This window comes from Pseudomonas sp. P7548 (assembly GCF_013386585.1).
GTDB lineage: Bacteria > Pseudomonadota > Gammaproteobacteria > Pseudomonadales > Pseudomonadaceae > Aquipseudomonas.
This window is the reverse complement of the sequence record NZ_JACARO010000020.1, coordinates 113282-158078: the sequence shown is the minus strand read 5'-3', so window position 1 is coordinate 158078 and position 44797 is coordinate 113282. Positions and strand designations below refer to the sequence as shown.

48 protein-coding genes and 2 pseudogenes (1 of these 50 only partly in view) are annotated in these 44797 nt (G+C 59.3%); 30 read left to right on the top strand and 20 right to left on the bottom strand.

Features of this window, described 5'->3' with window-relative positions; genetic code table 11:
• Positions 1-607 (bottom strand): SDR family oxidoreductase (locus HX803_RS11985; protein WP_178920803.1); only part of this gene is annotated, 607 nt, incomplete at its 3' end.
• A gap of 100 nt (positions 608-707) precedes the next feature.
• Here HX803_RS11985 and HX803_RS11980 point away from each other — a divergent pair.
• From HX803_RS11980 to rarD, 3 genes are all read left to right on the top strand, one after another.
• A complete protein-coding gene (locus HX803_RS11980; RefSeq protein ID WP_178920801.1) occupies positions 708-1610 on the top strand; it encodes a LysR family transcriptional regulator in 903 nt (300 codons plus the stop codon).
• An 81-nt stretch (positions 1611-1691) separates the two neighbouring features.
• Positions 1692-2699 (top strand): aldo/keto reductase, encoded by a 1008-nt coding sequence (locus HX803_RS11975; RefSeq protein ID WP_178920799.1) that lies wholly within the window; start codon positions 1692-1694, stop codon positions 2697-2699.
• A 213-nt stretch (positions 2700-2912) separates the two neighbouring features.
• The gene (rarD, locus tag HX803_RS11970; protein WP_178920797.1) at positions 2913-3794 is read left to right on the top strand and encodes an EamA family transporter RarD; all 882 of its coding nucleotides are present in this window, start codon (positions 2913-2915) and stop codon (positions 3792-3794) included.
• Positions 3795-3801: 7 nt separating this feature from the next.
• Here the strand turns inward: rarD and HX803_RS11965 are convergent, their stop codons facing one another.
• The 7 genes from HX803_RS11965 to HX803_RS11935 all read right to left on the bottom strand — a co-directional run bounded on the left by HX803_RS11965 (position 3802) and on the right by HX803_RS11935 (position 12238).
• Positions 3802-4551 (bottom strand): molecular chaperone, encoded by a 750-nt coding sequence (locus HX803_RS11965; protein WP_178920795.1) that lies wholly within the window; start codon positions 4549-4551, stop codon positions 3802-3804.
• Positions 4548-5633 (bottom strand): fimbrial protein, encoded by a 1086-nt coding sequence (locus HX803_RS11960; RefSeq protein WP_178920793.1) that lies wholly within the window; start codon positions 5631-5633, stop codon positions 4548-4550. Before HX803_RS11960 ends, HX803_RS11965 begins: the two co-directional genes overlap by 4 nt.
• A 17-nt stretch (positions 5634-5650) precedes the next feature.
• On the bottom strand, positions 5651-8206 hold the full coding sequence (locus HX803_RS11955) for a fimbria/pilus outer membrane usher protein (RefSeq protein WP_256732839.1): 2556 nt from the start codon (positions 8204-8206) through the stop codon (positions 5651-5653).
• A gap of 132 nt (positions 8207-8338) precedes the next feature.
• Complete coding sequence (locus tag HX803_RS11950; protein ID WP_178920789.1) at positions 8339-9130, bottom strand: molecular chaperone; 792 nt, start codon at positions 9128-9130, stop codon at positions 8339-8341.
• Positions 9131-9222: 92 nt separating this feature from the next.
• Entirely contained in the window at positions 9223-9786 is a 564-nt protein-coding gene (locus tag HX803_RS11945; protein WP_178920787.1) for a fimbrial protein, read from the bottom strand.
• A gap of 208 nt (positions 9787-9994) precedes the next feature.
• On the bottom strand, positions 9995-11071 hold the full coding sequence (gene hppD / locus HX803_RS11940; RefSeq protein ID WP_178920785.1) for a 4-hydroxyphenylpyruvate dioxygenase: 1077 nt from the start codon (positions 11069-11071) through the stop codon (positions 9995-9997).
• Positions 11072-11314: 243 nt separating this feature from the next.
• Entirely contained in the window at positions 11315-12238 is a 924-nt protein-coding gene (locus tag HX803_RS11935) for a DMT family transporter (protein WP_178920783.1), read from the bottom strand.
• Between the two features lie 77 nt (positions 12239-12315).
• On the opposite strand from HX803_RS11935, the gene HX803_RS11930 reads away from it, so the two are divergent.
• From HX803_RS11930 to HX803_RS11920, 3 genes are all read left to right on the top strand, one after another.
• The gene (locus HX803_RS11930) at positions 12316-13197 is read left to right on the top strand and encodes a LysR family transcriptional regulator (RefSeq protein WP_178920781.1); all 882 of its coding nucleotides are present in this window, start codon (positions 12316-12318) and stop codon (positions 13195-13197) included.
• A 67-nt stretch (positions 13198-13264) separates the two neighbouring features.
• Positions 13265-14806: an EAL domain-containing protein gene (locus tag HX803_RS11925; RefSeq protein WP_178920779.1), complete on the top strand. Its 1542-nt coding sequence runs from the start codon at positions 13265-13267 to the stop codon at positions 14804-14806.
• Between the two features lie 199 nt (positions 14807-15005).
• On the top strand, positions 15006-15368 hold the full coding sequence (locus HX803_RS11920; protein ID WP_178920776.1) for a histone-like nucleoid-structuring protein, MvaT/MvaU family: 363 nt from the start codon (positions 15006-15008) through the stop codon (positions 15366-15368).
• A 126-nt stretch (positions 15369-15494) separates the two neighbouring features.
• Here HX803_RS11920 and HX803_RS11915 read toward each other — a convergent pair whose 3' ends face one another.
• Positions 15495-16031, bottom strand: a complete 537-nt coding sequence (locus HX803_RS11915; protein WP_178920817.1) for a DUF4946 domain-containing protein — start codon at positions 16029-16031, stop codon at positions 15495-15497.
• Positions 16032-16229: 198 nt separating this feature from the next.
• On the opposite strand from HX803_RS11915, the gene gloA reads away from it, so the two are divergent.
• Entirely contained in the window at positions 16230-16751 is a 522-nt protein-coding gene (gene gloA / locus HX803_RS11910) for a lactoylglutathione lyase (protein ID WP_012724171.1), read from the top strand.
• 119 nt (positions 16752-16870) lie between these two features.
• Here gloA and ahpF read toward each other — a convergent pair whose 3' ends face one another.
• The 3 genes from ahpF to HX803_RS11895 form a co-directional block, all read right to left on the bottom strand.
• Positions 16871-18436: an alkyl hydroperoxide reductase subunit F gene (gene ahpF, locus HX803_RS11905; protein ID WP_176996037.1), complete on the bottom strand. Its 1566-nt coding sequence runs from the start codon at positions 18434-18436 to the stop codon at positions 16871-16873.
• A gap of 127 nt (positions 18437-18563) precedes the next feature.
• On the bottom strand, positions 18564-19127 hold the full coding sequence (gene ahpC / locus HX803_RS11900; protein ID WP_010210361.1) for an alkyl hydroperoxide reductase subunit C: 564 nt from the start codon (positions 19125-19127) through the stop codon (positions 18564-18566).
• Positions 19128-19260: 133 nt separating this feature from the next.
• Complete coding sequence (locus tag HX803_RS11895) at positions 19261-20193, bottom strand: site-specific integrase (protein ID WP_178920774.1); 933 nt, start codon at positions 20191-20193, stop codon at positions 19261-19263.
• A gap of 170 nt (positions 20194-20363) precedes the next feature.
• Between HX803_RS11895 and HX803_RS11890 the strand changes: the two genes are divergently transcribed.
• A complete protein-coding gene (locus HX803_RS11890) occupies positions 20364-21371 on the top strand; it encodes a DNA-binding protein (protein WP_178920772.1) in 1008 nt (335 codons plus the stop codon).
• On the opposite strand, the gene gorA is transcribed toward HX803_RS11890, so the two are convergent.
• Entirely contained in the window at positions 21372-22730 is a 1359-nt protein-coding gene (gene gorA / locus HX803_RS11885) for a glutathione-disulfide reductase (protein ID WP_178920770.1), read from the bottom strand. It abuts the gene before it with no gap.
• Positions 22731-22831: 101 nt separating this feature from the next.
• Positions 22832-23671 carry a UTP--glucose-1-phosphate uridylyltransferase GalU gene (galU, locus tag HX803_RS11880; RefSeq protein ID WP_178920769.1) on the bottom strand — a complete coding sequence of 280 codons (840 nt, stop codon included), beginning with the start codon at positions 23669-23671 and terminating at the stop codon, positions 22832-22834.
• Positions 23672-23979: 308 nt separating this feature from the next.
• On the opposite strand from galU, the gene HX803_RS11875 reads away from it, so the two are divergent.
• The 11 genes from HX803_RS11875 (at position 23980) to HX803_RS11825 (ending at position 32812) form a co-directional block, all read left to right on the top strand.
• On the top strand, positions 23980-24165 hold the full coding sequence (locus HX803_RS11875; RefSeq protein WP_029294643.1) for a hypothetical protein: 186 nt from the start codon (positions 23980-23982) through the stop codon (positions 24163-24165).
• Between the two features lie 529 nt (positions 24166-24694).
• Entirely contained in the window at positions 24695-25216 is a 522-nt protein-coding gene (locus HX803_RS11870) for a fimbrial protein (RefSeq protein WP_256732838.1), read from the top strand.
• A gap of 50 nt (positions 25217-25266) precedes the next feature.
• On the top strand, positions 25267-25818 hold the full coding sequence (locus HX803_RS11865) for a fimbrial protein (protein ID WP_178920766.1): 552 nt from the start codon (positions 25267-25269) through the stop codon (positions 25816-25818).
• A gap of 19 nt (positions 25819-25837) precedes the next feature.
• Entirely contained in the window at positions 25838-28447 is a 2610-nt protein-coding gene (locus HX803_RS11860) for an outer membrane usher protein (protein ID WP_178920764.1), read from the top strand.
• A complete protein-coding gene (locus HX803_RS11855) occupies positions 28444-29205 on the top strand; it encodes a fimbria/pilus periplasmic chaperone (RefSeq protein ID WP_178920761.1) in 762 nt (253 codons plus the stop codon). The genes HX803_RS11860 and HX803_RS11855 overlap by 4 nt, the downstream gene beginning before the upstream one ends.
• A gap of 21 nt (positions 29206-29226) precedes the next feature.
• Positions 29227-29805, top strand: coding sequence for a fimbrial protein (locus HX803_RS11850; RefSeq protein WP_178920759.1), 579 nt, complete (start codon positions 29227-29229; stop codon positions 29803-29805).
• Between the two features lie 10 nt (positions 29806-29815).
• Positions 29816-30310, top strand: a complete 495-nt coding sequence (locus HX803_RS11845) for a fimbrial protein (RefSeq protein ID WP_178920757.1) — start codon at positions 29816-29818, stop codon at positions 30308-30310.
• A 13-nt stretch (positions 30311-30323) separates the two neighbouring features.
• Positions 30324-30803, top strand: a complete 480-nt coding sequence (locus HX803_RS11840; RefSeq protein WP_178920755.1) for a fimbrial protein — start codon at positions 30324-30326, stop codon at positions 30801-30803.
• Positions 30804-30814: 11 nt separating this feature from the next.
• Positions 30815-31363 (top strand): fimbrial protein, encoded by a 549-nt coding sequence (locus HX803_RS11835; RefSeq protein ID WP_178920754.1) that lies wholly within the window; start codon positions 30815-30817, stop codon positions 31361-31363.
• Between the two features lie 71 nt (positions 31364-31434).
• Positions 31435-32391 carry a fimbrial protein gene (locus HX803_RS11830; RefSeq protein ID WP_178920752.1) on the top strand — a complete coding sequence of 319 codons (957 nt, stop codon included), beginning with the start codon at positions 31435-31437 and terminating at the stop codon, positions 32389-32391.
• 136 nt (positions 32392-32527) lie between these two features.
• Complete coding sequence (locus HX803_RS11825) at positions 32528-32812, top strand: hypothetical protein (RefSeq protein WP_178920750.1); 285 nt, start codon at positions 32528-32530, stop codon at positions 32810-32812.
• Positions 32813-32821: 9 nt separating this feature from the next.
• Here HX803_RS11825 and HX803_RS11820 read toward each other — a convergent pair whose 3' ends face one another.
• The 4 genes and pseudogenes from HX803_RS11820 to HX803_RS11805 form a co-directional block, all read right to left on the bottom strand.
• Positions 32822-33052, bottom strand: coding sequence for a hypothetical protein (locus tag HX803_RS11820; RefSeq protein WP_178920748.1), 231 nt, complete (start codon positions 33050-33052; stop codon positions 32822-32824).
• A gap of 78 nt (positions 33053-33130) precedes the next feature.
• A pseudogene (locus tag HX803_RS11815) lies at positions 33131-34016 on the bottom strand (c-type cytochrome).
• A pseudogene (locus HX803_RS11810) lies at positions 34013-34469 on the bottom strand (cytochrome c); the annotation flags it as partial. The pseudogenes HX803_RS11815 and HX803_RS11810, both read right to left, overlap by 4 nt.
• Before the next feature lie 224 nt (positions 34470-34693).
• Positions 34694-35044, bottom strand: coding sequence for a hypothetical protein (locus HX803_RS11805; protein ID WP_176996021.1), 351 nt, complete (start codon positions 35042-35044; stop codon positions 34694-34696).
• A 213-nt stretch (positions 35045-35257) separates the two neighbouring features.
• Here HX803_RS11805 and HX803_RS11800 point away from each other — a divergent pair, with 213 nt between their 5' ends.
• The 4 genes from HX803_RS11800 to ada all read left to right on the top strand — a co-directional run bounded on the left by HX803_RS11800 (position 35258) and on the right by ada (position 37552).
• Positions 35258-35560, top strand: a complete 303-nt coding sequence (locus HX803_RS11800) for a DUF1883 domain-containing protein (protein ID WP_003191319.1) — start codon at positions 35258-35260, stop codon at positions 35558-35560.
• Between the two features lie 25 nt (positions 35561-35585).
• Positions 35586-35753 carry a hypothetical protein gene (locus HX803_RS11795; protein WP_178920746.1) on the top strand — a complete coding sequence of 56 codons (168 nt, stop codon included), beginning with the start codon at positions 35586-35588 and terminating at the stop codon, positions 35751-35753.
• A 3-nt stretch (positions 35754-35756) separates the two neighbouring features.
• A complete protein-coding gene (alkB, locus tag HX803_RS11790) occupies positions 35757-36422 on the top strand; it encodes a DNA oxidative demethylase AlkB (protein ID WP_178920744.1) in 666 nt (221 codons plus the stop codon).
• 77 nt (positions 36423-36499) lie between these two features.
• Positions 36500-37552, top strand: a complete 1053-nt coding sequence (ada, locus tag HX803_RS11785) for a bifunctional DNA-binding transcriptional regulator/O6-methylguanine-DNA methyltransferase Ada (protein WP_178920742.1) — start codon at positions 36500-36502, stop codon at positions 37550-37552.
• Here ada and HX803_RS11780 read toward each other — a convergent pair.
• Together HX803_RS11780 and HX803_RS11775 are read right to left on the bottom strand one after the other, a co-directional pair.
• Positions 37549-38010, bottom strand: a complete 462-nt coding sequence (locus HX803_RS11780; RefSeq protein ID WP_178920740.1) for a GyrI-like domain-containing protein — start codon at positions 38008-38010, stop codon at positions 37549-37551. The two genes, ada and HX803_RS11780, sit on opposite strands and share 4 nt — an antisense overlap.
• 12 nt (positions 38011-38022) lie before the next feature.
• Complete coding sequence (locus HX803_RS11775) at positions 38023-38616, bottom strand: ABATE domain-containing protein (protein WP_178920738.1); 594 nt, start codon at positions 38614-38616, stop codon at positions 38023-38025.
• Positions 38617-38790: 174 nt separating this feature from the next.
• On the opposite strand from HX803_RS11775, the gene HX803_RS11770 reads away from it, so the two are divergent.
• The 7 genes from HX803_RS11770 to HX803_RS11740 form a co-directional block, all read left to right on the top strand.
• Positions 38791-39669, top strand: a complete 879-nt coding sequence (locus tag HX803_RS11770) for an alpha/beta fold hydrolase (RefSeq protein WP_178920736.1) — start codon at positions 38791-38793, stop codon at positions 39667-39669.
• 109 nt (positions 39670-39778) lie between these two features.
• Positions 39779-40837: a nitronate monooxygenase family protein gene (locus HX803_RS11765; protein ID WP_178920734.1), complete on the top strand. Its 1059-nt coding sequence runs from the start codon at positions 39779-39781 to the stop codon at positions 40835-40837.
• Between the two features lie 118 nt (positions 40838-40955).
• On the top strand, positions 40956-41723 hold the full coding sequence (modA, locus tag HX803_RS11760) for a molybdate ABC transporter substrate-binding protein (RefSeq protein ID WP_178920732.1): 768 nt from the start codon (positions 40956-40958) through the stop codon (positions 41721-41723).
• A complete protein-coding gene (modB, locus tag HX803_RS11755; RefSeq protein ID WP_120448673.1) occupies positions 41724-42404 on the top strand; it encodes a molybdate ABC transporter permease subunit in 681 nt (226 codons plus the stop codon).
• A gap of 5 nt (positions 42405-42409) precedes the next feature.
• Entirely contained in the window at positions 42410-43489 is a 1080-nt protein-coding gene (gene modC, locus HX803_RS11750; RefSeq protein ID WP_178920731.1) for a molybdenum ABC transporter ATP-binding protein, read from the top strand.
• A gap of 79 nt (positions 43490-43568) precedes the next feature.
• Positions 43569-44618, top strand: coding sequence for a DNA topoisomerase IB (locus HX803_RS11745; RefSeq protein WP_178920729.1), 1050 nt, complete (start codon positions 43569-43571; stop codon positions 44616-44618).
• Positions 44619-44742: 124 nt separating this feature from the next.
• Positions 44743-44797, top strand: partial view of an ABC-F family ATP-binding cassette domain-containing protein gene (locus HX803_RS11740; protein ID WP_178920727.1) — the 5' portion only. The gene runs 1583 nt beyond the window's last position; 55 of the gene's 1638 nt are visible here — the first part of the coding sequence; its start codon is at positions 44743-44745; its stop codon lies off the right edge, out of view.

Here is a 44797-nt window from a genome sequence, read left to right as displayed (position 1 = left end):
CCACCCGCCCCACCGGCAACGCCCCACCCGCCTTGGCGTACATCGCCTGACGCTGATCTTCAGCCAACCCCGCATACGCCGGTGTATCAATCACGCCCGGGCTGATCACGTTGACGCGACGCGGCGCCAGCTCCTTGGCCAGTTGTTTGCCCAGCGCCTCGGTTGCCGCATTGATGCCAGTCTTGATGAATTGACCGGGCGCAAACTTACGCCCCAACTGGCCGGAGGTCAGGCTGATGCTGCCGTGGGCATCGAGAAATGGCAGGGCCAACTGAATCGCCCGCAGCGAACCCCAGAGTTTCACGTTGAAATTCTCCTGGGCTTCATCCAGGTCGGTTTCGCTCAAGGGCTTGGCGCGTACCGAAGGGCCGGAGGTATAGACCAGGTGATCAAAGCGCCCCACCGCCTCGAACAGGCGTTGCAGGGAGGCGCTGTCGGTGACGTCGACCGGTTCGCTGCGCACGCCGTTGTCGACGCCTGCGCTCAAGCGCCGCCCGGCCAATACCACCTGCGCACCCCGCGCTGACGCGGCCTTGGCCACCGCTGCACCAATGCCGCTGCTGCCACCGATAACGATGACGGTTTTGCCGTTGAGGGAAGCTGTCATGGGAAATGTCCTGATCGAGAAATTGAGCGTTCATCTTCCTCGCTTGGCAATCGGCGAAAAATCCCGGTAAAACGACAAGATCTTTAAAGGATTTTTACAAATGAGCTCAACCCTGGACCTTGAAGTGTTTGTGCGCACGGCGGACACGGGCAGCCTCTCGGCCGCAGCGCGTAGCCTCAACCTGACGCCCGCAGCCGCAAGTATCGCCCTCAAGCGCCTGGAAACCCGCCTGGGTACCCGTTTGCTCGCCCGCTCCACACGCAGCATGCGCCTCACCGAAGAAGGCCGGCGCTACCTCGACAGCGTGCGCGTGGCCCTGGAAGCGCTGGCCGAAGGCGAACAGGCGCTCAAGCAACAGGGCCAGAGCCTCAGCGGCTTGTTGCAGCTGGCCGCGCCTTCGGACTTCGGGCGTAACGTGCTGCTGGGCTGGCTGGATGAGTTCAAGCGCGAACACCCGAATATTCGCCTGCAATTGCTGCTTAACGACAGCAATGCCGACCTGTTCCGCGACACCGTGGACATCGCCCTGCGCTTTGGCGTGCCACGCGACTCCAGCCTGGTGGCGCTGCCGGTGGTGCCCGGGCACCATCGCATCCCTTGCGCCAGCCCTGACTACCTTGCGCGGCATGGCACACCGCTTACGCCAGCCGACCTGGCGCACCACAGCACCCTGCGCTACATGCGCCGGGGCCAGGCCAACAACACCTGGTATTTCCGCCAGGGCACACAGTTGCAGGAAGTCGAGGTGAGTGGCGACTACTTGAGCGACGACGGTGAAATCGTGCGGCGCTGGGCGCTGGCCGGCCACGGGATTGCCTACAAGGCCAACCTGGATGTGGCCCGCGATATCAAGGCCGGACGCCTGGTGCCGTTGCTACGGGAATGGCAAGGCGAGCCCACGCCGTTCAACCTGATGTGCCCGCATCGCCTGCAAGTGTCGGAGCGGGTCAAGGTGTTGCACCAGTTCTTGCAGGTGCGCTGCCACGCCTTGCTCGATGAATGAAGAAACCGTTCCGGGGCTTGTTCCAGAGCCCTCGAGTCTGGTATTGCATGGGGTACGTTTCCCTGCCATGAGGAGCTTTCCATGATTTACCGCACATTGGGCCAGTCGGGGTTGAAGGTCAGCGCGCTGACCCTGGGCACCATGATGTTTGGCGAACAAACCAGCACCGAAGACTCGCTGCGCATCATCGACAAGGCCTGGGACCAGGGCATCAATTTCATCGACACGGCCGACGTCTACACCGGTGGGCGTTCCGAAGAAATCGTCGGCGAGGCCATTGCCCGCCATCGTGAAGACTGGGTGCTGGCATCCAAAGTCGCCATCGGCCCCACCGACGGCTTGCCCAACCGCAGCGGCCTGAGCCGCAAGCGCATTTTCAATGCACTGGAAGCCAGCCTCACCCGCCTGGACACCGATTACCTGGACATCTATTACCTGCACCGTGAAGACCACGATACACCGCTGGACGTGACGGTATCGGCGATTGGCGACCTGATTCGCCAGGGCAAGATCCGTTATTGGGGCCTGTCCAACTACCGTGGCTGGCGCATTGCCGAGGTGGTGCGGGTGGCCGAGCGCCTGGGAGTGGATCGGCCGATCATCAGCCAGCCGCTGTACAACATCGTCAACCGCCAGGCCGAGGTGGAACAGATCACCGCCGCTGCCGCGTACGGCCTGGGCGTGGTGCCTTACAGCCCGTTGGCCCGTGGCGTGCTCAGCGGCAAGTACGCGCCGGATGTCACACCTGAAGCCGGCAGCCGTGCGGCGCGCCAGGACAAGCGCATCCTGGAAACCGAATGGCGCGTGGAGTCATTGCGCATCGCCCAGCAGATCCAGCAGTACACGCAAGGTCGTGGCGTGGGCATTGTGGAGTTTGCGATCGCATGGGTGCTGAACAATCAGGCGGTGAGCTCGGCGATTGTGGGGCCGCGTACCGAAGCGCAGTGGGACGCCTACACCGGCGCCTTGGACGTTAAGATCACGGCGGAAGATGAAGCGTTTATCGATTCGCTGGTCACGCCGGGGCATTCGTCTACGCCCGGGTTCAACGATGTCAGCCACTTTGTCAGCGGCCGCCTGCCACGCTGATACCTCGTTGTAGTGAGCGGGCTTGCCCCGCGCCGCGGTGTGTCAGCCGCCCTATACCCGCCTGACACACCGCCGCGGGGGGCAAGCCCGCTCACTACAGATCAGTACGGGCGGGGAAAATTTTGGAAACCGCCCCAAAACAGCGCAACGCTGTCCCGCCAAAAGCACCATAATCCACGTTCTTCTGAATCAATCGTTTTTCGCGAGGACAGTGTGTCTAAAGGTGTTGTGTTATCGGTCTTGGCCTCGGTGTTGTTTGCCGTGATGTATTACTTCACATCATTGCTCACGCCCTTGAGTGGCCTGGAAATCTTCGGCTGGCGCATGCTGCTGACCGTGCCGTGCATGACGGTGTTCATGATCGTCAGCGGCGAATGGCGGCGAGTGTGGGAGTTGCTGCGGATGCTGGCCCAGCGACCTGTGTTGATAGGTGGCGTGCTGGTGTCTTCGGCTTTGCTGGGCGTGCAGTTGTGGCTGTTCATGTGGGCGCCCCTGAACGGGCGTAGCCTCGATGTGTCGGTGGGATACTTCCTGTTGCCGTTGACCATGGTGCTCACGGGCCGCCTGGTGTGGGGCGAAAGGCTTTCGTACCTGCAGCAGATCGCCGTGGTGCTTGCGGCCCTCGGCGTACTCAACGAGCTGTACCAGGCCGGTGGTTTTTCCTGGGCGACGCTGGTGGTGATCATCGGCTACCCGGTTTACTTCATCGTGCGCAAACACCTCAAGACCGACCACTTGGGCGGGCTCTGGCTGGACATGGCGCTGATGCTGCCGGTGGCTTGGTGGTTCGTGCAGAGTGGCGATCAGGGCTTTGCGGTGATGGATGCCCACCCGAAACTGTACGCGTTGATTCCCATGTTAGGGCTGATCAGTGCTTCGGCCCTGGTGAGCTATATCATTGCCAGCCGATTGCTGGCATTCAGCCTTTTTGGCCTGTTGAGCTACGTTGAGCCCGTGCTGTTGCTGGGTGTCGCGTTGATCCTGGGTGAAGGGATCAAAGGCGGCGAGTGGCTCACCTACATTCCGATCTGGCTGGCGGTGATGGTGCTGGTGTACGAAGGGTTCAAGCACCTGGTGCGCCAGCGCAAAGCCTGAGGAAAGGTTATTCGGCTATCGATAAGGGCGCCTCGTGGTGTTGAGTGGCGCCGTTATCATCCAGCGTCGTGAACCTCAGCAAAGGTGCCCTGCCCACGCCGCCCGGCAGTCCGGGCACGGCCACCTCGGCCGCGCTCCGAGGGGCGATCATCGGCGGGTCCTCGCTATGAAAATCCTTCCCCCCGCTCGTTAACAGGATGCTCGCTAACGTTATGTGGTAATCCGTCGGGTTGTTGACTGCGAGCACCCTCTCCTGTGCGTTCAGTTGCCACTGCAACGAGCCCACGGCCTCACTGGCTTTTCCTGTAAGGGTGGTTGGGCGAAGGAAGAGTTTGATGCGGGTGCGCAAAGCAAATTGCAGGGTGTTCACCTGCTCCGTGGATGAAACCTCTGGCCTTATCCCCAGCACGTTCAACCAGTAAACCTGTTCCTCGCGCCTCAATGCCCGAGGTGAAGGATGATAGACAACCCGTAACGCCCGCCCACTTCCCGCTTCCATGCGAAACACGGGCGGATTAAGCGTGAATGGAACGTCGCTGGCCTCGGGTGACGCCTCGGCGTCGCCCTCGTCTATCCACACTTTCACCAATCGCGGCGCCTGCGCCGTATGGGTCAGGTTGACCGTCACTTCGCGCGCGGCAGCGGGATAAATGACGCGGGTACGGTCCACCGTCACTTCGCCGTAACTCATTGAAGGCTGCAACACCATCAGTAGCCACGCCCACACCATGAGCGCCTTGCGCGCGCTGGCAGTCATCGGTAGCTCATCGTAAACGTCGCAAGGCCTTTGGCATTGCCCGGAGCAATTGACGGCGCCGTCTGGACGTATCGGGCCGTCAACGGAATCTGCACCGTGCCATTACCGGAGCTGCCCACAAACCATTGATTTGGGTTGCCCACTGCCGAAGAGTCCGGGCCGTAGCTGATCAATCTATTGCCGCTCAACAATTGAATCGCCACGCCGCGTGCACTGGACGTAGGGGTCAGTGACAACTGGTTGCCGCGATTTGCCGGTGATGTCTGGTCCCTTACGGTCACATAGATGTCTCGCATCCCCCCTGAACCGCCGGAGCACGACAGCCTGAGACTGGAGGTCGCGTTGCCGGCGTGGCTACCCACCCCTCTGAAATCACGGCTTGCCACCTGGCCTATTGGTAAGCTGATTGCCGGCGTCGTGACACTGCACGTCGGTTTGAGCGGCGGGTTGATAACGACACTGGCAAGGTTGACCGAATGAAAGCCCGGCGCTGTAACCGTCATGTTTGTCACCACGTATTGCGCCAGCGTACGTGCGGTGATGTTGCCGGGAGACATCGGGCCGGTTACCACCAAGTAAATACGCCCATCCAATCCCCAATACTGTGGCCTGTTGAATTTTCCGTCCCACAGCGTTGCCCCGGTATGACTGATTGACATCCACGGCCGGTTCGGATCACGGGCCATCATGGCAACCCCCACGCCAGCGACGTCAGTGCTGTAGACCGGCAATGTAAGGCCTCCAGCATTGAACGTCCTGCCCGTGGGGTTGGCGTTGACGATTCTCAACACGCCTGAAACTGGCCAGGAGAACGGCCAATCCTGATAGATACATTGCATCACGACTGACCCATTCCCAAAACCGTAACCGTCTTGCGAACCTAGCACCTGGCCAACCTGCGGATTGGCAGGTGCCGTGATAGGCGGAACTGTAATGGTCAGGGCTGCTTGTGGATGGCAGTATCCAGCCACCGTATTCGCTTGCGCTGCCGAAACCCACAGGCTCAACAGAACGCCAATGCGTACTAAGCCGTGTATGAGCGCCTTACTCATCATTGCCAGGTACTCCTGCGCGCGATTCATCAACGTTTGCCCTCTCATCATTGAGTTGCTACCTGTCGTGCCGGATTTTTTACACATAGCCCTTGGATGTATTCACTCATGCTCTGGGGCTCGGCTGCGGTCTGCGGCGGCATGTCATAGCTGATCTCGCAGCGATCTGCAGCCTTGTCACCCCATTTGACGGTCAGACTGCCGCGGTCCGGGATCGACCGGACAAATGCCTTGCCCGCCTGCCCGACGACGCCGACTTCACGCCCTTGCTGATCAAACACCTGCGCCGCGAAAGGCAACGGCTGGCCGTTTTCCTGCGTGCCTTTGATGACTACCGCACGCCCGCTGACCGTCTCGAACGTCAGCAGTGACACCGCACCCAGCGTCGGCGCCACGGTGCGCGTCGACTCCTGCAGTTCGACGTCCATCGACATCCCTTCCGGGTCAATGCTGACGGTGTTGTTTTGAAAGGCCCTGAGTGATGGCACGACGGCATAGCCGCTGCGGTTGACTCGCGTACCGCTGCCATCGCCCAGTGCAGCACCCTCTGCGTCCGGGACATGGACCAATGCAGACGACTCGCCCAGGCTTTGAGAGAACGTGACACCGCCCGCGTGAGCCACTATCCCGCCGTCGGCGCCGAACGAAACCTGTGAACTGTCCCGGCTCTGGCCGTAACCGGCACGCAATTGCGTGGCGTCGGTGCGGTAGCCGGCGTAGGTATTGACCTGATGGCTACGCGTGTCATCGCTGGTCGAGCGGCTGGCCGAGAGCCCGTAATTGAGTTGGGAATGTTCCCCTGCCAAACCGCTGATACCGACCTGCTGCTGGCTGCCCCGCGTGTCACCCGCATCCCGCGCAAGCGAGGTGTAAATGGTCGGAGCATTGGCTGAACCGCCTATAGGCATGGATAGCGTCAGCATGTAGCGCGTGTCCACCCTTCCCTGCTGCCCATTCCTGCCGAAAAACACTTCGTCACTGAGTTCATTGGCGCTGAGCTGGCGCGTGTCCTGAATGCGCGAGCGTTGCGCAGAGACGTTCCAATTGAGGGTATTCCAGGATGAGCCATAACTGACTGTAAACGACGTCTGACGCCCTTGCTGTTGCCTCCAGTATTCGACTGAACTGCCGTAGAGGGTCAGCGAACCGTCTCCCAATTTCTGGCTGATACTCAAGTCCACTCGGTTTTTCTGCCGGGCATATTGATTGATGTCTTCGCCCCGCCGCCCCAGGTCACGAACGTTCAGCGCGTCGGGCAGGCTCAAGTAGTCTTGCGAGGAGAATCGGTATGCGCCGAGCGCGAAGTGGGTGCCGGTGAATGGCACGCTTTTGTTGTAGCCCACACCGTAACTGTGCCCCGAGAGCAAATCGCCGCCGGGCACATTCGTGCTTGAGTTGCTGCCATCCAGGGAAAATGCCCCGACCGGGGTGCTGAATGCGAGGCCCAGCTTGGCTTGCGTGTAGCCTTCGGAAACGGTGCCGCCGCCGTAGGCTGTCAGGCTGTCCGTAAGGCCGTGTTGCAGTGTTCCCTGGAAGACCATTGCCTTGTCATCGGCAATACCCCTTTGCTGTACCCGTCCCAGGGTGGCGCTGTAATGGGTGCCATCAGCCCGCAACAGCTGGGGTGCCACCGAATACGGTACGACAAACGTCTTGCGACGCCCGTCAACTTCGGTCACGGCGACCGTCAGGTCACCGCCCTGGCCGGTGGCATACAAGTCGCTGATCACAAAGGGACCCGGCGCCACCGTCGTTTCGTACACGGTGTAACCGTTCTGGCTCACCGTCACCGTTGCATTGCTGTCTGCCACACCCCGCACCTGTGGGGCATAACCTTGTTGGGACTGCGGCAGCATGCGATCGTCAGTCGCCAGGGTGACGCCTCGCACCCGAACGCCATCCAGAATCTGCCCATTGCTGAACGTGTCACCCACGGTCAATTGGGACTTCAATGGCGCAATGCTGCGTTGCACGTAGGTGGACGTATTCTGGTACGGCTGCAAGCCGTTGCCATTGTCCCAGGCCTGGGCCCCTTGATGTCGCAGGCGCCACGCGCCGAGGTTGAGCCCCGCGTTGAGTCCCAGGTAGGTCCGGTCCTGCCCTTCGCCCGACACGATGCTGGAGGTGCTGAAGTTGTAGTTAAGCAACCCGGCGGTGATCCCGTCATCCCAGAACGCGGGGTCGACATAACCTCGCGTGGCCTGGTTCATGTAGACCTGCGGGACGCTCGCCGACCACTCCAGCGTGCCGCCGTCAACGCTGCTGGAGGCCATTGGAATCCAACGGCCCAAATCTCCACAGTACGGCTGCGCAGCGTCTCTGTAACCGGAATCGGCGTCGACTTTGTCCATCGCGATACCGAGTTGCTCCAGCATCTCGCGACTGAAGCACGGCTCTGCACCTGCACTGTCATTGCCAGCTACAAAATTGACGCTGCGCCGCCCTATCGGTTGACCATTGACCAGGATATCCAGGCGATAAGTGCCTGGCACCATGGCATTGCTGGTACTGAAACGTGACGTGTCGACGGTATTGGCCAGGCTGGAAGAAAACGCATTGAGGTCAAAGCTCAAGGGCGATGCACAGGCGATATCGGGCGGCATCAGCGCAGCGCTGAGCAACCCACCCACTATCGTTTTTCGAAACCTTGCGGGCAAAACGGGGGCGTTGACACGCACCCAAAGCTGGACGTGATTTGGCATGGTCATGACTTCAGTAAGCTCGGATGGGAGGGGTCAACGCCGCAAAGCAGCCTGCTGCAGGGGCGAAAAAGCACCGAAATCGTTGATGTAGGTAAACGCCACCTGGGCATCGGCAGGCACCACCGCCACCGCCTGGCGCACGGGCAATGTCAGCGACGCGCCAGGCGCGACCATGCCGGGTTCGGCTGCAACGCTGCGGGCGCCCTTGTCGGTGCCCATCACCAGCGCAACGTCGTTAAACGTGACGTGATAGGCAGATGGGTTGTGTACCGTCAACGTCGGCCCTCGAGCACTCTGTACAACAGCCCAACGCAACTGACTGGGGGCTTCTTCGGGCTTGCCAGCCAATCCTGCCGGGCGGAAAAAAACCTTTGTGCGAATACGAAATGCGAAATACAACTGGTTGAGGTCACTGTCCTCGCGGTCGACATCGAACTCATCGGTCTTCGGCGGGACCTCCAGCACATTCAGCCAGAACAACGACTCCCGATCCTGCGCAAGCGGTTGCTGGGTGTACGACAAACGCATGGCCTGGCTTTTGCCTGAGTCCAGGCGAAAAACCGGAGGCGATAGGGTGAAAGGCACGTCGCTGGACTCAGGCCGCTGGTCTGGCGAACCATCATCCAGCCACGCCTGTACCAGGCGAGGTTTTTTCTTATCGTCGTTGGTCAACCGAACGGTGATTTCACGGCGCTGTTGCGGGTAGATCTGGCGCGTCCCCTCAATGATCACGCCGGCCACGACCAGCGGTGACGCGGACATAGCAGCCACGTAAACGGCTGCAAGCATCATGTAGCGTTTCAACGTGCTTGGTGGATGAAGCATGACGCGTTCCTTGATCCGATAGCTGCCTGCGCCCAGACATGACGGGGCGCAGGCTTCAAACAACGAATGACTGTGATATCAACGCGGAAGGATCAGGGGAACGTCACGCTGTACTGCACGTTGGTGCTGACCAGGCCTTTGCCGGCAGCGCCACCTGTGGCGATGTAGCGTGCATGGAACGGCAGGGTCGCAATGCCGCCAGTGACGGTGGCCGGTGTGGAGTTCTGGCTGGCGCGCAAGTCGATCGGTTTATTGATCGCCGCGTCGACGATTTGAACTTCAACATTCGACGCCGGTGTAGCGCTGGCCATGTTTTTCAGGTTGCCGGTGGCCGGGTTGATCGCTGGGCTGGTGGCCTCATACAAGACCGCGACCTTAGTGCCATCCCGGCAAGTGGCATTGCCGCCGACGTAGATAGCGTAGGCCTTGCTGCCGGCGGTGGCGCCATTCCCGGCGAGGGCGGAGGACTGGACAGTTGGAAGGACTACCGGAAAGTTAGCCCCCGACCCTGGCGCCGCGCCTGTACCGCCACTGATGGTGCACGTGGTCCCGGTGATCGCGCCGGTGATCGAGATGGTGCCATCGGCTGCGAACACCGAACCCGCACAGAAACCGGAAACGGCCAATAGTGTTGCAGCCAGCGTGTATTTTTTCATGCTAATGCTTTCCCTAATAGGTGACGGAGTAATCTGAAACAACGCAGGACACTGTTATTTGCGTCGTAGTACTGGGTGGCCGGCCGTCACAAGGGCGTTCCAACGTCGAAGGCGACAAATGTTTTAAGAGGTTTCTGACGTTCAGAGCAGGCATAAAAAAGCCCGGTCGAGCGGGGCTCGACCGGGCTGATTTGAAACGAAAACCGACTTAATCGGTGGTCAACACGCCACGACGCACCTGGTCACGCTCGATGGACTCGAACAACGCCTTGAAGTTGCCCTCGCCGAAGCCATCGTCGCCTTTACGCTGGATGAACTCGAAGAACACCGGGCCCATCAGGGTTTCCGAGAAGATCTGCAGCAGCAGGCGTTTGTCACCTTCGATGGACGAACCGTCCAGCAAGATGCCGCGGGCTTGCAGTTGGTCAACCGGCTCGCCGTGGTTCGGCAGGCGGCCCTCGAGCATTTCGTAGTAGGTGTCCGGTGGCGCGGTCATGAAGCGCATACCGATCTTCTTCAGTGCGTCCCAGGTCTTGACCAGGTCTTCGGTGAGGAATGCCACATGCTGGATGCCCTCACCGTTGAACTGCATCAGGAACTCTTCGATCTGGCCGGCGCCCTTGGACGACTCTTCGTTCAGCGGGATGCGGATCATGCCGTCCGGGGCGCTCATGGCCTTGGAGGTCAGGCCGGTGTATTCGCCTTTGATGTCGAAGTAGCGCGCTTCACGGAAGTTGAACAGCTTCTCGTAGAAGTTGGCCCAGTAGACCATGCGCCCGCGATAGACGTTGTGGGTCAGGTGGTCGATGACTTTAAGGCCTGCGCCGACCGGATTGCGCTCCACGCCTTCGAGGTAAACGAAGTCGATGTCGTAGATCGAGCTGCCTTCGCCAAAACGGTCGATCAGGTACAGCGGCGCACCGCCAATGCCTTTGATCGCCGGCAGGTTGAGTTCCATCGGGCCGGTTTCGATATGAATGGGCTGGGCACCCAGTTCAAGCGCGCGGTTGTAGGCCTTTTGCGAGTCCTTGACGCGGAATGCCATGCCGCACACCGACGGGCCGTGTTCCGCCGCGAAGTAGGAGGCGAGGCTGTCGGGTTCGTTGTTGAGGATCAGGTTGATCTCGCCCTGGCGGTACAGGTGCACGTTCTTGGAGCGGTGGGTCGCGACTTTGGTGAAGCCCATGATCTCGAAGATCGGCTCCAGGGTGCCCGGGGTCGGCGAGGCGAACTCGATGAATTCAAAGCCCATCAGGCCCATTGGGTTTTCGTATTGGTCTGCCATGGTGGCACCTCATCATTCTTGTAATAAACAGTGTTATTTGCGAGCAAGGATGAGGTTGCAGGGTGGCGCACAGGAAAGGCCTCGCACGCTGCGGGCGAGGAAGTCACCAAAGATGAGGGGGGAGCCGAGTCGCTTCATGGTGTCATCAGTCTCTGACGGCCTAGGCTTGCGTGAGCGCAAGTCCATATTCTTGTATGCGTAAATCGATTCTACACAGCGTAACAGTGTTTGTCCGTACTCTTATCAAATCCCCATTGCCCTGGCCCGTGCAAGGGGTTTGTTGCACAGGAAGATACCCAGCAGGATCACCCCTCCCCCCACTGACATGGCCAGGGTCAATTGCTCACCCAGCAACAGCGCCCCGCAGATGACGGCCGTCAATGGATTGAGCGCAATAAACACACCGGAACGCGTTGCGCCGATACGTCGGATGCCGTCGTAGTAGCCGATATAGGCCACGGCGGACCCCAACACACCCAAATAAAGCAGGCTCAGCAGTTGAGGCGCATGGATCGCATGGAACGCTGCAAACGTGAACCGGCCCATGATCAGGCTGGCGAGCGTCAGCATCAGGGTTCCCAGCAACACCGACCAGGTGACGGTTTGCAACGGGCCTAAAGCCTTGTTGAGCTCCCGGGAACACAACGAGTAGACGCCCCACCCCGCCACACAACCGAAAATCAGCAGATCCCCGCGCCAGGCCAGGGCTGTGCCCTGCAGCAACTGTGGATTTCGGCTGACAATGACCGTTGCGGCCCCACCCAGGCACAGGGCGATACCTGCAACCTTATTCGCCCCCATCCGCTCCTTGAACACAAGCCAGGAGGCCAGGCCAATCACCGCCGGGTTCAACGCGACGATCAGCGATGCCCGGGAGGCGTTGATGAACTGCAGACCATAGAAAAAACACAGGTTGTAGAAAAAGATGCCGAAGAACCCAAGCAGCGCCAAGCGCAGAAGTTGCCCGGCGCTGGGGCGCACGAGAGGAACGCGTGCGCAGGCCATGAACAGCAGCAGTGCCACGCTGGCCATGAGAAAACGCAGGCTGGAGGCCAGCAGCGGGTCAATCGTACCCGCCAGAAAGCGTCCTGCCACAAAGGTGCCCCCCCAGACCATGGTGACGGCGGCCAGCTTTAGATAGGTAACGTGGTCGGAAGAATCACGCATGAACACAGTGCTCGATGAGGAAAGGATTGGCGCATTGTTCTGGTAATCTCAGCTCATCGTAAAATGAGTGTTTGCTCATGACCCTGACCCAGCTTGAAATCTTTTCCCTCGTGGCCGAGCTGCAAGGCTTCACCAGTGCAGCCCAACGCCTGGGTATCAGCCAGTCGGCGGTGTCCCATGCCATCAAAGGGCTGGAGCAGGAGCTGGGTGTGGACCTGTTCCGGCGTCACCAATCCCAGGTCCAACTCACGGATATCGGCACGCAGTTGCTGCTGCGCGCGCGGGCCATGCTTGGCCTCGCGGACACGTTGCAGCAGGAAGCCGCCGATGCCCGGGGCCTCAAGCGCGGCACGCTGCGCATCGGCTCGTTCGGCCCAACGTCTTCCATTCGTTTGTTGCCACGCATCCTCACGCGGTTTCATCAGGCGTATCCGGGCATCGAGGTGCACATCGATGAAGGCCCCGACCGGCAGGTTGTACAGTGGCTGGATGAGCGGCGGATCGACATTGGTTTTGTGGTGCTGGAGCAGGAGCGCTACGACACGTTCCCCGTGTTCACGGACGAAATGGTCGCCCTGCTACCGGCCAACCACACCTTGGCCAAGCGCCCTGCCCTGGCCTTGAAGGACTTGTGCGCCGATCCGTTCATTCTGACCGAGGCCGGTTCCTCGGAGTTGGTGTCGCGCTTGTTCAACACTGCCCGCCTCACGCCGAATGTGCGCTACCGCTGCGCGCAGTTGCTCAGCACGCTGGATGTGGTCAGCCGTGGAGAGGCGGTGACGGTGGTGGCGCAAGCGTCGCTACCGCTCACCCCGGACCCGCGTTACGTGCAACGCCCCCTGATACCGGCTGTTCCACGCAGTATCGGGTTGGCGGTGCTGGACCGACGGCAATCCTCCCCGGCAGCGCTGGCCTTTATTCGGGTAGCGCAAAGCCTGGACTATTCGTCGTTGGGTTAACTCAGGCGAGCTTAATCAGCCCGGGCCATCTATCATCGTCCTATTCCAGCCACAGGCCGCATTGTCCATGCCCCTCACCGTCACAGGCCCGCGAAAACGCGCCACGCGCTACCTGATCACCACCTTCAGCGGCCTGTTACCCATCGCCTTGGGTGTGGTCATCCTGTACTGGCAAGCCGAGCGTACCTTGCAATTGAGCACGGCCCAGACCGCACAGGAAGCCGTTCGGCAATTCGACCTGATGCTGGACAATACCTATCTCGCCGCCCAGGCCTTATTGCCACTGGCCGGCCAGCCGTGTGACAGCGGTGCGCAACTGGCGCTGCGTGAACAGGTGACCCGCCGCCCCTTTGTGCGAGCCACGACCCTGTCCTGGAAGAGAAACATCTATTGCACATCGCTGTTTGGCGGCAACTACGAGTCGGCGGTCAACCCGGACGATTACGTTGATGGCACGCTGTGGTTGATGAATGGCAACCCGGTCACGCCCGATACCGCGCTACTCGTGTACCGGCTGGTAGATGGCGATAAAGCCGCGTTTGCCTCTATCGACGGTTACCACCTGACCAACGCCCTGCGCCTGATCAGCCGTTACGCGCACCTTATCCTGCAAGTGGGCCCCAACTGGCTGGACGCCGAGGGCAAGGTGCATGACAACGCAGTGCCGCAGTTTCCCGTGGCCCATCATCACTTGGTGTCTTCGCGTTATCACTACAGCGTCGACGCCGGCATGCCCGCCGGTGAAGTGTGGCGCTACATGGAAGCCCGCTACCCCGCGCTGTTCAGCCTGCTGATGTTCTTTGGTGTATTGGCCGGCGTGCTTGCGCACTGGTTGCAAAAGCGTTCATCGGCACCGACCCACGAGTTGCAGCGGGCTTTGGGGGCCAACGAGTTCATTCCCTACTTCCAGCCTGTGGTACGTGGCGACACCCGCCAATGGGCCGGTTGCGAAGTGTTGATGCGCTGGCAGCACCCGAAGGAAGGCCTGGTGCGCCCCGACCTGTTTATTCCGTTGGCTGAGCATTCCGGCCTGATCGTGCCCATGACCCGGTCGCTCCTGCGTCAGACCGCTGCTCAGTTGGCCCCCCATGCCGAGCGTTTCTCGCCGGGTTTTCACGTGGGTGTGAACATCACCGCGCGGCACTGTCAGGACCTCGCGCTGGTAGACGACTGTCGCGAGTTTCTTGCGGCCTTTACACCAGGCCAGGTCACGCTGGTGCTGGAGTTGACCGAACGCGAGTTGATCGAACCTACCGACATCACACGCCAGCTATTCGACGCTCTGCATGAACTGGGCGTGATGATCGCCATCGATGACTTCGGTACTGGACACTCGAGCCTGGGTTACTTGCGTAACTTCAATGTGGACTACTTGAAGATCGACCAAAGCTTTGTCGCGATGATCGGCGCGGATGCGCTCTCGCGGCATATTCTGGACAGCATCATTGAACTGTCCGGCAAACTCGACCTGGGGATCGTCGCCGAAGGCGTGGAAACAACCGAGCAATGCGAATATCTGGCGGCACAAGGTGTGGATTTCCTGCAGGGTTATCTGTTCGGACGGCCTCTTCCATGTGAGGAGTTCATTAAATCACTGAGCAGCCATTGAATAGCCATCTACCACCCTTGATGAAAGCGTGTTATTTCGACAAAAGTCATGATTTACTCGTGATGAATTAACTACTACAATTTTTCGTGCCTGTGCACAACTCGCAGAAAGGTTTCTTTCTTTGAGTCACCTTAAAGCTCTTGGCTTATAGCGTTGTCTGCAGTTGATATCAGCCAAATACACTATTGGAGTACAGATTTTGTCCAGACTCGCCGAATTTCGCGCAGCAGAAAAAGCCCTTCAAGAGCAGCTTGCCCAGCTGGAATCCCTGAAGAACGACGCCGGCCTGAAGAAAGAAATCGAATTCGAAGAAAAGCTTCAAGCGCTGATGAAGACCTACGGCAAAGGCCTGCGCGACATCATTTCCATCCTTGACCCTAACCCGGGCAAGGCCTCCGCTGCTGTCGCCGCGCCTAAACAGCGCCGCGCACGTGTGGTCAAGGTCTACCAGAACCCGCACACCGGTGAGCTGATCGAAACCAAAGGCGGCAACCACCGCGGCCTGAAGGCCTGGAAAGAACAGTACGGCGCCGCCACTGTAGATTCCTGGCTTCGCGGCTGATCAACATGCACTAACAAAGAGCCCCGCACATGCGGGGCTTTTTGTTTAAGTCTGGCGAGGAGCGCCAAGGTTCGAAATCGAACTTAACTAACAGTTCATCTCTTTCACAATCGAGGGACGCCCTGCTTATAGTTTCAGGCTTGCACGCACCGCACTGACTTCATCTTTGCTTGCTTCGTAGGCCTGCGCCTGGCCCGCGTACGAAAAGACATACGCCTTATCGGCATCTACCGCCCCCACTAGTGTTTGCGACAACACATGTCGCCCGTTCTCGGTAATCACACAAGTGGTTTCCAGTGCATCAAGACGACTCAATGTCGAGGGGTGCATCTTGCTGCACACGCTTTGATAACCGCCTTTGGCAAAATCCTTCTGGATGGATTTGCGCATTTCCAGCAGCACGCCTTGAAGATTAACTTTATGCCCGGCATCGATCGGCGTTGCGGTCAACTCCATGACCATCAAGGTAGTGCCATTTTCATCGTTCTTGATTGCGCGTTGGCGCGACACGGTTGCAGGGGTGGCGGGCGCTTGATCATCCGACACCACTTCTTCCACTTGCCAGCCGCTGGGCCAGTGGATTTCCGGGTCGGCGGCCAGCGCAAACGGGCTGCCCAACAGCAGGCACAACGAACTCAACAGCGGTTTACGGAACTCAATCATTGCCAGAAACACCCAAGGTTCAAGCCTCAAAGTTTGAGGCCCGACACCGACTGGTCGCAAGCGCCGCGTGACCTTTTTCATTTGGCGCCCTGGGCGGGCCTTGCGTATCATGACCCCGCTGCACGGATGCCAGCCGCAAGCCAAGGGAACGCTCCTGTCACCGGAGCCGCGTTTGCCCCATTTTTTTCTGGAGGGCCCATGAGCCTGCACGAACTGAACACTTTCCCGGGCGTCACTGCCCAGCCCGACACCGCCACCGCGAACTTCGTGTTCAACCACACCATGCTGCGGGTCAAGGACATCACCAAGTCGCTGGACTTCTACACCCGCGTCCTGGGGTTCTCCCTGGTTGAAAAGCGTGATTTCCCGGAAGCCGAATTCAGCCTGTACTTCCTGGCCCTGGTGGACAAATCCCAGATCCCGGCCGATGCCGCCGAGCGCACCCAATGGATGAAATCGATCCCGGGCATCCTGGAACTGACCCACAACCACGGCACCGAAAACGACGCCGACTTCGCCTACCACAACGGCAACACCGACCCACGCGGTTTCGGTCATATCTGCATTTCAGTGCCGGACATCGTCGCGGCGTGCGAGCGTTTCGAAGCCCTGGGTTGCGACTTCCAGAAGCGCCTGAGCGATGGCCGCATGAAAAGCCTGGCGTTCATCAAGGACCCGGATGCGTACTGGGTTGAGATCATTCAGCCTGCGCCGCTGTAACCTGTAGGAGCCGGCTTGCCGGCGATGCCGATTTCAAAATGGTCATCGCCGGCAAGCCTGCGCCTACGGACAGCAAAAAGCCCCGTGATTGCTCACGGGGCTTTTTGTTTGTGGCCCAATCAGGCCGGGGCAGACGTGCGGATCAGGTGATCGAACGCACTGAGGGAAGCCTTCGCGCCCTCGCCTACTGCAATCACGATCTGCTTGTACGGCACCGTCGTGACGTCACCGGCAGCGAACACGCCAGGCAGTGAAGTCTCGCCGCGTGCATCCACGATGATCTCGCCGCGTGGTGTCAATTCCACGGTGCCTTTGAGCCAGTCGGTGTTGGGCAACAGGCCGATCTGCACAAAGATCCCTTCCAGGTCGATGGTCTTGAACTCACCGCTGTCGCGATCCTTGTAGGCCAAGCCCGTGACTTTCTGGCCGTCACCTTTGACTTCACTGGTCAGGGCGCTGGTAATCACGTCCACGTTCGGCAGGCTATACAGCTTGCGCTGCAACACAGCGTCGGCGCGCAACTTGCTGTCGAACTCCAGCAAGGTGACGTGGCTGACGATGCCGGCCAGGTCGATGGCCGCTTCAACGCCGGAGTTACCGCCGCCGATCACCGCGACGCGTTTGCCCTTGAACAACGGGCCATCGCAGTGCGGGCAGAAGCACACGCCCTTGGCCTTGTATTCCTGCTCGCCCGGCACACCCATTTCACGCCAGCGGGCGCCGGTGGCCAGGATCACGGTCTTGGACTTGAGGGTTGCACCGCTTTCGAAGCGAATTTCGTGCAAGTCACCGGCGTTTTTCGCCGGGACAAGCGCACTGGCACGCTGCAGGTTCATGATGTCCACGTCGTACTGACGCACGTGGGCTTCCAGGGCGCTGGCCAGTTTGGGGCCTTCGGTTTCCTGTACCGAGATAAAGTTCTCGATGGACATGGTGTCCAGCACCTGACCGCCAAAGCGCTCAGCGGCGACGCCGGTGCGGATGCCTTTACGGGCCGCGTAGATGGCCGCGGAAGAACCGGCTGGGCCACCGCCGACGACGAGGACATCAAAGGCGTCTTTGGCGCTGATCTTTTCGGCGGCTTTTTCGATGCCGCTGGTGTCGAGCTTGGCGAGGATCTCTTCCAGGCCCATGCGGCCCTGGCCGAAGTTCACGCCATTGAGGTACACGCTCGGTACCGCCATGATTTGGCGTTCATCGACTTCAGCCTGGAACAGCGCACCGTCGATGGCAACGTGGCGGATGTTCGGGTTGAGCACGGCCATCAGGTTCAGCGCCTGGACCACATCCGGGCAGTTCTGGCACGACAATGAGAAGTAAGTCTCGAAGTTGAACTCGCCCTTGAGGGCACGGATCTGTTCAATCACTTCGACACTGGCCTTCGACGGGTGGCCACCGACTTGCAGCAGGGCCAGCACCAACGAAGTGAATTCATGACCCATGGGGATGCCGGCGAAACGCAGGCTGATCTCGGCACCCGGGCGGTTGATGGAGAACGACGGCTTGCGCGCATCATTGCCATCGGTTTTCAGGGTGATCAGCGTGGTGAGGCTGACAACATCCTGCAAAAGGGCAAGCATTTCCTGGGATTTCGCACCGTCATCAAGGGAGGCGACGATCTCGATCGGCTGGGTGACCCGTTCCAGGTATGACTTCAACTGAGCTTTAAGATTGGCGTCCAACATACGGGCGATTTCCTGTTCATTCGGTTTATTGCAGACAAAAAAACGCCCGAGCGAATCTCGCCCGGGCGTTTTGAGGGCGGATGCAGCTTACTTAGGTGCGGCGTACCGCCCTTGAGACTTCACAGACTTAGATCTTGCCGACCAGGTCCAGGGACGGAGCCAGGGTAGCCTCGCCTTCTTTCCACTTGGCTGGGCATACTTCGCCTGGGTGGGCAGCGACGTACTGGGCCGCCTTGATTTTGCGCAGCAGTTCGGAAGCGTCACGACCAACACCGCCGTCGTTCAGCTCAACGATCTTGATCTGACCTTCTGGGTTGATCACGAAAGTACCGCGGTCTGCCAGGCCAGCTTCTTCGATCAGCACGTCGAAGTTGCGGGAGATGGTCAGGGTTGGGTCGCCGATCATGGTGTACTGGATTTTGCCGATGGCTGGCGAAGTGTTGTGCCAGGCAGCGTGGGCGAAGTGGGTGTCGGTGGAAACGCTGTAGATTTCGACGCCCAGTTTCTGGAATTCGGCGTAGTTGTCAGCCAGGTCTTCCAGCTCGGTTGGGCAAACGAAGGTGAAGTCGGCTGGGTAGAAGAACACAACGGACCACTTGCCTTTCAGGTCAGCGTCGGACACATCTACGAAGTTGCCGTTTTTGTATGCAGTCGCTTTGAACGGTTTTACTTGGCTGTTGATGATAGGCATCGTTGACTCTCCGTCAGGGGTTAAGAAGTTGATGAGGTGAATCCTACCCACTCTCTCGACCGATGGCTCATTGGCAAACCTGATGCTGGTAATTGGTTTTCCCTATCAGGTAACTGTATTAATAGAAGAAATCTCAAATCAGCGGTTGGGTGGCCAACGTCATGCCGAGAAAGGGCGTCGCTTCAACATAGCGCATGGCGGATTTCATGTCGTTCCAACCGACGTAACTCATCAGCGACTTCAGGTCCCAGCCGCTGCGGTGGGCCCAGGTGGCGAAGCCTCGACGCAGTGAGTGACTGGTGTAGTGATCCGCAGGAATACCCGCTCGCTCCAGGGCCTGACGCAACAGTGGAATCACGCTGTTGGGATGCAACCCCTCCTCGCCCAGGTTGCCCCAGCGATCAATCGCACGGAATACCGGGCCGCGCACCAGTGCAGAGGTGCTGAGCCACTCGCTGTAGGCCTGCACCGGGCAAAGCCGCAACAGCGCCGGCGTCTGATAAGTCTTGCCGAGGTTGTCACGGTCACTCTTGCTGCGCGGCAGGTACAGGCTGATGCCAGCCCCGGGCATAGCTTGAACGTGCTGGATTTCCAGGCGACAGAGCTCATCGCTACGAAACCCGCGCCAGAACCCCAGCAGGATCAGTGCCGTGTCGCGCTTGGCGCGAAGCAAGCCAGGCATGTCCTGGGCGTCACTCGCCGCCTTCGCTTCGGCCTCTAAAGAGGCAACCACCTGCTCCAGATGCTTGAGCTGCAGAGGCTCAGCCTGCTTTTCCCGCGCAGGGTGCACAGCACGAATCCCTTTGAGCACCTTACGCACCATTGGTGCCTTGGTCGGGTCTGGAAACCCCTGGCTGGTGTGCCACTGCGCCAATGCTGACAGCCGCAACTTCAACGTGTTGACCGCCAGCACGCCAGCATGGGCGACCAGATAACGCGCCACGCTGTCGCTGGTGGCCGGCAGGAAACCGCCCCAGCTCACTTCAAAATGCTCGATGGCCGCACGGTAGCTGCGGCGGGTGTTGTCGCGGGTGGCCGCGTTTAGGTAACGATCCAGATCGCTCATGAGGGGCCTATTCGTACTGCCATTGGGCGCTGCGCGCGCAAAAGCACGCCTGACACGGGATAATACGCCAATATCCCATCTGTTAAATCATTATTTTTAACATATTTTTATTGATGATATAGTATGTAAATACATACCACATACCACACTATCAAATCGACGGAGACCTCATGGCGCGCGGCGGCATCAACAAAGCAGTGGTTCAAACGGCCCGCCTGGCCATCCTGGCCCGTGGCGAGAACCCCAGCATCGACGCAGTACGGATCGAAATGGGCAACACCGGCTCGAAAACCACGATTCATCGCTATCTGAAAGAACTGGACGACAGCGAAACCCGCCTGACCATCACCGAGGCGCCCATCGACGACGAGCTTGGCGAACTGGTGGCGCGGCTGGCCCAACGCCTGAAAGAAAAAGCCCAGGAGCCCATCGACCTGGCCCTGGCGCAATTCGAACAACAGAAAACTGCCCTGCTCGCCCAGCTGGAAACCCTGGAAGAAGCCCACGGCCAACTCAAGCAGCAATTTGATATTCAAGCCTCCGCCCTGGCCGAGGAAAGCGCTGCCCTGCAAACCACCACCACCAGCCTGCAGACCGAGCAGACCCGCAATGCCGGGCTGAGCCAGGCCTGCAGCGACTATGAGTTGCGGATCAAAGACAAGGACGAGCAGATTCGCTCACTGGAAGAAAAGCATCTGCACGCCCGGGACGCGCTTGAGCATTACCGCAACGCAATCAAGGATCAACGCGAGCAGGAGCAGCGCCGCCATGAGGGGCAACTGCAACAGGTCCAGGCGGAGCTGCGCCAGGCCCAGCAGAGCGCATTGGTGCGCCAGGACGAAATCACGCAGTTGCACCGCGACAACGAGCGACTGCTGATCGAGCACCGCGTGACCGCGAAAGAATTGACTGCACTGCAGGAACAAACCCGAAAAGACCAGGCCCTGCAGCTCAAGTTGAGCGAACAGGTCAGCCAGATCGACAGCGAACGCACGCTGCTTCAGGAACGCTTGCGCGTTGCCGTGCTGGAAAGTCAGTCGCGCCAGGAGTCGCTGGCAACTCACCAACAGGCAAACAAAGCGCTGGAACTGGACCTGATCAAGGCCCAGGCCAGTATCGAGGCATTGCGTCTGGCCGCCGTCGTTGCAACGGCGCCAGAGCAGACACCGCCAGCCTGATCAGCCGGCCACAGGCGTGCGCATAGTGACGAACTCTTCCGCCGCCGTCGGGTGCACGCCGATGGTTTCATCGAAATGCCGCTTGGTCGCGCCCGCCTTGAGCGCGATCGCCAAGCCCTGCACGATCTCGCCGGCGTCGGGGCCGACCATGTGGCAACCCAGCACCTTGTCGGTGTCAGCGTCCACCACCAGCTTCATCAAGGTTTTTTCCTGGCAGTCGGTCAAGGTCAGCTTCATCGGCCGGAAGCGGCTTTCGAAGACCTGCACATTATGGCCGTTCTTCTTCGCCTCTTCTTCGGTCAAGCCCACGGTGCCGATGTTCGGCAAGCTGAACACCGCCGTCGGAATCATGGCGTAATCCACTGGGCGGTACTGCTCGGGCTTGAACAGGCGACGCGCTACGGCCATGCCTTCGGCCAGGGCAACCGGCGTCAACTGCACGCGACCAATCACATCACCGATGGCCAGGATCGACGACTCGGCGGTCTGGTACAGGTCATCCACTTCAACGAAGCCGCGTTTGTCCAATTTGACGCCGGTGTTTTCCAGCCCAAGGTTATCCAGCATCGGGCGACGGCCGGTGGCGTAAAACACGCAATCGGCTTCCAGTACACGACCGTCCTTGAGAGTGGCCTTGAGGCTGCCGTCCGCTTGCTTGTCGATGCGCTCGATGTCTGCGTTGAATTGCAGGTCCAGGCCCCGCTTGGTCAGCTCTTCCTTCAGGTGCGTGCGCACCGAGCCATCAAAGCCGCGCAGGAACAGATCGCCGCGATACAACAGCGAGGTCTGCGCGCCCAGCCCGTGGAAAATGCCGGCGAACTCGACGGCAATGTAGCCGCCCCCCACCACCAGCACGCGTTTTGGCAGCTCTTTCAGGAAGAACGCTTCGTTGGAGCCGATGGCGTGCTCGCGCCCCGGAATTTCCGGGATCTGTGGCCAGCCGCCGGTGGCAATCAAGATGTGCTTGGCAGTGAAGCGCTCACCGTTGATTTCCACCTGATGCGGGTCCACCAGCCGCGCATGGCCTTCATGCAAGGTCACGCCACTGTTGACCAGCAGGTTGCGGTAGATGCCATTGAGGCGGTTGATTTCGCGGTCCTTGTTGGCGATCAGGGTTGCCCAATCAAAGTTGGCCTCACCCAACGACCAGCCAAACCCGCTGGCTTGTTCAAAGTCTTCGGCAAAATGCGCGCCGTACACCAACAGTTTTTTCGGCACGCAACCGACGTTTACGCACGTACCGCCCAGGTAGCGGCTCTCGGCTACCGCCACCTTGGCACCAAAGCCCGCAGCAAAGCGTGCAGCACGAACACCGCCGGAACCGGCGCCAATTACATACAGGTCAAAATCGTAGGCCATTTCACTCTCCTCGGCAGGCCATCAGCATACCGACTTACGTGGGGCTGAAAAACGAAAAAGCCACCCGAAGGTGGCTTTTTACTTGGTGGGGCTGACTGAACTCAGTAGGCCTTGCCGGTCTTGTAGAAATGCTCGAAGCAGAAGTTGGTCGCCTCAATGTAGCCTTCGGCGCCACCGCAGTCGAAACGCTGGCCTTTGAACTTGTAGGCAATCACGCAGCCGTCTTTGGCTTGCTTCAACAGGGCGTCGGTGATCTGGATTTCGCCGCCTTTGCCTGGCTCGGTTTCTTCGATCAGCTTGAAGATGTCCGGGGTCAGGATGTAGCGACCAATGATCGCCAGGTTCGACGGAGCATCTTCCGGCGCTGGCTTCTCAACCATGTCACGTACGCGGATCAGGCCATCGCCGATTTCGTCGCCGGCGATCACGCCGTACTTGTTGGTTTCCGAAGGGTCCACTTCCTGGACCGCAACGATGGTGCAACGGTACTTTTTGTACAGGTCGACCATCTGCTCCAGCACGCCCTTGCCGTCCAGGTTGACGCACAGGTCATCCGCCAATACCACGGCGAATGGTTCGTCACCGATCAGCGGGCGGCCGGTCAGGATCGCGTGGCCCAGGCCTTTCATCTGGGTCTGGCGAGTGTAGGAGAACGAGCACTCGTCCAGCAGACGACGGATGCCGACCAGGTATTTTTCCTTGTCGGTGCCCTTGATCTGGTTTTCCAGCTCGTAGCTGATGTCGAAGTGGTCTTCCAGCGCGCGCTTACCACGGCCGGTCACGATGGAGATTTCGTTCAGGCCGGCATCCAGTGCCTCTTCGACGCCGTACTGAATCAGTGGCTTGTTCACCACCGGCAGCATCTCTTTGGGCATGGCTTTGGTCGCTGGCAAGAAGCGAGTGCCGTAACCGGCTGCTGGGAACAAGCATTTCTTGATCATATAAGTCCTTACTAAAGGGCTGTGCGTACGGAATTCGGCGCAGTCTAATCAGGCCGCAGTCACCTTACAATGGGTCCTGCTGGCGTTGCGATGTCATCATAGAGAAAAAATGTCGGCGTAAGTTCCGCTGATCCTACGAAGAGCTTCACTGGCTGCATGGCAAAACAAGCCTTTGCCCCCTTGCTTAAAGGGGCTGCAACCGTTTTACCACGCTTTTGACCATACGACACTGACCTGCAACAACTTGCGCGGCCCGAGGTCATTTGGCGCTATCATGGACCGCTTGAACCAGACCACGAGATTGACAGATGTCCGAACCAAAAGGCGTAAACGGCTACTTGATCACGAAGCGAGCAGACGGCTGGCACCTGATCAACTTCCACGGCGACAGCGTTGCCGGTGCTTTCGCAACCGAAAGCCAAGCGATTGCAGTGGCTGAAGTGTTCGTGGACGAAGCAGGCCACGCGTCGAGCAAACGACCTAAGGGCAAATAAGCTTATCAAGCCACACAGAAAGCCCCGTTGATCGGGGCTTTTTTGTGCGCGCGCGTTTTTAGCCACCCTCAACCTTACTTGCCCAACACCGCACTATTCGTTGAGATGAATGCATACCCCCCCCTATTGCATTCACAAAGCTGTAATACCGTTCTTACAACTAACACACCATGTAAACCCCGCTCAACAATCGTCGTGTAGTTAATATCCTACAGCCGAAACTCTAGTTTTGGCAAATAGCCATAATCCACCTACATATTCCGATACATCTAGACTACGCAACTAAACGAATCCAGCGACTTACTTTTTAAAGTACGGCCCTGACAATCACCTGACTTCGGAAAAAGCCTGAACAGGCAATACAACTAGTTGGAAAATTTAAAACTTTCCACGTTCAAGTCGAGGGCGGGCCCGAAGCATTAATACCAGCGTCGCAATGGCATCGACCATTGCTGTATGCCTGGAAAGTCCTGCACGCAACTGCGTTGGGATTGACTGATGACATTCACTAATAGATGGGTCTTTGCAAATGAAAACTGAAATGAAAACTGCGCTGTTGTCTCTCGGGCTGTTGATGGGATCGATGCCTGCCGTTCAAGCGGCGGATGGAACCGTTACGTTTTACGGCTCGGTTCACTCTGGCGCCTGTTCTATCAAGCCTGAATCCGTAGATCAATCAGTTAACTTGGGGACCATCGCAAAGCATCAACTGCAAGCCGGAGGCAAATCCAGCGCCCGGCCTGTACGCATTGAACTTGAAGGCTGCGACCTGACTGGCCTTACCGACAACACGGTGACGACCACCTTTACAGCGGCGCCATCGACCGTGGTGCCTGGTGCGATCGGCACCGTCGGGGGCGCGGGCAACATTGGCATCATGATGACCCATGGTGGCGCGCCTATCGACCTGGGTACACCGACCCGCCCGCAGGCCATTGTCGCCGGTGATAACACCCTGGAATTCGGTGCCTATGTGCAGGGTGCAGCCACGGGCGACATCGTCCCCGGTGATTTCAGCGCCGTCACCAATTTCACCCTGGCTTATCAGTGAGTATTCCCCCCGCCACCACAGTGGCGGGGGGCAACTGGCGGGAGATAACGGTGAAAACATTCAAAAACCTCGCTATTACCAGCTCACTGATGATGTCCATCGGACAAGTACTTGCCCAAGGTCAAGGCGACGGGGTTGTGACATTGGGCGGAGAGATCATTGATTCTGCCTGCGGGCTGGAACTGTCCAGTGTCGATCAGACAATCGAAATGCCTCCGGAGCCCATCGGCCGGCTGTTGCGAAATACGCTGGGCGCACCACACCCCTTTCAACTGCGCCTGGTCAACTGTTCATTGACACGCCCCGATCCGAATCGCCCAGGCGCAACGCTGCCCGACTGGGAGCATCTGCGGGTAACGTTTGATGGAGCCCCCGACAGGGATGGCCGCTCCTTTGCTGCCACAGGCCTGTCCCAAGGCGCGGCGTTTCATATTTGGGATTCCACAGGCCAGGAGAGTGTCCCGGGCGAGCGCATGGCCCCGCATCCCTTGAATGAGGGTGACATGACACTGAACTACACGCTTCGTCTGGTCGGCAACGGGTTGCAGTTATTGCCCGGCGCGCACAGTGCCGCAGTGCGATTCAGGCTGGAATACTTTTGAACATTGATGGGTTGCTTTCATGCTGAATGCATCGAAGATAAAAAATACATTACGCCCAAGTTTAGTATTTGGCGGCTTGATATCCATGGCTGGGACTGCACTGGGCGCTGGGGATATCGAATTTAATACCGACGTTCTTGATCTCAGTGATCGCTCCAACATTGACTTGTCGCAATTTGCACGTAAAGGATTCATTCTGCCGGGCACGTACTCAATGACCGTACAGATTAACAACCAACCTATATCAGAACAGTCCGTCGCGTTTTACCCACCCGACGATGATCCTAAAGGGAGCCAGGCCTGCTTATCGCAAAACATTATTGAGCAATTGGGTTTGAAATCTTCAATCATTGAAAAACTCAATGGGTGGAAACAGGGTGAGTGCCTGGATATTCAGGAGCTGCCCGGAACGGAAGTCAATGGTGACCTGGCAACTTCCACACTCAACATTAATTTGCCCCACGCTTATCTTGAATACAGCGACATTAATTGGGACCCCCCTTCTCGCTGGGACGAAGGGGTGCCTGGCCTGCTGATTGACTACAACATGACGGCGCAGACCGGCCACCAGAAGAATGACGGGACCCGCACCAACTTCAGTGGTAACGGAACGGTGGGGGCCAATGCCGGTGCGTGGCGTTTGCGGGCTGACTGGCAGGGCCGTGTCGACCCTGACCGTGCGGACTCGTCCGAGCGTCGTCAGCGCCTGGAGTGGAGCCGTTACTACGCCTATCGCGCCATCCCGCAATTGCAGGCCCGGCTGATTGTGGGTGAAAACTACCTGTATTCGGATCTGTTCGACAGCTTCCGCTTCACCGGTGCCGCACTCAATTCGGATGAGAGCCAGTTGCCGCCTAACTTGCGTGGTTATGCGCCTGAGGTGGTGGGCGTGGCCAAAACCAACGCCAAGGTCATTGTCAGCCAACAAGGCCGCGTGCTGTATGAAACGCTGGTTGCAGCAGGTCCTTTTCGCATCCAGGACCTCAATGATGCAGTGACCGGTCGGCTGGATGTGCGGGTAGAAGAGCAGGATGGCTCGGTACAGACGTTCCAGTTCGATACGGCTGGGGTGCCATACCTCACGCGCCCAGGGCATATTCGCTACAAAGTGGCGACGGGGCGTCCGTCCAATCTGCACTACGGCGCCGAGGGTGACTTTTTCGGCACGGGTGAATTTTCGTGGGGGGTCAGTAACGGCTGGTCGCTGTATGGCGGCGGTATCACGGATAACAACTACGGCGCATTGTCTGCCGGGGTCGGCCGCGACTTGCTGGCCTTCGGTGCGCTCTCGCTGGATGTCACTCAATCTCGTGCGCAAGTATGGGGTGAGTCGCTCTCGGGCAAATCGTACCGCCTTCAATATTCCAAGCATTTCGAGGAGTACGACAGCCAAGTCACCTTTGCCGGGTATCGATTTTCCGAGAAGAACTACCTGAGCATGAGCGAATACCTGGACGCTCGTCATTACGGCATGAATGGCGAACTCGCCGGGCGCGACGCCAACGGCGACCTTCTGAAAAGCTGGAGACCGATCGGTGATAGCAAGGCGTTGTATACCGCAACGGTGAACAAGCAGTTTCGTGACCTAGGGGCCACGGTGTACGCCAGCTACAACAAACAAACCTACTGGGGGCGCTCGGCCACTCAGCGTTGGAACCTGTCGGCATCTCGCTACTTCAATGTCGGTACCGTCAAAAACCTGAATGTATCCCTGAACCTTCATCGCACCCAGGACTACAACTACAAGGACAACGGTGTTTCGTTGGCGATCAGCCTGCCGTTCGGGCCCACCGGCACGCTGTCGATGGACGGCAGCCGAGTCTCAGGCAAGAACAGTCTCGGCACGCGCTATAACGATCGCCTGGATGAACGCAACAGTTACCAGATCAGCGCCAACGACAAGTCCGTCAGTGGCTACTTGAATCATGTCGGCAATTTGGCTGACGTTGACCTGGCCGCAAGCAAGCAGGAAGGCGGTTACTCAACACTCAGCGTATCGGCTCGCGGCGGTGGCACGCTCACGCCCTATGGCGCAGCGCTGCATCGCACCAACAGTACAGGCGGAACCCGCCTGATGGTTGACACCGGCGGTGTACCCGATGTGCCAGTGCGCGGTTACGGCACGCCGACCCGCAGTAACGCCTTCGGCAAAGCCGTGATCGTCGACGTAGCCAGCTACTTGCGCACAGCCGCCAGCGTCGACCTGGAGAGCTTGCCGAGCAATGTCGAAGCCACTCAATCCGTCACACAGCTGACGCTCACCGAAGGCGCTATCGGTTACCGGTCCCTGCCGGTGATCGCCGGTGAAAAAGCCATGGCCGTTCTTCGCCTGCCCGATGGCAGTTCACCGCCCTTTGGCGCCACCGTCAAAAACGTAAAACAACAGGACACCGGCATCGTGAACGATGGCGGCAGCGTGTACCTGAGTGGCATCCAGGCCGGCGGACAAATGGTCGTCAGTTGGGGCGGCGCCGAACGCTGCATCCTCAACCTCCCCGACGTGTTGCCCGCTGATGGCTTGAGCGATGCCCTGCAACTGGGCTGCCGGATGGTGGCCGCTGATCAATCCTTACCTGAGCCCGCGACGTTGACCGGCAAGCGTGCCGAAACGGAGAACACATCCTCATGAACCTCTACACACGTTTCACTTGTCAGGTCCTCACCTTATTGGCGCTGGGTTTGAGCCACGACGCCAACGCTGCGGTTGGCCTAGACCGCACCCGCGTGATCTTTGATGGTGGCAAAGACGCTACCAGCGTGAATATCACCAACAACAACACCCAATTGCCGTATTTGGCACAGGGGTGGATTGAGGATGAGGCGGGTAAAAAAATCACGTCCCCCCTGATCGTGTTGCCACCGGTTCAACGGTTGGAGCCGGGGAAACAAAGCCAGATGAAAGTGCAGGCCTTACCGGCCGCCAAGACATTGCCGCAGGATCGAGAGACGGTCTACTACTTCAATTTGCGGGAAATTCCTCCACGCAGTGACAAGCCCAACACCTTGCAAATCGCACTGCAGACCCGAATCAAATTGTTCTATCGGCCGCAAGCCATTACGCCGACCCAGCAAGACTTGTCCAACCCATGGCAGGAAAAGCTGACCCTTACTCGCGAAGGCGACCGCTACCAGGTGAACAACCCGACGCCCTACTACGTCACTCTGGTCGATGCGCGCAGCGCCAAGGACGGCAAAACCTTGCCCGGTTTTGAACCGCTGATGATCCCCCCAAAAGGCTCGCTGGCCCTGGGGCCAACCGTCAAGGCACTTGGCTCAACCCCGCACCTGGCCTACGTGAACGATTACGGCGGACGCCCACTGATGGCTTTTACCTGCAGTGACAACACCTGCAAGGTCAACGCGCAAGCACCTACCCCCAATGAGTAGTGCCTGGCACCGGAGAAGGTCATGAAGCTGCATAACATGAAGGTCCTGGGCGTACTCCTGCTGGCCTGTATGGGGGGAGCACACGCTCAGGAGGATGATGTCGAGGGTATGAGCGGCATGCTTAACATCAGTGGGTCCATGCATGAAACCCCTTGCAGCCTGGAAATGACATCACTGCATCAAACCATTGACCTGGGCGCCTTTTCGACCAGCCAACTGCAGCGCCCTGGCGACCAGGCCAACCCAATCGCGTTCCAGTTGCGTTTTGCCGATTGCCAACGCAAAGCCGGCGGCATCCGCAGTGAACGCACGGGGAATTTGGTGTGGAGCGCATTCCAACCGGTGGTGTCGGTGGCGTTTTATGCGCCCGCTGATACCGATGACACCCGATTGGTCAAAGTACAAGGCATCACCGGAATGGGCCTGCAACTGACCGATGCTTTAGGGCGCGATGTACAGCTTGGCTCAAGGGGGGAACCTCTGTTCCTTCCTCTGGGCAGCAATACCCAGACCTGGAAGGTCCAGCCCACGCGCACCTCCGCTCAATTAAGTAGCGGGGCATTTCGGGCCGTGGTGGATTTCAGGCTCAATTATGAGTAAGGGCAGAACGATGGCGAACTCAACCGGCCCCTGGGCCTTACTAATAGGAGGCAGCCTGCTGTGGGCGATTTGCCAGGGTGTGCAGGCCGATACCAACCTGACCATTCGCGCGGTCATCATTGCGCCTCCGCCCTGTGTGATCAACAGCGGCACCACGCTCAATGTGCCTTTCGGCAATGACCTTCTGACGTCACGGGTGGACGGCGTCAATTACCGTCGAAATGTGCCTTATACCGTCACCTGTAATTCGCCTTTCAGCAATGCGCTGACTCTGGAACTCAAGGGAACGGGAGCGGCGTTTGACGGCGCCGTGCTCGTGACCCGCAAGGCCGATCTTGGCGTAAAGCTGTACGTCAACGGTGCAGCCTGGCCGCTGAACAGGGCCGTGAATTTTACCTACCCAAACATCCCTGTCGTGCAGGCGGTGCCGGTCAAGCGTGCAGGCAGCAAATTGACCGGAGGGGCATTTGATGCAACCGCCACTCTGGTAGTCGATTATCAATGAAGAGGAATGATCAATGAGAAGCTGGCAACAGCGAGCGTTGCTCGCCTTGTGCTCCATCGGCCTGTGCGGTGGTGCATTGGCCAACCTGACGTTCAGCGGAACCTTGAACGAACCGCCGCCTTGTACCATTGATGCAGGCAATACCATTGAAATCGACTTTGGAGATGTAGGCGTAAAACGTGTCGACGGTGTGAAGTACCGCAAATCGGTTCCCTACATCATCAACTGTGGCTCGGACACCCTCCCCTGGGTGCTGAAGCTCACCGTCAACGGTACGCCCACGGCATTTGATGGCGCAGCGGTGCAGACCAACGTTCCGGCGCTGGGTATCCGGGTCTTTCAGAATAACGTGCCGTTTCCACTCAACACGCCCATGAACATTACTTTGTCGACACCGCCGACATTGGACGTCGTGCCCGTCAAACAAGCCGGTGCAACGCTGGCCCCTACACGGTTTGCAGCGGTGGCCACGCTGTTGGCTGAATACCAGTAGGAACCACGTCTATGCGATTTGAAATGGATCATAAAAAGTGGTCGTGCGCCTGGCTCGCGTTATTGATGACCTTCGGCTTGCCGGACAAGGGGTCTGCGGCAGACAACCTGAGCTTCAAGGGCAACCTGGTGGAAGAGGCTTGCACGATTCGCCCGGGTGACGATGCGATCACGCTGGAACTCTGGGACGTCACCAGCAAGCACCTCTACCTCAATACGCGCACCCAGGGTAAGGGGTTCAGGGTGCATCTGGAGAACTGCGACACCACGATTGGCGACTCGGTCACCCTCCTGCTCAGCGGTACGGAAAACACTAAGTTGCCAGGCTTGTTCGCACTCGATGGTGGCAGCGGCGCCACGGGGATTGGCCTTGGTATAGAAACCCCGGGCAATAAACCTTTACCCGTCAACACCGTCAGCGACAAACAGGTGTTGAGTACCGGCAGCAATGTGATTGAGCTCAAAGCCTATGTGCAGGGCGAACCGGATGCGATCCGGGACCAAACCATCGGGCACGGCAGATATACGGTGACGTCAACGTTTACGCTGGACTATCCGTAACAGCCCCAGACAAACCTCACCTCTCGCCGGGCGGATTTAGCCTTCCGGGGAGAGGAGCAACGAGAAATAAAATGAAACGACTATATAAAAAAAGCATGCTTCTTACGCTGCTTGGTTTGGCTCCGACTGCACAGGCCGTTGACTGCAGGGTGAATGGTGGCGCATGGCAGACGGGAAATCCCAACCTGCAAGTTCCCGTTACGGTCACGCTGACCCCAGACAAAACCAGGATCATGCTCGAAGGCGCAAGGCTGGAATGTCGATACTCACCTGGCCAGGGTCCGGCATGGGGTCAGGACTATTGGGCAACAGGCAATAGTTCAGGCACTCCGTGGACTCCCGGCCCCAAGTTTTCCTTTGAAAGGACCGGGCTGCGAATCAATGGGACCTTCTACAACACCCCGGTCCTGAGCGGCATCCTGGTCGCGACCATGCCCAACAACGGTGGCGTTTATCCTATCAATATCACCCCCTATATTCTGATGCGTAACAGTCCGTCGAACCCTATCAATGTCCGTGTCGGGGATAATCTCGGCCTGTTACGTCTCACCAGCTCGAACAACTGGGACGCTTCGAGACCGCAACTCACTGTCACTTACACGTCGGCTAACAACTTTACTGTTTCGCCGTCAACCTGCACGATCAATAACAACAACCCGATCACGGTGGACTTCGGCACCGTCCAGCAGCGACAGATAGGCACCGACCCGCTGACGAGCCCCATCCGCAGCAACCGCAGGCTCACTTACTCGTGCCCCGATGGGGGAATCACGACACCGATCACCATCACCTACAAAGGAACACCCTCGTCATTCGACACACGTCTGCTGAGTATGACGAACCCGAACGTGGGTACCGCTATGGTCCGTTCGGGGGCTGCGGTTCAGGTCAACGGCTCATTCCGGACACAGATCACCAACAGCGTGGGTGGGGATGATGTGATGTTCACTCTGGTTCGACGCAATGGGTCGCTACCCGCTGCCGGCGCCGTCAGCGGCAGTGGTGTACTGGTGATGGGCGTGCCGTAACGCCCATCAACGGCCGAAGCTACGCAGTCGAAGGCGTTTATTCTGGAGACTGCGTATGTGGCAGATGGCTATAATCTCGCACGACCGCCCCACGACAGTGTCAGCGCCCCTCCAATACCTCGACGACGACCCCACCATGAACAAGATACTGACGCTGACTGCAGCACTGGTCCTGATGACCGGCTGCACCACCACCTCCGATACGTACCTGAAGAACGGCGAACAAGGCCTGACCATCGACTGTTCCGGCGAAGCCAATTCCTGGGCCAGTTGCTATGAAAAGGCAGATGCTTCCTGCGCCGGCACCGGTTACCGCATCGTCGGCACTGAAGGCACGCCATCGCTCAAAGAGGACGACAAGACCCTGGGCAAGGACGTGGGCAACTACAAAAGCCGCAGCGTGGTGGTGGTTTGCAAGTAAGCCATAGGGCTACAGGTGGATTTCGGCGAACTTGATGCCGAGCCCGCGCAGGGTTTCGATCAGCTCATCCAGGCGCGCAAATGATTCTACCTCGTCCTGCTCGTCCACCAAGAAGTAACTACGCCCACCGCTCTTCTTGAAAAACACGATCCATTCACCCAGGTCAGCCGGGTTCTGGATGACATGGGTGGCTGAGATCTGGCCGTCGGCATGGCGCGCCCTGACGTGTTCACGTTTCATTAGGTTTTCCCGATTTAAAGACAAATGCCGCGCAAACCTTAAGGTTGCGCGGCAATTTTGTATGCATTACCCGACAGTTTAACGGATGCCCTGCCCGATCAGCACGCCTTCAACGGTTTGCCCGTACAGATTGACGCCGTCATTGGCGCGAAACTTCACACGGGTTTTCTCGACCGAGCCCCCTATCAACCGTGGGTCTTGCGGCCACTCGTGGCTGTTGAGGTAGGCCGCCACGTCCCAGGCCTGCTCATCACTCAGGCTGCCACCCTTGCCCAGCGGCATGTTGTGCTTGATGAAGGACGCCGCCGTATTGAAACGGTGCATGCCTGCGCCCCAATTGTAGGAGTCTTTACCCCACAACGGTGGCATGACGTAGCTGTCGCCACCCTTTTGTCCCTGCCCTTCGCCGCCATGGCACACCGCACACTGGTCTTTGTACACCTCGGCGCCCCGGGCCAGGCTGTAGCCTTTGGCGGGCGGCGCCACGTCCGGGTAACCTCGTCCCGGCAGCTCGACACCCAAGGGCGCCTTGCTGGCCAACCAATAGGCGTACACCGACAGCGCGGTAATTTCGGGGCTATCTGCCGCAGGCGGTGTGCCACCGTTCATGCTGAACTGGAAACAGCCTTGCAGACGATCGGCAAAGGTATTGACCTTGTCGTTCTTTTTTCGATAGGCCGGGTACATCGGATAAGCGCCGGCAGTTGCTGCAGTTGAGGCCGTTGCCGACAAATTGCGGTGCCAACCGCTTGGTGTCCACAAACAAGGCGTAACCCTGCCTAACGAGCTTGCCGTAGGCGTTGTCAGGCAATTCACTTTCTTGGGGCGGCTGGAACGTAGCAGAGACAGGCGATGCGGTTGGGTGCAACTGCGACTGCGACTGGTCTTCCATGGCGACCGTCGCCGCATGCGTCGGCAGTGAAATCAGCAAGGCGAATACGGGTGCAAACCTGAAGGCCTTCATGGCTTGACCTCCTGGTGCAGCGACGCGAAATACTGCGCGCCCCCCCTGCACTTCTTCCGGGGTCAGCGCCTTGGCGATGTGCCCCATCAGGTCATTGGGGTCATTGCGCCGCGTGCCTGCCTGCCCGGCGACCAATTGTGCGCTCAGATAGGCGGCCGGCTGACCTGCCAGCGGCGGGAATGCACTTCCCACACCGGCACCTGCAGGCCCGTGACAACTGACACACGCAGGAACTTGCCGCTCCCACGCCCCTTGCAAAGCAAGCTTTTGCGCAGCAGTACTCGGCATTTCGCTACGGTGCACGGTTGCGGATACGGGCGCAGGCATCGCCGCCAATGTTAGGCTGAGTGCAGAAATTTCCGCCTCGGTCAGGACTTTGGCCAGCGGCTGCATCACCGGATTGATGCGCTCCCCGCTGCTGAAATCTGCCAACTGCTTGCGCACATACTCGGCCAAGCAACAGCAGCGCACCTCCCAGCAGAACTCGCTCAAACGAAATCATCAAGACTCCATTCTTATAGTTATATGCTTAGGCCTTAAGCGCATACGCCTACAAGTGGTAGGGTAATGATCCGCTGACGATAACCGTCAAACCTCATGCATTAAAAAGCCCGGCCCCACAACAGCGGGGCCGGGCTTCTTTATCGGATGTTGGCGCATGGGTGAAACGCGGGGAATCAGCCGGAAATACAATCCTCACCGGCTTTTTTCACGTCACCTGGGCGGATCGGTACGTTGGCCATGCTCTCGTAGAGCTTGATGCTGCTGCCGCTGGAGCGCTCTTCAATCTCGAAGATCGCCGAAGGGTCAGCCGAATACTTCTGCGGCACAATTACCTGCACACCATCCTTGTGGGGCTCGATCTGTGGTGGTCGGCGCGTCGTCGACAGTTTGCGCACGACACAGGCAGCATATTCCTGTGGTTTCTTCCCGGAAATGACCGACAGCGTCGGCGGGGTCTGCTTGATATCTGCAACCGAAGCACACCCACCTATTGCCAAGGCCAGAACCAACACACTCCACTTCATACAAAAACCTCCGATAAAGACCCTACGACAGCGGGGATGGTAATTTTCTCCCGCCCAAGTAGGATTTATCCCTGATAACTCGGTAAATAACTGTTTTAAATTGTCGAAGTCGTCGACGACGGCCCGATAATAAACGCGCTGGGGCTGATAAACTCTATCTTAACCTACGTATCATTCTGATTTTTCAGAAAAAGCCCTTCTGGAGACACCCTCATGAAATTCATCCACCAGCGTGAGCACCTCAACGAGGGAGACATTGTCGTCATCGAATGCTCGCAGACCTGTAACATCCGTTTGATGAGCGATGCGAATTTTCGCAGCTTTAAAAACGGCGGTCGCCATACCTACCACGGTGGTGCTTTCGACAAGTTCCCGGCCAAGATCACCGCACCCAGCACCGGCTTCTGGAACATCACCCTGGATGTGGTCACTCGCCGCGCCATCAGCGTTACTCGCAAACCTGCGCTGTCCCACAAGATCCGCATCGTTCGTCGCACCAGCTCCAAGCTGAGCTGATCCGAATACCCGACAGGAAATAGCCGTGAACACCACCACCAAGTACGTCATCAAATACAAACTCAACGGCGAACGCCGTTTCGAGTTCGCGCAATTGCAGAGCAACAGCGTAGAGGAAGCCAAGCAAGCCCTGGCTAAAATTCACGACGCCACTGATGAAATTACTGACATCAACGTGAGTAAGGCGCTGTAAGCCATGCCCGGCCCTACTGCCGACCTGTTCGCGGACAAAGCCTTGCAACAACCCGCAGGGCGCGAACAGATTGGCGCAGAGTCCTACGTGCTCAGAGGCCACGCCCTGCCCTGGATCGATCGCCTTCTGCCTGAACTTCGCCGCATCCTGGCCCAGTCACCCTTTCGGAAAATGACCACGCCCGGTGGCTTTACCATGTCGGCGGCGCTGAGCAGTTGCGGCGAACTGGGCTGGACGACGGACACCCGCGGCTACCGTTACAGCCCGCTTGACCCACGCAGCCAGCAACCCTGGCCGGCCTTGCCCGAGGTGTTGCGCCAGCTGGCCGTGCAGGCAGCCGCTGAGGCCGGGTTCAACGATTTCGCCCCCGATGCCTGCCTGATCAACCGGTATGTGCCGGGCGCCAAGATGTCCTTGCATCAAGACAAGAACGAGCGCCGCTACGATGCCCCCGTGGTGTCCGTGTCCCTTGGCTTGCCGGCGATCTTCCTGTTCGGTGGCCATGAACGCAGCGACAAGGCCCAGAAAATCTCGCTGTTCCATGGCGATGTGGTGGTCTGGGGTGGCGTCGACCGCTTGCGTTTTCACGGCGTGATGCCGATCAAGGAAGGCACGCATCCGGTCATGGGCCCCCAGCGCATCAACCTGACATTTCGCACCGCGGGCTGATTTGACCGCAAGGTTCGGAGTGTCACAGACGGCCAGCCCGGCTAACCTGCCCATGTGAACCGTCTAGAGTGCTGGCCATGAGCAACGAACAAGATCCTCGCTGGGCTGCCATTGTGGCCCGCGACCCCAAGGCCGATACGCTGTTTGTCTACGGCGTGAAAACCACTGGCGTGTATTGCCGCCCCAGCAGTGCTTCGCGCCTGCCGCGCCCGGAAAATATCGAGTTTTTCGACACCCGCGAGCAAGCCGAAGCGGCGGGCTATCGCCCCAGCAAAAGGGCTGTCGGCGATCAGACCCAAGTCGCCCTGCACCATGCCCGACTGGTCGCCGACGCGTGCCGGCTGATCGAGCAAGCCGAGACGCCCCCCGACCTGGAAACCCTGGCCAAACACGCTGGCCTGAGCCCCTTTCACTTCCACCGCGTGTTCAAGACCGTGACCGGCCTGACGCCCAAGGGCTACGCCAGCGCCCATCGCTCACGCAAAGTGCGCAACAGCCTCAAGGGCCCGCATTCGGTCACCGACGCCTTGTATGACGCCGGCTTCAATTCCAACAGCCGCTTTTATGAGTCTGCCGACCAACTGCTCGGCATGAAACCCAGCGATTACCGGGCCGGCGGCACCAACAACGAAATCCTGTTTGCCGTGGGCCAATGTTCACTGGGTGCGATTCTGGTGGCGCAGAGCATGCGCGGCGTGTGCGCGATCCTGCTGGGGGATGATCCGGACAAACTGGTGCGCGACCTGCAGGACCAATTTCCCAAGGCCGAGCTGGTGGGAGCTGACCCACACTTTGAGCAAGTGATCGCCCAGGTCGTTGGCTTTATTGAAGCGCCCGCACTGGGGCTGGACTTGCCACTGGACCTGCGCGGTACAGCCTTTCAAGAACGGGTATGGCAAGCGCTGCGCACCATTCCGGTGGGCAGCACTGCCAGTTACGCGCAAATCGCCCAGCAAATCGGCGCGCCCAAGTCCTTTCGAGCCGTGGCCCAGGCCTGTGGCGCGAACAGCCTGGCGGTCGCCATTCCCTGCCACCGCGTGGTGCGCAGTAATGGGGACCTGTCGGGCTACCGCTGGGGCGTGGAGCGCAAGCGGCAGCTGCTGGAACGGGAAAGCCCGTCCGAAGCCTAGCGAATGCCGATATGGATGAACGCCAGGTCCGGGCCCTGATAAGCCTCAAAGTCCGTGACAAACGCACGGGCCGGCACGTCAGGTTGCTCGAAATACGCCCAGATCTGCTGCCAGGCGGCGATGATCGCCTGGGGCATTGGCCCGCGTGCTTCAAATACCAGGTAGTTTCCCGGCTCAATAACCAGGCTTTCAAAACCCAGGGCGGGCGCATCCGTCGCCACGCCCGCCGTCACATCAAACAGGCCACTGGCATCGGATTCATAGCCGCTGTAAACCCCGTAGACCGGTGAGCCCGGTTGTTTGGCGGGGATCCCCTCGTACAATCCTTCACTGTAAAACCGCTGCCACATCGGGCCGATTTTTGCGCTCGCGGGCTGCGATTCATCGGCGTTGCGTGTGCGAACCTTCAGACCCGACACGGTGAATGCTGCCTTCAGTTGTTCCTTGGTGACGTGCAAAGCCTTCTCCTTTTAAAGCTTGAGTTTTCGTTTGCGGAATTCGGCGACCTTATGCCGGTTGCCGCACAACGCCATGCTGCACCAGCGGCGTTTGTGGGCCTTGGTCCGGTCATAAAACCACAGGATGCATTCCGGGTGTTCACAGCGGCGAATCAGGGTGAAATCGCCCGCCACCAATAAATTAGCGGCTGCCTCAGCAATCGGCGACAGAAATTGTTCGGCCGTCTGCCGTTTGCGCTGGCGTTCCAGCTGTGGCCCCCCCGACGCCGGCCAAACCAGTTGCGGATGGCTGACCGCCTTGCGCAGGAAGCTGTTGAGGGCGGCCGGGTTGCCAGGCTGGTCGTTTTTGCGTTGCTTGACCAACTCACGAATCACTTCGCGCAGTTGCCGCGCCGCGCTGAGCAAGGTGCCAGCTTCAAACTTGGGAGCACTGCCCTCCTCGACCCATTGCAAGCGCACCAACCAACGCTCCACGTCGGCATCGGTCTGCCAGAAATCCCACGGCACGCCGTCGATGTTGGCCAGGGTGTTGAGCATGTCCAGCACCGGATCATCGGCCAGGACATAGGGCTCGTCAGGGACAGCTGGGGGGACGGTGATTGCCATGGGGGATCCTCTTGAACATCACGCGATAGTAACCGCTAACCAGCAGGATGGGTAGTTACAAGAGACGAAAATCTAACCTGAATAATTACGTTGACAGGTTACATGTTTGAGCGCAGCTTTAAAAACAGCTAACCCGTAAACACACTTTATCAAGTTACAAAAGGCGCCTTCATCATGTCTACCCAAGCCCCTGTGATTCGCTACCAGCACGTCGATGTCGATGGCGTGCGCATGTTCTACCGTGAAGCCGGCGACCCAGCGGCCCCGGTCATGTTGCTGCTGCACGGTTTTCCCAGTTCGTCCCACATGTACCGTGACCTGATTCCCCTGCTCGCCAACCGCTACCGCGTGATCGCGCCGGATTTGCCAGGTTTTGGCTTCACCGAGGTGCCTGCCGAGCGCGACTACCACTACAGCTTCGACAACCTGGCCGTGACCGTCGGGCACTTTGTCGATGCGCTTGAATTGAGCCGTTACGCCTTGTACGTCTTCGACTACGGCGCTCCGGTCGGGCTGCGGTTGGCCGTGGCGCATCCGCAGCGGGTCAGTGCGCTGGTCTCGCAAAACGGCAACGCCTACCTCGAAGGCCTGGGGGATGCCTGGGCGCCGATTCGCCAATACTGGGCCGAGCCGACCCAGGCCAATCGCGAAGTGATCCGCCATGCGGTGATCAGCCTCGAAGGCACGCGCTATCAGTACCTGCATGGCGTCAGCCAGCCCGAGCTGGTCGCGCCGGAGTCGTACATGCTGGATGTGCTGTTGATGCAGCGTCCGGGCAACGATGAGATCCAGCTCGACCTGTTCCTCGACTACCGCAACAACCTCACGCTGTACCCGACGTTACAGGCGTTCTTCAAGGCCAGCCAGGTGCCGACGCTGGTGATCTGGGGCCAGAACGACCCCTTCTTCATTCCACCGGGCGCCCACGCCTACGCGGGTGACAACGCCAACGCCGTGGTCGAGTTACTGGACACTGGCCACTTTGCTCTGGAAACCCATGCGGCCCACATCGCCCAGCGCATCCATGCCGTACTGGGGCATGCCATCGACTGATGGCATTGCACGAAACGCCGTACTCGTCCAGTGAATAAAACAGACTGGCCGGGTGCCAGGGGCCCTGCTAAAACAGCGAAAAGTCTTACTCACGCTGGAGACGCAACCCATGAGCACCTGGCCAGACACGCGCATTCTTGACCTGCTGGGCATCGACCTGCCCATCATCCAGGCCCCCATGGCCGTGGGCACGACCACCGCCATGGTCATTGCTGCGAACAACGCCGGCGCACTGGGTTCACTGCCCGCCGCAGCCTTGAGCATCGAGCAATTGCGCGAGGCGTTGGCCACCATCCGCCAGGCCAGCACGCGGCCCATCAACGTGAATTTCTTCTGCCACCAGCCACCGGCGCCCGACGAAGCCCGTGACCGACGCTGGAAGGCATTGCTGGAACCCTACTACCGCGAATTGGGCGTCGATTTTGACGCGCCAACCCCAGTGTCCAACCGCGCGCCGTTCAACGAGGCTGCTTGCCAGGTAGTGGAACAATTTCGTCCCGAGGTCGTGAGCTTTCACTTCGGCCTGCCGGAAAAAGCCTTGCTGGACCGGGTAAAAGCTACCGGCGCCAAGGTGCTGTCGTCGGCGACCACCGTAGAAGAAGCGATCTGGCTGGAGCAACATGGCTGCGACGCAATCATCGCCATGGGCCTTGAAGCCGGTGGCCATCGCGGCCTGTTCCTGAGTGACGACCTCAATACCCAGATCGGTTTGTTCGCCCTGTTGCCGCAAATAGTCGACGCCGTCGCCGTGCCGGTGATTGCTGCCGGCGGTATCGGTGATGCACGCGGTATCGTCGCGGCCTTCGCCCTGGGCGCGTCGGCGGTGCAGATCGGCACCGCGTACCTGTTTACCCCCGAGGCCAATGTCACCGCGTCCCATCACTACGCGCTGCGCCACGCCCAGGCCAGCGAAACCGCGCTGACCAACCTGTTCACCGGCCGCCCGGCACGGGGCATCGTCAATCGGGTGATGCGTGAACTGGGCGCGATCAACCCGGCAGCGCCGGCCTTCCCCACGTCCGGTGGCGCCCTGATGCCACTCAAGGCCAAGGATGAAGCGGGCTTCAGCAACCTGTGGTCGGGCCAGGCGCTGCGCCTGGGCAAGGATATTTCAACGTATGACCTGACACGTCAGTTGGCCGAGCAGGCGTTGGCCAAGCTCAACTAGATCTGACACGTGGGGCAACTTTGCACTGTACCGGCAATGGCCAACCGCTATATATTCCCATACATAGCGGTTAAGCCTTCTACCTATAACAAGCCGTACAACCCTAAGGAGCTGCTTCATGATGATTCGCGCCTCACGCCTGGCCCCCACGGCCCTGGCGACCCTGATTGCCGCCTTCGCGTTCGGTTCGGCCCAGGCCGATGAAGTACAGGTGGCCGTGGCCGCCAACTTCACCGCACCGATCCAGGCCATCGCCGCCGACTTTGAAAAAGACACCGGCCACAAGCTGGTCGCCGCGTACGGAGCCACCGGGCAGTTCTACACCCAGATCAAGAACGGTGCGCCGTTCGAAGTGTTCCTCAGCGCCGACGACACCACCCCGCAGAAACTCGAAGCCGAAGGCGACAGCGTCAAAGGCTCGCGCTTCACCTACGCCGTCGGCACCTTGGCCCTGTGGTCGGCCAAAGAAGGCTACGTGGATGCCAAAGGCGACGTGCTGAAGAAGAACGAATTCAAGCACCTCTCCATCGCCAACCCGAAAGCCGCGCCGTACGGCCTGGCCGCCACCCAAGTGCTGGCCAAAGAAGGCCTGACCGAGAAGGTCAAGGACAAGATCGTCGAAGGCCAGAACATCACCCAGGCCTATCAGTTCGTCTCCACTGGCAATGCCGAGTTGGGCTTCGTGGCCTTGTCGCAGATCTATAAAGACGGCAAAGTCACCAGCGGCTCGGCCTGGATCGTGCCGGCTTCGATGCACGACCCGATCAAACAAGACGCGGTGATCCTCAACAAGGGCAAAGACAGCGCCGCTGCCAAGGCACTGGTTGAATACCTCAAGGGGCCAAAAGCCGCCGCGGTTATCAAATCCTACGGTTACGAGCTGTAAATGCCCCTGTCGAGTGCCGATTTTTCCGCTATCTGGCTGACCATCAAACTGGCGTCACTGACCACCGTGATCCTGCTGGTCATCGGCACTCCGATTGCCCTGTGGCTGTCGCGCACCCGCTCCTGGTGGCGCGGCCCCATCGGGGCCGTCGTCGCCTTGCCGCTGGTGCTGCCGCCCACGGTGATCGGCTTTTACCTGCTGTTGACCATGGGGCCCAACGGCTACTTCGGCCAGTTCACCCAATGGCTGGGCCTGGGCACCCTGACCTTCAGCTTTGCCGGGCTGGTGATTGGCTCGGTGATCTATTCCATGCCGTTTGTGGTGCAGCCGTTGCAAAACGCCTTCTCCGCCATCGGCACGCGCCCCCTGGAAGTGGCCGCGACCTTGCGCGCCAACCCGTGGGACACGTTTTTCACGGTGATCCTGCCCCTGGCCCGCCCCGGCTTCATCACCGCGTCGATTCTCGGCTTTGCCCACACCGTCGGTGAATTTGGCGTGGTGCTGATGATCGGCGGCAACATTCCCGACAAGACCCGCGTGGTCTCGGTGCAGATCTACGACCATGTCGAGGCCATGGAATATGCCCAGGCCCACTGGCTGGCCGGCTCCATGGTGGTGTTCGCGTTCCTCGTGTTGCTGGCGTTGTATTCCAGCCGTAAATCCAAGATGGGCTGGAGCTGACCGCGATGATCGATGTACGCCTCAACTTGAACTACACAGGCTTTTCGCTGGACGTGGACCTGCACCTGCCCGGCCGTGGCGTGACCGCGTTGTACGGTCACTCGGGTTCCGGCAAGACCACCTGCCTGCGCTGCATCGCCGGGCTGGAGCGCGCCGAAGACGGCTTTATCCAGATCAACGACGAAATCTGGCAAGACAGCCGCAGCGGCCTGTTCGTGCCACCGCACAAGCGCGCCCTGGGGTATGTGTTCCAGGAGGCAAGCCTGTTTCCGCACCTGTCGGTGCGGGCCAACCTGGAGTTCGGCCTCAAGCGCATCAAACCCGAGCAACGCCGGGTGGACATGGCCCAAGCCACCGAATTGCTGGGGATCGGCCACCTGCTGGATCGTCACCCGCAGCACTTGTCCGGTGGCGAGCGCCAGCGCATCGGCATCGCCCGTGCGTTGCTCACTAGCCCAAAATTGCTGTTGATGGATGAGCCACTGGCCGCCCTGGACAGCAAGCGCAAGGGCGAGATCCTGCCGTACCTTGAACGCCTGCATGATGAACTGGACATCCCGGTGCTGTATGTCAGCCATGCCCAGGACGAAGTGGCGCGGCTGGCCGACCACATCGTGTTGCTCAGCGACGGCAAGGCCCTGGCCAGCGGGCCGATCGGCGAAACCCTGGCACGGCTCGACCTGCCCATGGCCCTGGGCGACGACGCCGGCGTGGTGGTCAACGGCACCGTCTGCGCCTATGACGCCGATTATCAATTGCTCACCCTGCAACTGCCCGACAGCGCCCTGCAGATACGCGTGGCCCACGCGCCGTTGGCGCTGGGCAAGCAACTGCGGGTCAAGGTCCAGGCCCGGGATGTGAGCCTCAACCTGCAGGCCGAAGAGCACAGCAGCATTCTCAACCGCTTGCCGGTGACGGTCACCCAGGACATCACCGCCGACAACAACGCCCATGTGCTGGTGCGCCTGGAGGCAGGTGGCACGCCGTTGCTGGCGCGCATCACCCGCTTCTCCCGCGACCAGTTGCAGCTACACGCCGGCCAAGTGCTGTGGGCACAGATCAAGGCGGTGGCGGTACTGGCCTAGCAAAGCTTTTTGGCACGACCGCACACCCGTGCGGTCCATCAGACATACCGGCCTGATCCGTTGCCAAGGAAGTTGCACCATGCCCGACTCTGCATTGCTTGCCGACCTGCCCCGCGACCTGCATTACGTCGACGACACCCAGCCGGGTATCCGTCGCAAAACCTTGCGCGGCAAGTTCCAGTACTTCGATGCCAAAGGCACGCGTATTACTGACGCGGACGAAATCCAGCGCCTCAATGCGCTGGCGGTGCCGCCGGCCTATACCGATGTGTGGATCTGCGCCGACCCGCGCGGCCACCTGCAAGCCACCGGCCGTGACGCCCGAGGCCGCAAACAGTACCGTTACCATGCGCGCTGGCGCGAAGTACGCGACAGTGACAAGTACGCGCGCTTGCAGGCATTCGGACAAGCCCTGCCCAAGCTGCGCAAGCAATTGGAAGCACAGATCGCCGAGCCTGGTTTCACCCGCGAGAAAGTCCTGGCCACGGTGGTGATGCTGCTCGACGCCACGTTGATCCGCGTCGGCAATACCCAATACGCCCGCGACAACAAATCCTATGGGCTGACCACCCTGCGCAACCGCCATGTGGACATCAAGGGCAGCGAGATTCTGTTCCAGTTTCGCGGCAAGAGCGGCGTTGAACATCAGGTCAGCGTTAAAGACCGCCGCTTGGCCACCGTGGTCAAACGCTGCCTGGAGCTGCCGGGGCAGAACCTCTTTCAATACCTGGATGAACAGGGCGAGCGCCATACCGTCAGTTCCCACGACGTCAACGCCTACCTTCATACGCTCACGGGCGCAGACTTCACCGCCAAGGACTACCGCACCTGGGCCGGTACCGCGCTCGCACTGGCGGTGCTGCGCGAACTGGAATGGCAGCCCGAATCGGACGCCAAACGGCATGTGGTCACCACGGTCAAGGCCGTCGCCAAGCAACTGGGCAATACCCCTGCGGTGTGCCGCAAGTGCTACATCCATCCGGCCGTGCTGGAGCATTTCAGCCTGGGTGAATTGTCCAGGCTGCCCAAGCCTCGGGTGCGCAAGGGTTTGAAAGCCGAGGAAGTCGCTCTGGCGATGTTCCTTGAGCAACTGGCCGCCGACTTGCCCAAGCGCGCCAAGCTGGGTTAGCCTCTGCTTCCCTTCTGACTCACGGGACGACCGCAAACGTGAACAACTAAGCCTTCCAAAATGTATCTGCGACAAGTCGCACGGCGCGCTTGTTGGCCTGTTGGACATTTTTTTGGAGGTGCTGATGACTCACGTCAAACGGCTGCCCGCTCTCGTTTCCCTGCACCACGTTTGCTTCC

Coding starts and splice junctions, on each gene's coding strand:
- HX803_RS11850 (WP_178920759.1), top strand. CDS start 29,227: ATGAAGCTGCATAACATGAAGGTCCTGGGCGTACTCCTGCTGGCCTGT.
- HX803_RS11975 (WP_178920799.1), top strand. CDS start 1,692: ATGATTTACCGCACATTGGGCCAGTCGGGGTTGAAGGTCAGCGCGCTG.
- modA (WP_178920732.1), top strand. CDS start 40,956: ATGATGATTCGCGCCTCACGCCTGGCCCCCACGGCCCTGGCGACCCTG.
- hppD (WP_178920785.1), bottom strand. CDS start 11,071: ATGGCAGACCAATACGAAAACCCAATGGGCCTGATGGGCTTTGAATTC.
- HX803_RS11840 (WP_178920755.1), top strand. CDS start 30,324: ATGAGAAGCTGGCAACAGCGAGCGTTGCTCGCCTTGTGCTCCATCGGC.
- HX803_RS11945 (WP_178920787.1), bottom strand. CDS start 9,786: ATGAAAAAATACACGCTGGCTGCAACACTATTGGCCGTTTCCGGTTTC.
- HX803_RS11775 (WP_178920738.1), bottom strand. CDS start 38,616: ATGGCAATCACCGTCCCCCCAGCTGTCCCTGACGAGCCCTATGTCCTG.
- HX803_RS11860 (WP_178920764.1), top strand. CDS start 25,838: ATGCTGAATGCATCGAAGATAAAAAATACATTACGCCCAAGTTTAGTA.
- HX803_RS11820 (WP_178920748.1), bottom strand. CDS start 33,052: ATGAAACGTGAACACGTCAGGGCGCGCCATGCCGACGGCCAGATCTCA.
- HX803_RS11765 (WP_178920734.1), top strand. CDS start 39,779: ATGAGCACCTGGCCAGACACGCGCATTCTTGACCTGCTGGGCATCGAC.
- HX803_RS11835 (WP_178920754.1), top strand. CDS start 30,815: ATGCGATTTGAAATGGATCATAAAAAGTGGTCGTGCGCCTGGCTCGCG.
- HX803_RS11870 (WP_256732838.1), top strand. CDS start 24,695: ATGAAAACTGAAATGAAAACTGCGCTGTTGTCTCTCGGGCTGTTGATG.
- ahpC (WP_010210361.1), bottom strand. CDS start 19,127: ATGCCTATCATCAACAGCCAAGTAAAACCGTTCAAAGCGACTGCATAC.
- HX803_RS11875 (WP_029294643.1), top strand. CDS start 23,980: ATGTCCGAACCAAAAGGCGTAAACGGCTACTTGATCACGAAGCGAGCA.
- modB (WP_120448673.1), top strand. CDS start 41,724: ATGCCCCTGTCGAGTGCCGATTTTTCCGCTATCTGGCTGACCATCAAA.
- HX803_RS11965 (WP_178920795.1), bottom strand. CDS start 4,551: ATGACTGCCAGCGCGCGCAAGGCGCTCATGGTGTGGGCGTGGCTACTG.
- HX803_RS11935 (WP_178920783.1), bottom strand. CDS start 12,238: ATGCGTGATTCTTCCGACCACGTTACCTATCTAAAGCTGGCCGCCGTC.
- HX803_RS11960 (WP_178920793.1), bottom strand. CDS start 5,633: ATGAATCGCGCGCAGGAGTACCTGGCAATGATGAGTAAGGCGCTCATA.
- gloA (WP_012724171.1), top strand. CDS start 16,230: ATGAGCCTGCACGAACTGAACACTTTCCCGGGCGTCACTGCCCAGCCC.
- HX803_RS11895 (WP_178920774.1), bottom strand. CDS start 20,193: ATGAGCGATCTGGATCGTTACCTAAACGCGGCCACCCGCGACAACACC.
- HX803_RS11930 (WP_178920781.1), top strand. CDS start 12,316: ATGACCCTGACCCAGCTTGAAATCTTTTCCCTCGTGGCCGAGCTGCAA.
- HX803_RS11950 (WP_178920789.1), bottom strand. CDS start 9,130: ATGCTTCATCCACCAAGCACGTTGAAACGCTACATGATGCTTGCAGCC.
- HX803_RS11955 (WP_256732839.1), bottom strand. CDS start 8,206: ATGCCGCCCGATATCGCCTGTGCATCGCCCTTGAGCTTTGACCTCAAT.
- galU (WP_178920769.1), bottom strand. CDS start 23,671: ATGATCAAGAAATGCTTGTTCCCAGCAGCCGGTTACGGCACTCGCTTC.
- HX803_RS11980 (WP_178920801.1), top strand. CDS start 708: ATGAGCTCAACCCTGGACCTTGAAGTGTTTGTGCGCACGGCGGACACG.
- ada (WP_178920742.1), top strand. CDS start 36,500: ATGAGCAACGAACAAGATCCTCGCTGGGCTGCCATTGTGGCCCGCGAC.
- HX803_RS11800 (WP_003191319.1), top strand. CDS start 35,258: ATGAAATTCATCCACCAGCGTGAGCACCTCAACGAGGGAGACATTGTC.
- gorA (WP_178920770.1), bottom strand. CDS start 22,730: ATGGCCTACGATTTTGACCTGTATGTAATTGGCGCCGGTTCCGGCGGT.
- HX803_RS11890 (WP_178920772.1), top strand. CDS start 20,364: ATGGCGCGCGGCGGCATCAACAAAGCAGTGGTTCAAACGGCCCGCCTG.
- HX803_RS11915 (WP_178920817.1), bottom strand. CDS start 16,031: ATGATTGAGTTCCGTAAACCGCTGTTGAGTTCGTTGTGCCTGCTGTTG.
- HX803_RS11805 (WP_176996021.1), bottom strand. CDS start 35,044: ATGAAGTGGAGTGTGTTGGTTCTGGCCTTGGCAATAGGTGGGTGTGCT.
- HX803_RS11745 (WP_178920729.1), top strand. CDS start 43,569: ATGCCCGACTCTGCATTGCTTGCCGACCTGCCCCGCGACCTGCATTAC.
- HX803_RS11830 (WP_178920752.1), top strand. CDS start 31,435: ATGAAACGACTATATAAAAAAAGCATGCTTCTTACGCTGCTTGGTTTG.
- alkB (WP_178920744.1), top strand. CDS start 35,757: ATGCCCGGCCCTACTGCCGACCTGTTCGCGGACAAAGCCTTGCAACAA.
- ahpF (WP_176996037.1), bottom strand. CDS start 18,436: ATGTTGGACGCCAATCTTAAAGCTCAGTTGAAGTCATACCTGGAACGG.
- HX803_RS11925 (WP_178920779.1), top strand. CDS start 13,265: ATGCCCCTCACCGTCACAGGCCCGCGAAAACGCGCCACGCGCTACCTG.
- HX803_RS11770 (WP_178920736.1), top strand. CDS start 38,791: ATGTCTACCCAAGCCCCTGTGATTCGCTACCAGCACGTCGATGTCGAT.
- HX803_RS11855 (WP_178920761.1), top strand. CDS start 28,444: ATGAACCTCTACACACGTTTCACTTGTCAGGTCCTCACCTTATTGGCG.
- modC (WP_178920731.1), top strand. CDS start 42,410: ATGATCGATGTACGCCTCAACTTGAACTACACAGGCTTTTCGCTGGAC.
- HX803_RS11825 (WP_178920750.1), top strand. CDS start 32,528: ATGAACAAGATACTGACGCTGACTGCAGCACTGGTCCTGATGACCGGC.
- HX803_RS11845 (WP_178920757.1), top strand. CDS start 29,816: ATGGCGAACTCAACCGGCCCCTGGGCCTTACTAATAGGAGGCAGCCTG.